Below are 51,311 nucleotides of genomic sequence, written 5' to 3'. Positions count from 1 at the left end.
CAGGTGATCTGCTCGACGAAGGAAGGCTGCGATGGGGACTGAACCCAACGCTGCCGAACTGACCGTCGAGCAAGCCTGGTTCATCGCGGAAACCGTTGGCGCCGGGTCCTTCCCGTGGGTATTGGCGATCACCATGCCCTACACCGACGCCGGGGAACGCGGTGCGTTCATGGCCCGCCAGCGCGACGAACTCACTCGGATGGGTGTCGTCTCGCCGGACGGCACAGTCAATCCGGCTGTGGCCGAATGGATCCGGGTGGTGTGCTTCCCGGACCGTTGGCTGGACCTGCGTTATGTGGGTTCACCGTCCGGCGGGCCCACCGAGATGTTGCGCGGCATCGTGGCTCGCCGCGACCGGGGCGCCGGGAAACCGACCCGGACGGTGGTCGCGCTGCGCAATGCCCAACTGGTCACCTTCACCGCAATGGACATCGACGACCCGCGGCTGCTGGTCCCGGTGCTCGGGGCCGGGCTGCGGCAGCGCCCGCCGGCGAAGTTCGACGAGTTCACCCTGCCCGCCCGGGTCGGAGTGCGCGCCGACGAACGGCTGCGCGCCGGCACCCCGCTCGCCGAAGTCCTTGACTACCTGGGTATCCCAGCCTCGGCGCGACCGGTCGTGGAATCGGTGTTCTGCGGTCCACGCAGCTACGTCGAAGTTGTCGCGGGCTGTGCCCACAATGGCCGCCACTCCACCACCGAGGTGGGGATGAGCCTGGTCGACACCGACAAGGGCCGGATCCTGGTCACCCCGTCGCAGGCATTCGACGGCGAATGGGTATCGACCTTCCGGCCCGGAACCGATTTCGCGACCGCCGTCGCGATCGAACAGCTGACCGCCACGCTGCCCGACGGGCAGTGGTTCCCCGGTCAGCGCCTGTCCCGAGATTTCACCACCCAGCTGACGTAAGCAGCGAAAAGAACGTCCTCGCAGAGAAAAGAACAGGGAACATCAATGACCGAAGCCCCGGTGCTGACCAGCGCCGCCATGCCGATCGTCCGCATCGCGGTCCTGGCCGACAGTCGGCTGACCGAGATCGCCGTGCCCGCGGAGTTGCCGCTGCGCGAAATCCTGCCTGCGGTGCAACGCCTGGTGGCCCCCGACGCCGGTGACGACACCGAACCCACCGTCGGTGCGGCGACCCGTCTGAGCCTGGCGCCCGTCGGCGGCGCGCCGTTCAGTCTGGATGCCAGCCTGGACACCGTCGGCGTGGTGGACGGCGACCTGCTGGCACTGCGGCCGGTGCCGGTCGGGCCGGCGGCTCCCGGCATTGTCGAGGACATCGCCGACGCCGCCGTCATCTTCTCGGCGTCGCGCCGTAAACCCTGGGGAGCCACGCACATTCAGCGCGCCGCGCTGGCTGCCGGGGTCGCGTTGGTGGTCGCGGCCACCGGTCTGGCCACCGCCCATCGCGCACTCACCGGCGAACCGGCCGGTCTGTTCGCGGTGGCCGCCATCGCGCTGGTCAGCGTGCTGGCGGCGCTGGCGACCCGGGCACGTTCGGCCGACGCCGCCCTGACCCTGGCGATCGCGACACTGGTACCCGTCGCAGCCGCCGGCACCCTGGCGGTGCCCGGCCTGTTCAGCCCGGCGCACGTGGTGCTGGGCGCGGCCGCGGTCAGCGCATGGTCGTTGATCTGCCTGATCCTGCCGCCGGGCGGTGAACGCGGCATCGCCTTCTTCACCGCGGCCATGGTCGCCGGGGTCGGTGTGCTGGCTGCGGCTGCCGTCAAATCCTTCTGGGAACTGCCGCCTCTCAGCCTCGGCTGCGGGCTGATCACCGCCTCGTTGCTGCTCACCGTGGCCGCTCCGCAGATCTCGGCGTTGTGGGCGCGGCTGCCGCTGCCGGTGATTCCGGCGCCCGGCGACCCGACCCCGTCGGCGCTGCCGCAGAGCGTGCTGGAAGACCTGCCGCGCCGTGTTCGCGTCACCGACGCCCACCAGACCGGCTTCATCGCCGGCGCCGTGCTGCTTGCCGTGCTCGGCTCGGTGGCCATCGCCGCTGTGCCCGAGGGGCTTTCGGGGTGGGCCTGGTATGTGGTCGCCGGCATCGCGGTGGCCTCGGTGCTGCGTGCCCGGGTGTGGGATTCGGCGTGGTGCAAGGCCTGGCTGCTGGCTCAGCCGCACCTGACGGCGGTCGTACTGCTGGCCTGCTACGCCGCGACGGGCCGCTACGCGGCCGCGTTCGGCGCGGTGCTGGTGCTGGCCGCCCTGGTGGCCGTGTGGGCGGTGGCCGCCCTGAGCCCGACGGTGGCGTCGCCGGAGAGCTACTCGCTGCCGGTGCGGCGGCTGGTGGGCTTTTTGGCTTCCGGCGTCGACGCCACTCTGATCCCGGTCATGGCCTACCTGGTCGGCATTTTCGCCTGGGTCCTGTCTCGATGACGTCACCTGACACCCGCGAGTGTGCGGTTTTGTCCGTCCCGCCCGGCGTGTCGCGGACAGAACCGCACACTCGCCGGGGAACCACGGCGCGTGGGGTCGGAATCGCGGCGCTGGTCGCGCTGCTGACCAGTGCACCGGCCTCGGCGATCACCCCGCCGAAGATCGACCCGACGGTGCCGCCGCCCAGTGGAGCGCCGGGCCCCGTTGCCGCGATGGAACAACGTGCCGACTGCGCCAGTTCGGGCCTGCTGCCCGGCAGCGACCTCAGCACCGCAACCGGCGGGCAGCGGATGCTCGACCTGCCCACCGCCTGGCAGTTCTCCCGCGGCGAGGGCCAGACGGTGGCCGTCATCGACACCGGCGTCCGGCCCGGCCCGCGGCTGCCGGCGGTGGACCCGGGCGGGGACTACCTGGGCACAACCGACGGGCTGACCGACTGCGACGGCCACGGAACGCTGGTCGCCGGGATCATCGCCGGCCAGCCCGCACCGGACGGCCAGGACGGTTTCACCGGGGTGGCCCCGGCAGCGCGGCTGCTGTCACTGCGAACCGCGTCGGCGACCATCTCGCCGCGGCTGGCGGGGGATGACCCCCGGACCACCCGCGTGGTCACCGATATCACCGCGCTGTCGCGGGCCATCGTGCACGCCGCCGACCTCGGGGCGCGGGTCGTCACGATCGCCACCACGACCTGCCTGCCCGCTGACCGCAACGTCGACCAGACCGCCCTGGGTGCGGCGCTGCGCTATGCGGCGGTGGAGAAGGACGTGCTGATCGTGGCGGCCGCCGGCGACAGCGGCCAGACCGGATCGGTCGGCGGCGGCGGCGAAGCGTGCGAGTCCAATCCGCTCACCGACCTCAGCCGGCCGCACGACCCGCGCAACTGGACGGGTGTCACCTCGCTGTCGGTGCCGTCGTGGTGGCATCCCTACGTGCTGTCGGTGGCGTCGCTGTCCCCGACGGGCCAGCCGTCGGCGTTCACCATGGCCGGTCCCTGGGTCGGCGTCGCCGCCCCGGGCGAGGGCATCGTCTCGGTCAGCAACCGCGACGACGGGGGTCTGGCCAACGGGCTGCCCGGTAACCAGGGCAGGCTGGTGCCGCTCACCGGCACCGGCTACGCGGCCGGCTACGTCGCGGGGGTGGCCGCGCTGGTCCGCAGCCGCTACCCCGAGCTGAACGCCATGCAGGTGGCGCACCGGATCGTCTCCACCGCCCACAACGGCGCCCGCGCGCCCTCGGATGTGGTGGGCGCCGGCACCATCGACCCGGTGGCCGCCCTGACTTGGGAACTGCCGCCTACCGCCGATCCGGCCAACCCCCCGTCGAAGAAGCTCTCGCCGCCGCCGGCCCCCCAACCCGAGGACCCGGCCCCGCGGATCGTGGCCTTCGCCGGAACCGCGCTGCTGGCCGGGCTGGTCGCCGCCGTCGCCGTCGGCGCAGCGGCTGCCGCCCGCCGACGAAAGGAAAACCAGCTGTGAGCCCGCTCCGTTCGACCATTCCCCGGCCCGGGCCGGGAAGAATCACCCTGGTGTTGCTGGCTGTCGTGCCGGCGCTGATGGCCTACCCGTGGCCGAGCACCCGGGACCGCTGGGTGCTCGGCGTGGGTGTCGCCATAGCGATCCTGCTGCTGAGCTGGTGGCAGGGGCTGTATCTCACCACGATCGTGCGCCGCCGGCTCGCCATGTCGCGCTCACGCCGCGGCGTGCACACCGACCGGCGATCGGCCTCCGGTGCGCGGGCCACCGCCGCGCTGCGGATCTCGGCTTCGGCGGCCGGAGATGCGTTGCCGCTGTCGCTGATCGCCGGCTACCTGAACCGATACGGGTTGCGGGCCGACGCCGTGCGCATCACCAGCCGCGGTACCCGGCCCGACGGTGCTACCGCCACCTCCGACACCTGGATCGGCCTGACCTATTCGGCCGCACCGAATCTGGCGGCGCTGCAGGCCCGTTCGCCGGAGATCCCGCTGCAGCGCACCGCTGACATCGCAGTCCGGCGTCTGGCTGACCATCTTCGTGAGATCGGCTGGGACACCGCACTGGTCGCCGGCGACGAGATCCCCGCGCTGTTCGACGCGGGTGCGCGGGAAACCTGGCGGTCGGTTGTGGACGGCTCGGGTGAGCATGTCGCCGCCTACCAGGTCGCTATCGATGCGGCGCTGGCAGACACCCTGAGCCGGATCCGGGCTGCCAACGCCGGGGAGACCTGGACGGCAGTGGAATTCGCCGACGACGGCGGTCAGCTGACCGTCGCCGCGGCGTGCGCCCTGCGCACCGGGTCGGCGCCCGATGGAGCGGCTCCCCTGGCCGGTCTGGTGCCCGAGCAGGGCAACCACTACGGCGCGCTGTCTGGCTTGCATCCGCTGTCGGGGAGTCGCCTCGACGGGCACACCGCGCTGTCGGACGGTGAACTCGCCGGACTGCGCTGGCCGGTAACGGCAGCCGGAGTGGCCGCGCGTTAGAACATGAACTCCCTCAGGAAGGCGGTCATTCGGCGCAGGTAGGCCGGCTGGCTGACGTGCAGGATGTGGTTGCCGGGGAACCAGTGCAGTGCGCAACGATCCCAGTGCTGCCACAGCATTTCGGCCTGCTCCGGTGGTGCCAGCCGGTCACCGAGGCCGGTGATGATCAGCCGCCGGTCCTTGGCCACCAGCGGCGGATAGTTCAGCGGGGAGTGATACGCCGTGGCGGCGGTGAAGTCGTCATAGTCGACCCGGCCTAGCCGCTGCCCGGCGCGCACCACCATGTTGGCCGGGAACCAGTCCCGGATCTCCGAGTCCACCGAGACCACCGGAACGTTCGGGATCACCGCCTCCAGGCGGGGTTCGACGGCGGCCAGCAGCGCGCTGGTGTAACCGCCCAGTGACAGGCCGGTCAGTGCGATGCGGTCGACACCGGTGGACTCCAGATAGTCGACCACCGAACGGAAGTCGTGAACGGCTTGGGCCATGGCCTCGGCGAAGCCCGACATGCCGTGCGAGAAGATGCCGTATCCGCTGAACGGCGAATACTTTTCGGCCCGCCGACCGTGGAACGGCAGGGTGAACAACACGACGTCGTAACCGGACCGGTAGAACCAGGGCAGCGAGAAGAACAGCCCGTTGAACAGATAGGCCGACCCCATGAATCCGTGGATCACACACAGTGTCGGCCGCGGCCCGTCGTCGTGGCGCCAATGCTGGAATCGGGCGGTGTTGTTCTGGGTCAGCGCACTCCAGGAGTCCCGCAGGGCCGGGTTGACCGCTTCGAAACCACTGCGGAACGCCACGTTTTCCACCACCCCGCGGGCCACCCGCTCGGCAAGCGGATTGGCCCGCCGCGACGAGATCCGGGGCAGTGCGGTCGGGGCGGGAAATGCGCGGACCGGGTCGTGTTCGGCGGCCACCTCGGCGTAGAACGCCAATCGTTCGCGTTCCCGCCGCGACTGCTCACGCCCGACCGCCGTGGTCAGCACCGACGGGATTATCGCCGCCGCGACCATGGACGCGACCGTGGTGCGTAAGCCGATATCCGCCCACGCCGAGGCATCGACGATCAGCTTGTCCCGCAACGACAAGTCGCTGCGGAGCGGCAGGCCGTGCGCGCCGGCGTCCTCGCCCGGAACGTCGGGCATCGGGAGAGGCGGAGTCAGCGGGGTGGCGTCAGAGGTCACAGTCGCCGGCCTTTCTCGGGTCCGGTCGCCCCGCGGGGCACCGTCAACCGGATGGTAGCGCGATCGCGAACAGCCGCGCGGCATTGTCGTGCAGAACGCCGGCCAGCCAGGCATCGTCGATGCCGGGGACTGCGGCGAGGGCAGTCAGTGCGTCACGGTAGCCGTACGGGATGTTCGGAAAGTCGCTGCCGAATACGATCCGCTCGGCGGCAGCGCGTAGTCGTGGCCGTTCGCCGGCCGGAAACGGCATGAGTTCGTCGACAAACGCGGTGAATGCCATCGTGGTGTCCAGGTGTACGGCGGACGAATTCAGGCAGATGTCGAGGAAATCACCGTATTCCGGCATGCCCATGTGCGCGATGATCAAGGCCAGCCGCGGATGTCGCCGCAGCAGCCGCCGAATCGGGTCCGGCCCGGTGAACCGCCCGGGCTGCGGTCCGGAGCCGCAGTGGATGACGACCGGGATGCCGGAATCCTCGATCGCACCCCAAACCTCGTCGAGCAGTGGGTCATTCGGGTCGTAGTCGCCGACCTGGATGTGCGCCTTGAAGACCCGGGCTCCGGCACGGATCGCCGCATCGACGTAGTCGGCCGCACCGGGTTCGGGGTAGAACGTCGCGGTGGCCAGGCAATCCGGTGCCTGGCGGGCGAATTCGGCAGCCCACTGGTTGAGCCACTCGGCCATCTGTGGCTTGTGCGGATAGACCAGTGAGGTGAATCGGCGCACCCCGAACGCCCGCAGCGTGTCGAGCCGGTGGGCCTCATCGGTGCGGTAGGTGATGGGCCAGCTGCGTCCCACCATCGGGCCGGCCGAGTCGAAGTAGTTCCATACCTTGTCCAGCACCGACTTCGGCATGAAATGGGTGTGCACGTCGATGATCCCCGGCAGTCCGAGCTGAGACCAGATCCGCCGCACCGCAGCGGCTTCGTCGTCGTGGGTCATGCGCGCTCCCAGCGGTTCTCCGAGACGAACTCATCCAGCGGGCGCCGGTAGGCCCAGTCGTCCAGTTCCAGCGCCGGCCGGTCGGGAAACTCCGGGACCGGGCCCAGGCACAGGATCGCCACCGGCTCGGCGTCGGCCGGCATGCCCAACAGCGCTGCCAGCGGTTGCGGTTCGAACAGTGACACCCACCCCATGCCCAGACCTTCGGCCCGCGCGGCCAGCCAGAGGTTCTGGATGGCGCACGACACCGATGCCAGATCCATCTGCGGCAAGGTGCGGCGTCCGAAGATGTGGGCCTGCCTGCCCTCGCGCAATGCCACCACGAACAGTTCGGCGCAGTCGCGGATGCCTTCCACCTTCAGCGCCAAGAATTCCTGTTCGCGCTCACCCAGCGCGCGGGCGGTGCGGTGGCGCTCCGCGTCGACCAGGGCGTGGATGCGATGCCGCAGGCTGTCCTCGGTGATCCGGACGAAGCGCCACGGCTGCATGAGCCCCACACTGGGGGCAGCGTGTGCAGCGGCCAGCAGGCGTGCCAGCACGTCGGGGTCGACGGTGCTGTCGGGAAGAAACCGGCGCATGTCCCGGCGCTCGGCGATCACCCGGTATACGGCTTGGCGCTCCTGGGCGGTGAAGGAAGGATCAGCCACGCGATCATGCTAGGAGCCACACGAAGGGAGGCCCGCCATGAAACGGTCAGAATTGCTCGACCAGCTGTCCACCGATTCCGCCGGAAGCCTGGTCTACGGCGAACCGCACCAGACCCCCGACGGCACCACGGTCATCACCGCCGCCCGGGTCCAGGCGGGACGCGACGGCTCCTCGGTGCGGGCCACGCCGCTGGGCGCCATGGTGATCCGCGGTGACAACGCCCGGTGGGTGGCCGCTGTCAATGCGGACCGCATCGCGTTGGTGGGGGTGCTCACCGGCTTGCTGTCCGCGGTGATCGCCTCGCTGGCGGTGCTGCGCCGCCCGCCGTGGCCGGACCTGCGGGCCATCGGTGCTCCCCGCGACGGCGCCTCATGAGGGCTTCGAGCTTGCGGGTGACCGCGTTGGCCTCGGTGGCGGCCGCCGCCGCGGTCTATGTCGTGATGCTGGTGGGCTACTGGCAGGGCTGGGGCTGGCTCGCCGCCGCCGACGCCGCCGCGCTGGACGCCAGCTATGCCATCGGGATCAAACACCAGGGCTGGGTGCGGTTCTGGGACGGGCTGTCGACGGTCTTCGAACCGGCGGTGTTCCGGCTGCTGGCCATGGTGGCGGTGGTGGTCGAGGTGGTGCGGCGCCGGTTGCGGCCGGCGCTGTTCCTCTTGGTGGCCGTCGAACTGAGCGGCATGCTCACCGTCTTGGCCAAGGGGTCGGTCGACCGGCCCCGCCCGGTGACCGCGTTGGCCGCGGCGACGTCGTCGTCGTTTCCGTCCGGGCACGCGCTGGGGGTGACGGTAGGGGTCGGCGCGCTGCTGATCCTGACCCTGCCGTTGCTGCGGCACCGGGCCCGGCTGGTGGCGGTGGGTGTCGGCGTGCTGGTGGTGGCCGCGGTCGGCGTCGCCCGACTGGCGCTCAACGTGCACCATCCCTCCGACGTGTTGGCCGGCTGGGCGCTGGGCTGGGCCTATCTGGTGGTCTGGGCGGTGCTGCTGCGACCGTGGCAGGATGATCTTGATGACCAGCTGTGAACCCGACCCGGTCGGGGCGCTTGTCTGCTCGCGCAAAGGCTGCACCGCCGACGCGACCTTCGGCATGCTGTGGAACAACCCCAAGCTGCACACCCCGCAACGTCGTAAAGTCTGGCTGACCTGTCCCGAGCACCGGGAGTACTTCCGCGACTATTTGTCGTCGCGCGGCCTGCTCAAGGGCGAGGCGCCGGTCGAAGTGCTTGCGCGTCGCGCCGAATCCTGAAGCCCGGCACGCCGTGGCCGGTGTTTGACCCGCCCCCGGCGTGCCCCGATGATGAGTCAATGCGCCGACTGCTGAGCCTGTTCAGCGCTGCGGTGTGCACCGCCGGTGCGACGCTCGCCGCGTCGCCGGGCGCCCAAGCCGATCTGACCCCGTGGTTCGCGCGGTCGGTCGGCAACGCAAGCCAGGTGATTTCCGTTGTCGGCGTGGGTGGTTCGGACGCCAAGATGGATGTCTACCAGCGCGGTGCGTCGGGATGGCAGCCGGTTGCCGCAGGTATCCCCGCCCACGTCGGCTCGGCCGGGATGGCGCAGAAGGCCAAGAGTGGCCATCCGGCGACGCCGATGGGTGTCTTCACCTTGCCGTACGCGTTCGGCACCGCACCGAATCCCGGTGGCGGACTGCAGTATGTCCAGGTCGGGCCGGACCACTGGTGGGATGGCGACGACCACAGCCCGACCTTCAACACCATGCAGGTCTGCAAAAAGGCGCAGTGTCCGTTCGACACCAACGAGAGCGAGAACCTCCAGATCCCGCAGTACAAGCACGCCGTGGTGATGGGCGTCAACACCGCTCGCACACCAGGCGACGGGGCGGCGTTCTTCTTTCACACCACCGACGGTGGCCCGACCGCAGGCTGCGTGGCTATCGACGATGCCAAGCTGGTGCAGATCATTCAGTGGCTGCGCCCCGGCGCGGTGATGGCTATCGCGCAATAGGCCCTATCAGGCCTCGGCGCAATACATCGACCGGGCGATCCCGACGAACTGGTGCGCCTTGGTCAGGGTCAGGCCCGGGTTGGCGTTCTTCACGCCCTTGGCGGCCTGATTGGTGCTGTGACCCGACGCGAGGTACTCGCATACCGTGTGGCCACCGGCCACCGCGTCGGCGGGGTTGGGGTAGGAGATGCCCATCTGGTCGAGAGCGCCCAGGAAACCGGTGTCGGAAGGCTCGGCGGCCGCGGGCGCGGCCAGACCCAGCAGACCCGCCGCCGCGACGGCGGCCAACAAAGGGGTGCCAACCTTCATGGTTTCCTCCGTGAAACTAGTTAGGGCAGAAGGCGCTTCGGGAAAACGCCACGAATCGGGCGGCGTTCTTCACCGACAGGCTGCGGTTGGAGATCTTCAGAGCCCGCGCGGCCGCATCCGGCCCATGCCCGGCATGCAGGTAATCGCAGACCTGCCGGCCGACCGCGACGGCCTCCTGGGGGTCGGTGTACTCGATGCCCGCCTGGTCGACCGCGGAGAGAAACGCGGCGTCGGGGTCGATCTCGGCGTGCGCAGGTGCGGCCAGGCCGGCCAATGCGGCGGCCGCGACCGCGGTCAGGATCCATCGTGGGTGCTTCACAGTGCAATTAGCATCGCTGCCCCGCATTAATCAACAGCAGCCGAAAAATGAATGCCAGATGAACACCACCGGTCCGGTACGCGACCATTGCGTCCTACTGATGTCCGCGCCCTCAACAGTTCATCGACAAGCCACCGTGTTGACCACTTCGCCGTAACCTCCGGTTCACCTGAACCGCGTTTCGTTAATCCCCGCATAACCAATGAGTGCCGACACCACAGGAGCTGAGCGAGGAGACGCCGTGTACCTGGACTACGGGGTACTGCCTCCGGAGATCAACTCCGGACGCATGTACACCGGCCCCGGATCCGGATCGATGCTGACCGCCGCCGCCGAGTGGGAGAAGTTGGCCGCCGAACTGCACACCGCCGCGGCCGCATATGACTCGGTGACTTCCGGATTGGCCACCGGGCCCTGGACCGGCCCGGCGGCGACGGCGATGGCCGCTGCCGCACAGCCGTACGTGGCCTGGCTGCGCGGTACCGGCGCCCAGGCGGAGCAGACGGCGCGGCAGGCCTCGGCCGCCGCGGAGGCCTATGCGGTCGCGGTGGCGTCCGTGGTGCCCCCGGCGGTGATCACCGCCAACCGCGTCCTGCTCAAGCAGCTGGTAGCCACGAACTTCTTCGGGCAGAACTCCCCGGCGATCGGTGAGGCCGAGCGTCAGTACGCCGAGATGTGGGCCCAAGACGCCGCCGCCATGTACCGCTACGCCGGTTCCTCGGCCGCCGCGTCAGCGCTGACCGCGTTCAGCCAACCGCCGCAGACCACGAAAGCCTCCGGTCAGGCCGCCCAGTCCGCCGCGGTCGCTCAGGCCGGCGCCGCAGCGGCCGCCAACGACACCACGACGGCGTTGTCGTCGCTGACCTCGATCATCGGTCAGATCTCGCCGTTCACCGGGCTGGCGACCCAAGGTATGAGCGCCACCATGACGGGGTGGTCCGGCACCGCGAACATGCTCAGCAACATCAACAACGGCATCGGTCTGACCGCGTTCACCGCCGAAAACCCGGGCGGCCTGGGCGAAATCCTCAATCCGCCGTTTCTCGGACCGGCCGGCCTGGGCCTGGGCGCGCTGAACCCGGGCGGTGCGGGTCTGGGCGGTGCGGGCTTGTCGGCAAGCGCGGGCAACGCCCTCAAGATCGGCGGGCTGTCGGTGCCGCACGGCTGGGCGATGCCGGCCACCCTCGCCTCGAACGTCACCCCGGCCGGGATGGCGATACCGGCGTCCGGCGCGCCGGTGGGACCGGCCGTCCCGGGCGGCATGCCGGGAACGGCCTTCGGCGAGACCATGCTCGGCACCCTGGCCGGCCGGGGCTTGGGGGCCGCGACGGCCCGCGCCGCGTCGAACCGGCGCACCGTTGTCCCGCGACCGCCGGCCGCAGGCTGATCCGAACCGACATGGACTTTGCGCTACTTCCCCCAGAGATCAACTCCGGGCGGATGTATACCGGCCCGGGGGCGGCACCGATGCTCGCGGCGGCGGCCGCCTGGGACGCCCTGGCCGCCGACCTCGAGACGGCCGCCGTTGGCTACTCCGAGGTGATCGCCGGCCTGATCGGCCACCAATGGTCCGGACCGGCGTCGGCGGCGATGGCCACGGCGGCGGCTCCCTACGTGGCATGGCTGCAGGAAAGCTGCGCCAAGGCCGAACAGACCGCGCTGCAGGCCCAGACGGTGGCCGCGGCCTATGAGACCGCGTTCGCTGCGACGGTGCCGCCGGCGGTCGTGGCCGCCAATCGGACGCTGCTCGCGACCCTGGTCGCGACCAATTTCCTCGGGCAGAACACCCCGGCGATCGCCGCCACCGAAGCGCAGTACGCCGAGATGTGGGCGCAGGACGCCGCGGCGATGTACGCCTACGCCGCGGCCGCGGCGCCCGCCGGCGCCCTGCCGCAGTTCCATCAGCCGCCGCAGACCACCAACCCGGCCGGGGTCAGTGCCCAGTCCGCTGCGGCATCTCAGGCGGCGGGCACCAGCGGCCAGACCCAGCTGAACAGCTCGCTACAGGCTGTGCTGCAACACTTATTGGCACCGACCGGCTCCTCCGACACCCCGCCGGCGTCGTTGGCCGACCTGCTGAACCCGCTGACGCCCTACACCAGCGTCGCTGCCAGCGGGATCAGTTTCGATTCGAGCATGTACACCGTGGTGAGCAACGGCGCCGGCTGGGGCCGGCTGTTGTTCGTCCGCGGGGGTGTCGAGGGCGCGTTGACCTTCGAGGGGCTGGGCCCGCGGGGCGTGCTGTCGGCTGCCACCACGCCGACAGTGGGGGCGGGGCTGGGCCGGGCCATCCCGGTCGGGGGGCTGTCGGTGCCGCCGACTTGGGCCACCGCGGCACCGGAGATGCAGCCGACCGCATTCACCCTGGCTGCCGCCGAGACCCGATTGCCGGCCGCGGTCGGTCTGCCGCCGGGGGCGGCGTTCCAGGAGGCGATGATGGGCACGACCGCGGGCCAGGGCGCAACGACCGACACCACCAGCCGTCGCGGCCAGAAGACCGGAAAGAAGAACGACGAGCAAGACGGGCAACCGGTCACCACGCTGACCAACGGCAACGGCTGGCTGGCGTCGTCGTGGGCGTATCACAACCGGCCGCGGGAATCCCAGCCGCTTCCGGCGCACTGGCGGACCGGGTAGTTCAGTCGCGCTCGCGCTGCAGATAATGCGAGACCATCTCGATCAGTGTCCGCCGCTCGGATTGCCAGTCGAAGGCGCCACCGATGATCATCTGCGCCAACACGATTCCTCGTAGCGCTGCCCAGATCACCTCGGCCACACCAGAATCCGCCGGGTCATCGGAGACCAGCCGGCCCAGCCGGTTGATGGCGGAGTTCATCTGCAGCAGGTGCTCGTGGGACTGCTCGCCGAGGCTGCCGCGGGTGGCCCGCAGGATCTCGAACGCCGCCAGCGACGTCGGGCTGGCATAGCAGCGCCAGGCGGTGTCGACGACGACCTCGATGCGCTGCCGCAGTTCCAGGTCATCGACCTCGACCGCCGACAAGCTGGCCAGCAATTGGGCCACGCCTTCGTCGACGACGGCCATCAGCAGGCCGTTGCGGTCACCGAAGTGGTACTGGATGACGCCCCACGTCACCCCGGCCCGTTCGGCGACGTGTTTGGCGTTCGCCGCGCCGAACCCCTCCTCGAGGATGCAATGCACCGTCTCGTCGATGATGCGGGCCCGTGTGTCGTCGCCGCGCTTGCGGGGCGCGCTGGTTCGCCGCGTTGGCCGGCCGGTGCCGGCGGGAACAGTCATTGTTGACTTTATAACATAGTCACGTCTATTTTTTCGTCTGTGACCACTTCCAGGTATGCGTCGCTCTCCCGCGACGAGTTGGCCGTGCTGGTGCCCGAGCTGTTGTTGATCGGGCACATGATCGACCGCTCCGGAATGGCCTGGTGCATCCAGGAATTCGGCCGCGAGGAGATGCTTCAGATCGCCATCGAAGAGTGGGCTGGCTCCAGTCCCGTCTACACCCGGCGCATGCAGCGCGCGCTGGGTTACGTCGGTGATGACGTGCCCACCATCTTCAAGGGCCTGCAGTTCGACATCGGGTCACCGCCGCAGTTCATGGACTTCCGCTTCACCGTGCACGACCGCTGGCACGGGGAGTTCGAGCTGGCCAGCTGCGGTGCGCTGCTGGATGTCGAGCCCATGGGTGACGACTACGTCTTCGGGATGTGCCACACCATCGAAGACCCGACGTTCGACGCTACCGCGGTGGCGACCAACGTCCACGCGCAGTGCCGTCCGGTGCACCGGCCGCCCCGCACCCCGGCCGACCGCCAACCGCACTGCTGTTGGACCGTCATCATCGACGAGTCCTATCCGCCGGCCCAGCCGATCCCCGCGCTGGAGGTGATCAGTCAAACCCGCGCCGCCACATGGGAACTCGCTGACATCGATCGCTCCGACGACGGCCTGGCCGACTACAGCGGGCCGCTGCTGTCCGACGTCGACTTCACCGCGTTCTCCCATTCGGCGCTGGTGCGCATGGCCGACGAGGTGTGCCTGCAGATGCACCTGCTGTACCTGTCCTTTGCGCTGGCGGTTCGCGCCCGGGCCGCCACCGACGAGGTGGCCGCCTCGGTGGGCCGACGCCAGCTCACCGGGCTGGCCGGGCTGGGCGCGATGCGCATCAAGAACGCCCTGCGGCTCTCCGACGACATCGCCGGGGCGCTGCGCACCTTCGAGTTGCACCCGCTGCTCAATCCGATCGGCTACCTGCGCGCCGAGGTTGGCGATGGCCAGATCACGGTGCGGCACTCGCCCGCGCACGACGACGGCGCCTGGATCACGTTGTGCACGCCGGCCGAGGTCAACCCGCTGCAGGCCATCGCGACCGCGGTCAACCCGCAGCTGCGGGTGACGGTCGACGGGTCGGACACCGACTGGACCGCCCGGTTGACCGAGAGCGACACCCCGGCCGCCGAACTGCCCGAGGTGATGGTCACCAAGGTCAGCGGCGGGGCGAACTTCGTGTTCCGCCCCCGCAGGTCACTGCCGCTAACAGTTGTATAAACGTGTGGTCTCGGCGGTGGCGGCGCACCGCGCCCGGCCTCTAACGTGGTGACGATTCCCCGCCGTTGTCGATCCAAGGTAAGCCGCATATGTACGACCCGCAGGACGACGAGGTCACCCGGGAAGCCGACGCAATCGAAGCAACCGAGCTGGCGCCCACGGTGACGTCTGCCCCCGGGACCGGTTCGGTCGTGGGCGCCTTGGCCTGGTCGCAGGAGGACGGCAACGCCAGCGCCGAACCGGTGCCCTACGTCGACGAGTTCTACGACCAGACGCCGGGCACCGGCCGCCGCCCCGTCGCGCCACCGCCCCCGCCGCCGGTCCCGGCCCGGCGGCACCCGTCGCAGTGGCCGCGCTACGCGCTTGGTATCGGCATCCTGGTGGCGCTGATCGCCGTCGCGGGCGCCCTCTACAGCCTGGCCCGCACCTCCGAGAAAGAGGCGCCGGTGCAGCCGGACACCAGCGCCGTGGTGGTGCCGCCGGCCCCGTCGTCCAGCGCCGTGCCGCCGTCGCCCGCGCCCGTTGTCCCGCCACCGCCGCCGGCGGCCACCACCACGGCGCCGCCCCCGGTGACCACCACCGAGCCGCCGGTCACCACCACCACGACGGTGCCGCCCACCACCACCACCGCGCCACCGAGCACCACGACGACAACGGCGCCCCCCACCACCACGGCGCCGCCCACCACGACCGCGCCGCCGACGACCACGGTTCCCCCGAGCACCACAGTTCCCCCGACCACCACCACGGTGCCGATGACGACGGAGTACCTGCGGATTCCGTTGGTGCCGATACCGATTCCGATCACCGTTCCGGAGAACTAGCGTCCGATCGCCGGTGCCGGCTGCTTGACGCTGGCCGGACCCTGCCGCCGCAGGCACACTGGGGTGTGGCCACCGAGGTGGGGCCGGTAAGGAGCGAGCCATGAGTGACGACGGCGCCTTCGGATTCGATTCCGAGGACTTGGACCGGATGATCCGCGAGGCGGGCGAGGGCCTGCGCGCGGCTTTCGACCGCTTCGCCGGCGGAGTCGCCTCGGCGGGAGGCCGGGCGGGCTGGGGCGCGATCTTCGCCGACCTGGCCCAAGCGGCGCGTTCCGGGCCACCGACCACCGGCGAGACCGGTGATGGCGTGTGGGCCATCTACACCGTCGGCGACGACGGGGCGGCGCGCGTGGAGCAGGTGTACGCCACCGAGCTCGACGCCCTGCGGGCCAGTCAGCGCAACCCCGATCCCAAACGAAAAGTACGGTTTTTGCCGTATGGAATAGCGGTCGGTGTGCTCGACGACAGCGCCGGCGAAAACGAGTGAGCTAGCCCACTGACAGGCGGGGCGCGGTTGGTTTGACACCGTTCCGGGGTGGGTTACATTCCCACCGTGCCCGAGATGAACCGCCGCCAAGTCATGTTGATGCTGGGTGCCGGGGCGCTGGCCGCTGCCGCCCCGAACCCGCTGGCCAGAGCCGTTCCCGCGCCTCCCGGAGCGCCTGGCGACCCGGCGCAGCCTCCCGCCGCGCCGGCCGATCCCGCCGCCCCGCCGGCCGCCGCCAAGCCCGGCGCCTTCCTCTGGCATGACGAATTCGACGGCCCGGCCGGTTCGGCCCCCGACCCGTCCAAGTGGACGATCTCCAACCACCGCACCCCGATCCGCCGCCCGGTCGGCTGGGACCGGCCGGAGTACTTCTACCAGTACCGCGACGACCGCAAAAACGTCTTCGTCGACGGCAAGTCCAATCTGGTCATCCGGGCCACCCAGGAGGGCAACACCTACTTCGGCGGCCTGGTCCACGGCAACTGGCGCGGCGGCATCGGCACCACCTGGGAAGCCCGGATCAAACTGAACTGCCAGACCGCCGGCTGCTGGCCCGCCTGGTGGTTGTCCAACGACGATCCTGGCCGCGAAGGCGAGATCGACATGATGGAGTGGTACGGCAACGGCGAGTGGCCGTCCGGCACCACTGTGCACGCCAACCCCTACGGCACCGCGTTCGAAACGTTCGCGTTTCCGGTCGACGGCAACTGGCACACCTGGCGGGTCACCTGGAACTCCAGCGGCATGTACTTCTGGCAGGACTACGCCGAGGGCATGGAGCCCTACTTCTCCGTCCCGGCGGTGGGCATCGAGAACATCGAGGAACCCGGCCGCGAGTGGCCGTTCAACGACCCCGGCTACACGGTGTTCCCGATCCTGAACCTGGCCGTCGGCGGGTCCGGGGGCGGGGATGCCCGGCAGGGGTCCTACCCGGCGGACATGCTGATCGACTGGGTGCGGGTCTTCTAGCCTCGCGCCGGGCGGTCATCAATGCGACCATGCGAAGGTGCCCGAGATGAATCGCCGCAGCATGATGTTGACCACCGGGATCGGGATGCTCGCCACCGCGATGCGCGTGCCGGAGGCCTGGGCGCAGCCGGCGCCCACCGGTCCGCTGCCCACTGCCCCGGCCCAGAGCTACCTGTTCAGTGACGAGTTCGACGGTCCCGCCGGTTCGGCCCCCGATCCGGCGAAGTGGACGGTGGCGCGAGCGCGCGAATCGATGAAGGACCCGACGTTCTGGGAGCGGCCCGAAAACGTCGGGCAGTACCGCGACGATCGCCAGAACGTGTTCCTCGACGGCAAGTCCAACCTGGTGCTGCGCGCCGCCAAAGACGGCAACACCTACTACAGCGGCAAGGTCCAAAGCCGCTGGACCGGCGGCATCGGCCACACCTGGGAAGCCCGCATCAAACTCAACTGCCTGACCCCCGGCGCCTGGCCCGCCTGGTGGATGGGCAATGAGGATCGCGGCGAGATCGACGTGCTGGAGTGGTACGGCAACGGCAACTGGCCGTCGGCGACCACCGTCCACACCAAAGCCAACGGGGCCGAATGGGCGACCCACCAGATCGCGATGGACAGCGCCTGGCACACCTGGCGGTGCCGGTGGGATTCCGACGGCATCCGGTTCTGGCGTGACTACGTCGACGGCGCGGCGCCGTACTTCACCGTACCGGCGAACTCGATCGCCGACTGGCCGTTCAATGACCCCGGCTACCAAGTGTTTTCGGTGTTGAATCTGGCCGTCGCCGGCTCCGGCGGTGGCGATCCCGGGCCGGGCAGCTACCCCGCGGAGATGCTCGTCGACTGGATCCGGGTGTCCTAGCCGGCGGTGTGCTCGTCGAGCCAGGCCACACCTTCTGCTGCTGATCGGAACAGCGCGCCGCGCTCACCGAAATAACCGGCGATCGCCCCGATCCCGGGCAGGACACTCAGGCGCTGGTAGAGCTTGTTCGGGTGCGGCCGCTTGGCGGCCTCCTCGAAGGTCGCCCGCAGGATCCCGGCCAGCTGCCACAGGGTTCGGGCGACGCCCCGGCGTTGCGGCAGGGACTCGGCTTCGGGCGGTGTCGGCACGTGGACGTCGTCGGGCAGTTCGCGCCGGCACAGCACCGCGGCGAGCAGCCGGGCCTGCTCGCGCCGGTCGGTGACGCCGTACTCGCGGGCCAGCGCGCACAGCACGATCGCCTGGTTGACGAATCCAGCCAGCTCACCGACCGGCACCACCCGGGCCAGCCACCCGAAGATCCGCGGGGTGGCCACCACGACGGTGTTCAGCGCGCCGACCCGGTGCACCCACCAATGGACGCGCTGCTCACTGCTCATCTGCTCCCAGGCCGCGGTGCCGGGCAAGTCGGCGGCGTTCATCAATCGCGCTCCGGCGTTGCGGGCCCGCTCGGCGTTGCTGGGCCCGCGGCCGGCTTCCCGGCGGCGCCGCCTCAGCTGGATACGGCGGATCCGCTGGGTCAGACCGCGGGGCGCGGTCAGCAGCCGATGGGTGCGCTCCCGCAGACCGATCGGGTCGGCTTGGGCGAGCAGGTCGAGCAGCGGGTTGATGATTGCCACCGCGCGACCCAGCGCGTCGGCGACCTCGGCGTCGGTGAGGGTGATGTGCGACTTGGGGAACAGGCGCATGGTGTTGATTGTGCATCGCTGGGCGACGTGGAGCCGATGACGGGAATCGAACCCGCGTTCTCAGCTTGGCGACTGCTCGACAATCGGAGTACGTGCAAGTTTCCCAAAGTGTTGTGGGGCGCCGTCATTCGGTTTTTTGGTACCGCGAGGTACAGGTAAGTCCGTGCCAGATTCGGCGCGTTAATGCGGGGAAAGTGCGGAGCGCGCGCAAACACCCCGGCGAGCGCCAAGCGGCGAGTTAGTCACTGCGTTGTTCGGCGATTCCGAAGGGGTGGTCTTGTGTCGGCCGGCATAACGAGACGCGCGCGGCAGCAGCGCGGGCACTACAGCCCGGTAAAGACAGCCTGGCGAAGACAGCATTTTGATAACGATGGTCGTCTAACGGTGCTGGGCTTCCCACCCGCCTGAGTATCGTAAGACGGGCTAATCACGACTGATAGCTAACTTGTAGTCTTCTGGGGAAGGTGGCGTTGATGGCCGGCGACAACGCCCTGCGCCCGGAGATCGTGATTGGACTAGTCGGTGCGCTAGGGACCAACCTTGCCCGGGTCGAAGAGGCACTTGCGGATGCGCTCTTGTCGGTGGGTTATACCCACAGGACTGTTCGTGTGAGCGACAAAATCTTGTCATTCTACGAAGAGTTGAACCTACCGGCGCTGCAGGAGTCGGCGACTCCAATCGACCATTTGATGGATCTTGGCGATGAATTGCGCCGACACCACGACGACGGCGGCGTGGCCGCAGCCATCGCTGTTTCAGCTATTTCGAAGCAGCGATATGACGAGTTGGGCGACGCTGCTGCCGATGGCGCTGAGCGAGATTCTGTGGCTTCGATCGTGAGGCAGCTGAAGCATCCTGATGAAGTCCGGCTACTGCGTTCGGTATATGGACCCCGCTTCGTTCTCCTGGGGGCGTGGTCGCCGAAGGCCGAACGCGAGGACTCAACTAATCGCCGTCTTCGCAGCCTGGTGCCCAGCGAAGAAGACGGATGGTACGACCAGCACGTCTCGCTGCTGATGAATCGCGATGAGAAGGACGGATCGGAGGAACTTGGCCAGCGAGTTCGCGATACCTTCGAACTGGCCGACGCATATGTCGCGCTTCGGGCTGGCCATCAAATCCGAGAAGAGATCGGCAGGATCGTCCGTCTCCTGTTTGGCGCGCCCTTCGAAACTCCAACGCGCGACGAACAGGCGATGTTTCAAGCTTCGGGCGCGCGTATGCGCTCATCCGCCGGCGGGCGGCAAGTTGGTGCCGTCGCTGTCGATGACTGTGGAGAGTTGCTGGCGAGCGGGACCAATGAGGTACCGAAGGCTGGCGGGGGTCAGTACTGGGAAGGGGACAAGCCAGATCACCGCGATTTTCGGAGGGGAGCGGATTTTAACGACCAGGAAAAGTTACTTGTTGTCGCGGACCTGCTTGACAGGTTGAAGACCGCGGGGGACTGGCTAACACCCGAGATGAATGGTCTGCAGTCAAGAAAGCTAGCTGAACGGGCACTGGCGAACGATGGGCCGTTCCGTCAGAGTCGCGTAACGGACTTGCTTGAGTTCGGGCGGATTCTGCACGCTGAGATGGCACTCATCTGTACTGCCGCGCGTAGAGGTACCCCGCTTGACGGTGCGACTATGTACTCAACTACTTACCCCTGCCATCAATGCGCCCGTCTGATCATTGGTAGCGGTATCGATCGCGTTGTGTACATCGATCCTTACCCGAAATCGCTAGTACCGCGCATGTATGGCGAAGAGGTTTCCGACGGGACCGAAACGAACGGGAAGGTTGCTTTTGTGGCCTTCGCGGGGGTAGCGCCCCGCCTCTTCCCGAACGTTTTCGCTATGGTCGGACGGAAGCGGGATCCCGTGACGGGGGAGTACCTGCCTTGGGTTCCGAAACTGGCTCAGCCACGGTTGGTCTCTGCAGCGGTTCTGCGGTATCCGATCCAGGTCGCTGAGGATGTAGTTATCAACAAACTTGCAGCTAGATTCGACGAAGGCGGCGAGTCGCGCGAGGAAAATTCACCTTGAGATGTCACTCTCAATCTGGCTTCAACGGCGAAAACTTGTGGGTGGTGTCTGTTTCAATGTGCAGATGGGATGGAACCCAGAGCATGGGATGGAACCCAAGGGAGAAGGCCAGTGAGTAACGACCAAGGTTGGGTCCGCGGAGAGTTTGCAAGGGCTCGGGAGCGGTCTGCCAACGTGCCAAGCGGAGCCAGGCCTGTGGTCAGCGGACCGTCGGGTTCGCGTCCCAGCGCGTCTTCTGCAGCGTCTGACCGGAGCAATCCACAGGGCAGGTAGCTTCCTTACTGCGCTGATGATCATCGAGCCCTGGCGGGGCTCGCATGGGCCGACGCTCAACTTCTGGCTGCCGCGGTCGTTCGACTTCTGCACTGCGGCGGATCCGGTCGGGTCGCTGCGCCGTCGTGTTTCCGTGGTGCGCCGGTCACCGCACGCGGCACTGCCGTCTGAGTTGTGACCTTGGGTGACCCTGAGTGGTTGATTCAGCCGGGTGCGCATCGTGTCGGCGCTGGTCAGAGGTGGAGCCGATGACGGGAATCGAACCCGCGTTCTCAGCTTGGGAAGCTGATGTTCTGCCATTGAACTACATCGGCATTGCTGCGCTAGCAGGCTAGCATCTGGGCGCGCGCTGCCTGCGAGAGTGCATCTTCATCCGCCGGACGCGGCGTGTTGCGGATGAAACCGCGCAGTCGGCGCCCAGGCTCCGGTCACGCGCGGCGGTCAGCGGATACGCTCGTGCGGTGCTGCTCTCCGATCGCGACCTGCGGGCCGAAATCGCCGCCGGCCGGCTGGGCATCGACCCCTTCGATGACGCCCTGGTACAGCCGTCCAGCGTGGACGTCCGCCTCGACACCATGTTCCGGGTGTTCAACAACACTCGTTACACCCACATCGACCCCGCCCAGCAGCAGGACGAGCTGACCACGCTGGTCGAACCCAAACCCGGGGAGCCATTCGTGCTGCACCCCGGCGAATTCGTGCTCGGTTCCACCCTGGAGTGCTGCACCTTGCCCGAGGATCTGGCCGGCCGGTTGGAGGGCAAGTCGAGCCTGGGCCGGTTGGGCCTGTTGACCCACTCCACCGCGGGATTTATCGACCCGGGGTTCTCCGGACACATCACCTTGGAGCTGTCCAACGTGGCCAACCTGCCGATCACATTGTGGCCGGGGATGAAGATCGGCCAGCTGTGTCTGCTGCGGCTGACCAGTCCGGCGGAGCACCCTTACGGCAGCACGCGGGTAGGGTCGAAATATCAGGGCCAGCGCGGGCCGACGCCGTCCCGCTCGTACCAGAACTTCATCAGCTCCGGTTAGCCCTTCGGATGCGACAGCCACCATGCGGCTGCGATGAAGCCGGTATCGGCTGGCCCTGTCGGGGGTATGTCCCTCAACATTGGCCGATCAGCAGCGGGTGGAGGTTTCGGTGGACATCGTTCTCGGGGTGTCGGTAGCGCCCTCGACGGTCCGCATGGTGTTGGTGGAGGGCGAAAGCGCCAACGGGGTCACGGTGGAGCATGACGACTTCGAGGTCGGAGCCGGCGCCCAAAGCGCCCCCGAACGGGTGGTCTCGGCGATCCTGGGGACCCGGGAAGGTGCCCGCGAAGGCGGCTATCAGCTCAGCTCGACCGGGGTGACCTGGACCAATCCGGGCGAGGCCGCTGCGCTGCGGGATGCCCTGGTCAGCCACAAAGTCGAGAACGTGATGCTGGTCTCGGCGTTCCTGGCGGCTGCGGCGCTGGCCCAGGCCGTGGGCAGTGCGACCAGCTATGAGCGGACGGCGTTGCTGTTCGTCGAACCGGATGTCGCCACCCTGGCGGTGGTCAACTCCGACGACGGCTCGATCAGCGAGATTCACCGGCAGCCGCTGTCGCGCGATGACGCCAGCGCCGTCGGCGAGCTGACCGAGATGGTGGCCGGCGCCCCACGGTTGGAGTCGCGTCCCGACGCGCTGTTCGTGGTCGGCGCGGGTGGGGTCAACGTCGCGGCGATCAAGCCGGAACTCGACAAGGCCAGCACATTGCCGGTCAGCGCGCCCGAGGAACCGGACATGGCGTTGGCCCGCGGGGCGGCGCTGGCCAGCGCGCACGCCCCGCTGTTCACGTCCTCTACCCGGGCGATGGCCTGGGCGCAGGACCCGGGTACCGGAGCACTGGGCCCGGGGCTGGTCCAAGCCGGCTACGCCTACGTCGCGCCCGAGTCGGTGGACTACAACGCGACCTCCGATATCGAGCCGCTGGCCTACAGCGCGGTTCCGGACTTCGCCGACAGCGGCTACCTGCCCTCGGGGATCCAGGACGTCGTCGACCGTCCCGAACTCGTCGACTCCCGCCTGCTGGACTTCAGCACCGGGGTCCAGCAGCGGGAACGCAAACCGATGCTGGTCACCGGTGGGGTGGCGGCACTGTTCGTGGTCGGCGTGCTGGCCCTGGCGGTTGCGCTGGCGGTGGGCATGCGCGCGGCCAATCACCATGGGCCGGACGTACGGGCCAACGTCGTCACCCATCAGCCGCGGCCGCCCAAGGCTGCCGTTCCGCCGCCGGCTCCGCCACCGGCGCCGGCCCCGGCGCCCCAGCCGGAAGCTCACCCGGCGCCGCCGCAAGCCCCCGCGCCGGTTCCGCGGGCACCGGCTCCGGCGCCGGCCGCTCCTGCACCGGCGGCACCACCGCCCCCGCCGCCCCCGCCGGCTCTGCCGCCGCCGATGATCCCGAACCTGAACATTCCCGGTCTTCCCGGCGGTCCGCCGATCCTCGGCCCGCCCCGGGGTGGCTGGGGCCGCGGCGGCTGGGGAGACGACGACTGGGGTCCTGGAGGCGGTCACGGCCGAGGCGGTGGACACGGCGGTGGCCATGGCAAGGGCCGCGGTGGTGGCGGGATTCCGATCCCCCTGCCGATCCCTGGCCTGCACTTCTAGTGGGGATTTACCCCCAAAGAGATAAGATGGGCTAATCAATCGAGGTCCGTAGGGGAGGAGGTGCGATGGACATCGTCCTCGGCGTGTCGATGGCACCGCCGTCGGTGCGGATGGTCCTGGTCGAAGGAGAGAACGCCGGTGGCGTCACCGTCGACGAGGACGGCTTCGAGGTGGACTCCAGCGGCGCAGCGTTCCCCGACCAGGTGGTCTCGGCGATCCTGGGCACTCAGGAGAGCGCCGAAGAGGGCGGCTATCGGCTGGCCTCCACCGGCGTGACCGTCACTAATCAGCTGCAGGCCGGCCAGCTGCGCGACGCGCTGGCCAACCGCCGGGTCGAGAACGTGATGCTGGTGTCGGCGTTTCTGGCAGCGGCCGCGCTGGCGCAGACGGTGGGCGGGGCGATCGGCTACCAGCGGACCGCGTTGATGTTCATCGAGCCCCAGGGAGCCACGCTGGCGGTCGTCGACTCGACGGACGGCTCGATCACCGAGGTGCACCGCGTGGCACTGCCCTCCGACGACGACGCCGCCCTCGGCGAGCTGACCGCGCTGGCCGCGCAGGCCGGCCGGCTCGAGTCCCGGCCCGACGGGTTGTTTGTGGTCGGATCCGGTGTCAACGTCGGGCTGGTCAAGCCCGACCTGGACGCGGCCAGCGCCATTCCGGTCAGCGTGCCCGAAGAGCCGGAGACGGCCCTGGCCCGGGGCGCGGCGCTGGCCAGCGCCCACGCGCCGCTGTTCGATTCGTCGACGTCGGCGTTGGCGTGGGCGCGCGACCCGGGCACCGGCATGATCGATCCGAATCTGGTCGCGCTGGGCTACGCCTACCAGGCCGGCGGCGACTACGACGCCACCATGGGCGAATACGCCCTGGCCTACAGCGCCGTCCCCGACGACGCCGACGACGACTACGTGGCGTTCTCCGACACCGCCAGCACCCAAAGCGCCGTCGCCGAGGACTACGCGCCGAGTTCCCGGCTGTTCGATGAGACCGAGCGCCCGCGCCGCCGCAATCCCTTCCTGCTGGCCGGCAGCGGGCTGGCGGCCTTCTTCGTGGTCGGGGTGGTCTCCTTGGTGGTGGCGCTGGCGGTCAGCATCCGGCCCACCGCATCCGAGCACCCCGCGCCCAGCCAGCACATCGTCGTGCCCACCCAGCAGGCCCCAGCCCCGGCTCCGGTGCCCGAGGTGGCGCCCAAGGTGCCCCCCGCCGCCCCGACCCCGGCGGCTCCGGCTCCAGCGGCCCCGCCGCCGCCCGCCGCGCAAGCACCCGCGGCTCCCGCTCCGGTGCCCGCGGCACCCGCGCCGCCGCCGGCGGCCCCTGCACCGGCGGCTCCTGCTCCGGTGCCGATTCCGGTGCCGATCCAGGTGCCGAAGCCGCCAGCGGTCGAGATCCCGTCACCGGCCGCGCCGGTCCCGGCGGCACCGCCGCCCGCGCAACAACCCGAGTGGCCGCCGATCTTCAACCCGCCCAAGCAGAGTCCGCCCAAGAACGACCTTCCGTCGTGGCTGCCAGGCAATAACGACGGCGGCAACAAGGGCGGAAATCCGTCGTGGCTGCCGGGCAATAACGGCGGCGGCAACAAGGGCGGCAACCCGTCGTGGCTGCCGGGTGACAACGGCGGCGGTAACAAGGGGGGCAACCCCTCACCGTGGCTGCCCGGCGTCGGCACCAACGGCGGCGGAAACAATCCCTGGCTGCCGGGCCTGGGCGGCGGAAGCAGCGGCGCCCGTGGCGGTGGCGGCGGCTCGTGGTTCCCCGGCCTCGGCGGCGGCGGCAAGGGCGGCGGCGGCCATGGCGGCGGCTGGCCCTTCTGAGCCGGCGCGCCGTCCACTAGCCTGGCGGCGTGGATTACGCCGCAGCATTGCTCGATGAGAACCGCGCCTTCGGTGAGCTGATCCGGTCCGGTGATCCCGAGCTGGCGATCCCGACCTGCCCGGACTGGAACCTGACGCAGCTGTTCCGCCACGTCGGACGCGGACATCGTTGGGCCGCACAGATCGTCGCCGACCGTCTGGACCACCCGCTGGATCCGCGCGAGGTCGTCGACGGCAAGCCGCCCGCGGACCCCGACGCGGCCATCGACTGGCTGCACGACGGCGCCCAGCGGGTGCTCGACGCGATCGCTGGCATCGGGCCGGACAATCCGGCGTGGACGTTTTTAGGTCCCCGCCCGGCGGCCTGGTGGCTGCGCCGCCGGTTGCACGAGGCGACGGTGCACCGCGCCGACGCCGCCCTGGCACTCGGCGCCGACTTCAACCTGTCGCCGGAATTGGCCGCCGACGGGATCTCCGAATGGCTCGACCTGGTCACCGCACGCCCCGGCCGCGACGGGCAATCGCCGCTGGCCGGCGGTCAGAGTGTGCACCTGCACGCCACCGATGAGGGCCTGGGATCGGCGGGTGAGTGGACGATCAGCCGGTCACCCGACACCGCCGCGCTGCGCTGGTCGCACGAGCACGGTAAGGGCTCGGTGGCGCTGCGCGGCCCGGCCCGCGACCTGTTCCTGGCGATGATGCGCCGGGTTGCGGTGGCCGACACCGATATCGCGGTGTTCGGCGACGCCGCGGTGTGGCAGGACTGGGCCGACCACACCGCGTTCTGAGGGCGCGTCCACACGGTAGTTTGCAGGGCATGAGCACATCGGAGATCGCCACCGTCCTCGCCTGGCACGACGCTCTGGCCGCCGGTGACGTCGACACCCTGGAGCAGCTGTCCAGTGAGGACATCGAGGTAGCCGACGCCGACGGTGCCGCGCAGGGCCACCAGGCGCTGCGGCAATGGGCAGCCTCGGCGCAGACCACCGCCGGGATCGGCCGGATGTACGTACACGGTGGGGTAGTGGTGGCCGAGTTGACGCCCGCCGAAGCCGGCGTCGCCGCCCAGGCGGTTGCCTTCCGGGTGGTGCACGATCACGTCACGGCGGTGTTCCGTCACGACGACCTCGACGCGGCGCTGACCGCCACGGATCTCACCGAGGCCGACCGCGCCGACTGACTGCGAGCGGCAGTTAGGCTCTACCCCATGCGCGGGATCATCCTGGCCGGTGGCTCAGGCACCCGCCTGTACCCGATCACCATGGGCGTGAGCAAACAGCTGCTGCCGGTCTATGACAAGCCGCTGGTCTACTACCCGCTGTGCACCCTGATGCTGGCCGGTATCCGCGACATCCAGGTGATCACCACGGGCCATGACGCGCCGGCCTTTCAGCGTCTGCTCGGCGACGGCAGCACATTCGGCGTCGACATCACCTATGCGGTCCAGGATCAGCCCGACGGGCTGGCGCGGGCGTTCGTCATCGGCGCAGAGCACATCGGCACCGACTCGGTCGCGCTGGTGTTGGGGGACAACATCTTCTACGGTCCAGGCCTGGGAACCAGTCTCCGTCGTCACCAAACCGTTTCCGGCGCAGTCATTTTCGCGTACTGGATGGCTGACCCGTCGGCGTACGGCGTCGTCGAGTTCGACGCGGACGGCACGGCGGTGTCGGTGGTGGAGAAGCCGACGACCCACCAATCCCACTATGCGATACCGGGTCTGTACTTCTACGACAACGACGTTGTCGAGATCGCCCGGGGCTTAAGACCATCCGCGCGGGGCGAGTACGAGATCACCGATATCAACCGGACCTATCTCGATCAGGGGCGGCTGCGGGTCGAGACACTGGCCCGCGGCACCGCCTGGCTGGACACCGGGACCTTCGATTCGCTGCTGGACGCCGGCGACTACGTGCGCACCATCGAGCGCCGTCAGGGGCTCAAAATCGGCATCCCCGAGGAGGTGGCCTGGCGGATGGGGTTCATCGACGAGGAGGCACTTGCGGCCCGCGCGCACGCCCAGCTGAAGTCCGGGTACGGCGGTTATCTGCTGGCGTTGCTGGATCGGCGCTGATCGGCTACCGAACGCCGGCAATCGTCGCCGCCGCGCGCTGCAGCGAGCGCTCGGCGTCTTCCCGCCGATCGCCCATCCCGACGAACATGTCGACGGTCATCGGGCCCAGGATGTTCGTGAGCGCACGGCCGTCCTGCTCGAAGGTGCCGACGATCTCCAGCAACACCACACCGTGGATCATGCTCCAGATCCGCCCGGCCAAATCCACGACGTCGTCCGCGCGGATCCTCCCGGCGGCGACGATGCGCTGCACGGCGGCCACGAGTTGGTCGAATGCGTGGTCTCCCACCGGCATTCCGGTGCTCGGCGTGCCGAGCAGCTGCGGCGACGCCAGGCCGAACATCAGCCGGTACCGCTGCGGATTCTCCAGCGCGAACTCGCGGTAGTTGTAGCCCATCACGAAGAAATCGGCCATCGGGTCCTCGATCCTCGGTCCCGCGCCGAGCGCAGCGCCGAACCGCTCAAACGACGCCGCGACAATCGCGTCCAGCAGGCCGTTCATTCCGCCGAAGTGGGTGTAGACCGCCATCGTCGACGCCCCGATCTCGGCGGCGACCTTCCGTGCCTGCAGCGCCTCGGGACCTGAGGTTTCCAATAGGTGCAGCCCGGCTTCGATCAAGCGCTCACGCGGATTCACCCTTGCCATCCTGCCATAACGGTGTTATACCTGACCCATAACATCGTTATGGCAAGGAGGTGCCGGGATGAGTAACCCGTATCTGGAGGGCGGTTACGCCCCGATCGCCCAGGAATACACCCTTACCGGCCTCGAGGTGTCCGGGACCATCCCCGACTACCTGGATGGCCGCTACCTGCGCAACGGCCCCAACCCGGTCGGCGAAATCGATCCCGCCGTCTACCACTGGTTCATCGGGGACGGGATGGTCCACGGCGTGCGGCTGCGCGACGGCAAGGCCGAGTGGTACCGCAACCGCTATGTGCGCGGGCCGCAGACCGCCCAAGCACTCGGCGAACCGCCACCACGCGGCCACCACCGCGGGACGATGGGCATCGGTGCCAACACCAACGTGATCGGTCACGCCGGGCGCACCTACGCGCTGATCGAGGGCGGCCTCTCCTGCTCTGAGCTGACCGACGAGCTGGACACTATCGGCGTCTGCGACTTCGACGGCACCCTGCCCGGCGGTTACACCGCGCACCCCAAGCGGGACCCGGACAGCGGCGAACTGCACGCCGTGTCGTACTCCTTCAATCGCGGCAACACCGTGCAGTACTCGGTGATCGGCACCGACGGCCGCGCCCGGCGCACGGTCGACATCGAGGTCACCGGCTCGCCGATGATGCATGATTTCTCGCTGACCGAAAACCACGTCGTCTTCTACGACCTGCCGGTGACCTTCGATGCGCGCCAGGTCGCCGAGGGATCGGCGCCCCCGGGTCTGCGGCTGCCGGTGCGACTGATCCTGAATGCCTTGATCGGGCGGGTGCGTATCCCGGACCCGGTCACCGCCCGGTTGCCGCGCCCCAAGGGCAGCGACCGCCGCATGCCGTATCGATGGAACCCGAAATACCCTGCGCGGGTAGGTGTTATGCCCCGTACCGGCGCCAGCTCAGACGTGCGGTGGTTCGACGTGGAACCGTGCTACGTGTTCCACCCGCTGAACGCATACGACGACGGCGACACCGTCGTGCTCGATGTGGTGCGTCACCCTAAGATGTTCGACACCGACCTTCGTGGTCCTGCCGAGGGTCCGCCCACGCTGGATCGGTGGACGGTGGACCTGGCCGACGGCAAAGTTCGGGAGTCCCGCATTGACGATCGGGGCCAGGAGTTCCCCCGGGTCGACGAGCGCCGGGTCGGCCGGCGGCACCGGTTCGGCTACGCGGTTGGCTTCAACGGCGACGGGTCGACGCTGCTCAAGCATGACCTCGTCGGCGGGTCGACGGCGAAGCGCTCGTTTGGTGCGGGAAAACAGTTGGGCGAGTTCGTCTTCCATCCCTCCGCAGCCGACGCGGCCGAAGACGACGGTGTGCTGATGGGCTTCGTCTACGACAGCGCGACCGATCGCAGCGGGCTGGCCATCCTGGATGCGGCCACGCTGGAGGACGTCGCCAATATCGCGCTGCCGCACCGTGTTCCCGCGGGCTTCCACGGCAACTGGGTGCCCACCGGGCAGTAGGAGGACGAGATGAGCACGAGGTTGGTAACGCCGTCGGAGCCCTCGATGCGGGTCGGCGATCCGGAGCGGGGCCACACTGCCGCCCGTCTCGGACAGGCATTCGCCCAGGGATACCTTTCAATGGAGGAGTACGAGACACGGCTGGGGCGGGCGTTTGGAGCTGAGACCGTTGGTGCTCTCGACGATCTGCTCGTCGATCTGCCCCTCGAGCGGATCGGCCGGCGGGACCCGCAGCGTCGTGCCGCGCGGCACGATGCCGCCCGGCGTGTCGTGCGGCTTCACCTGGCCGCCTACGTGGCCGTGTCGATGCTGATGATCGGCATCTGGCTGGCGACAGCCGTGGCCGTCGGCGCGTGGTATTTCTGGCCCGCCTGGCCCATTCTCGGCTGGGGCATCGGGATCGTGTCCCACGCGATTCCCGTTGGGGCGTGTGGGCGAAGGGCTTCCCGTGCCGCCGACCCTGTCGTTAGCGCGTTCGGTACTCGAACTTTCCCGCGCTAACAACAGTTTCGGCGCAAACGGCGAACAACTACACCCGGTAGCCGACCAGGAAATTGCCCAGGCGTTCGATCGCACTGGACAGGTCACGAGCCCACGGCAGCGTCACGATCCGCAGGTGGTCCGGAGCGGGCCAGTTGAATCCGGTGCCCTGGGTGACCAGGATCTTCTCCTGCAACAGCAGATCCAGGACCAGCTGCTCGTCGTCCTCGATCGGGTAGACCTCGGGGTCCAATCGCGGGAACGCGTACAGCGCACCGCTCGGCTTGACGCAGGAGACGCCGGGAATCTCATTGAGCTTGCTCCAGGCGACATCGCGCTGCTCGAGCAGGCGCCCGCCCGGCAGGACCAGGTCGTCGATGCTCTGGTGACCGCCCAGCGCCACCTGAATGGCGTGCTGGGCCGGCACATTGGGGCACAGCCGCATGTTGGCCAGCAGGTTGATGCCCTCGAGGAAACTGGTCGCGTGCTCCTTGGGGCCGGTGATCGCCACCCAGCCCGCCCGGTAGCCCGCCACCCGGTAGGCCTTCGACAGCCCGTTGAAGGTCAGGCACAGCAGATCCGGCGCCAGGGTGGCCAGGTTGATGTGCTCGGCGTCGTCGTAGAGGATCTTGTCGTAGATCTCGTCGGCCAGCAGCAGCAGCTGATGCTTGCGGGCCAGCTCGGCGATCTGGCTGAGCACCTCCCGGCCGTAGACCGCTCCGGTGGGGTTGTTCGGGTTGATCACTACCAGCGCCTTGGTGCGCTCGGTGATCTTCGACTCCATGTCGGCGATATCGGGCTGCCAGCCCTGCGTCTCGTCGCACAGGTAATGCACCGGCGTGCCGCCGGCCAGCGAGGTCGACGCCGTCCACAACGGGTAGTCCGGCGCCGGGATCAGCACCTGGTCGCCGTTGTCCAACAGCGCCTGCAGCACCAGGGAGATCAGCTCCGAGACCCCGTTGCCCAGGTACACGTCATCGACGTCGAAGCGGGGGAAGCCCTCGACGAGCTCGTAGCGGGTGACCACGGCCCGGCGGGCCGGCAGGATGCCTTGGGAGTCCGAGTAGCCCTGCGCGTACGGCAGTGCCTGGATCATGTCCCGCATGATGACGTCGGGCGCCTCGAACCCGAACGGTGCCGGGTTACCGATGTTGAGCTTGAGGATGCGGTGCCCCTCGGCCTCCATCCGGGCGGCCTGGGCGTGGATCGGACCGCGGATCTCATAGAGGACGTCCTGCAGCTTGGTCGACTGCGCGAACGTGCGCTGCCGCAGCTGGCTGCCGGGAGCAGGCCAGGGCATCTGGTGGGGCAACTGATGAGCGGTCACGTCGACAATGGTCCCATAGCTGTCCAATCAAAATTTGCCCGAGAAACAGATCGGGGCCGTATGTGCACCCACACGGCCCCAACCTGTTATCTCAGCGTTTGCCCGGTGGCCTTGCCCCGCGCTGGATGCCCAGGCCCTTCACCGGAGGCTGTTCCTTGGGAGCTTCGGCCTGCGGAGCAGCCTCGGCGGGGGCCTCGGCGGGGGCGGCTTCAGCGGCCGGCTGAGCGGCCGGCTCGGCCTTGGCGGGCTCGGCTGCCGCAGCCGCCGGTGCCTTCTTGGCCCCGGGCTTGCGGGCGCCTGCCGCCATCCCCAGCCCCTTGACCGGTGGGGCAGCCGCGGGCTCCGCGGCGGTGCTGGTCGGCTCGCTGGCCGTGCTGGCCGGTTCCGCCGCGGAGCTGACGGGTTCGGCCGGGGCCGCCGCCTTCTTGGCGCCCGGGCGCTTGGCGCCACCGGCGATACCCAAGCCCTTCACCGGAGCAGCCGGAGCAGCCGGAGCAGCCGGAGCGGCGGGGCCGGCCGCCGAGGCCTCCGGGGCCGCCGCCTTCTTGGCACCCGGCCGCTTGGCCCCACCGGCCATCCCCAGCCCCTTGACCGGGACTGCGGTTGTGGCCGCGGCTGCCGGCGCCTCGGCGGGCTTGGTCGCCGTCGCGGTGGCCGCAGCCGCCGGTGCGGGTGCCTCCTGCTCGACCTTCTTGGGGGCCCGCGTGGCGGCCTCGGCCGCGGCGGTGCCCTTGGCCGGCAATGTCACCCCGGACAGGTCCAGCGAGTCCAGCAGCAGCTGGGCGATGTCGCGCACGTCCACACCGGAGCGCCCGGAGGCCTCGATGCGGTCGTCGAGACCGTCGCTGACCATCACCCGGCAGAACGGGCAGGCGGTGGCGATGGTGGTGGCGCCGGTGGCCAGTGCCTCGTCCACCCGGTCGTGGTTCACCCGCTTGCCGATGTGCTCTTCCATCCACATCCGGGCCCCGCCGGCGCCGCAGCAGAACGAGCGGTCGCGGTTACGCGGCATCTCGACCAGGTTGGCGCCCGCGGCGGTCACCAGCTCACGCGGCGGCTCGTAGATCTTGTTGTGCCGGCCGAGGAAGCAGGGGTCGTGATAGGTGATGTCGCGCGAGACCGGGGTGACCGGAATCAGCTTCTTGTCCCGGACCAGCCGGTTGAGCACCTGACTGTGGTGCAGCACCGTGTACTCGCTGCCCAGCTGCGGATATTCGCGGGAGATGGTGTTAAAGCAGTGCGGGCAGCTGGCGATGATCTTGCGCTGCGGCTTGTCCAGGCCGTCGAAGACCTCGTTGAGCATCTCGACGTTCTGGGTGGCCAACTGCTGGAACAAGAATTCGTTGCCGGAGCGGCGGGCCGGGTCGCCGGTGCAGGTCTCGCCGGTGCCCAGCACCAGGAACTTCACCCCGGCAGCGGCCAGCAGCTCCGCGGTCGCCTTTGTGGTCTTCTTGGCGCGGTCCTCATAGGCGCCCGCGCAGCCCACCCAGAACAGGTACTCGAACCCGTCGAAGCTGTCGACGTCCTGGCCGTAGATCGGGATGTCGAAGTTGAGCTCGTCGATCCAGGCGGTGCGCTCGCTGGCGTTCTGCCCCCACGGGTTGCCCTTGTTCTCCAGGTTCTTGAACAGCACGGCCAACTCGGACGGGAACTCCGACTCCACCAGCACCTGGTAGCGGCGCATGTCCAGGATGTGGTCGATGTGCTCGATGTCCACCGGGCACTGCTCGACGCAGGCGCCGCAGTTGGTGCACGACCACAGCACGTCGGGGTCGATCACGCCGCCCTGCTCTTCGGTGCCGACCAGCGGCCGGGTGGCCTGCTCGGGACCGGAGCCGGGAACCCGGCCGAATCCGGACTCCGGGACGTGGTGATGTTCGCCGCGACCGGACTCGATGTAGCCACCCTCGGCGGTGGCGTCCTTCTCGCCGAGCAGGTAGGGCGCCTTGGCCATCCAGTGGTCGCGCAGATCCATGACCAGCAGCTTCGGGCTCAACGGCTTGCCGGTGTTCCAGGCCGGGCACTGGGATTGGCAGCGGCCGCACTCGGTACAGGTGGCGAAGTCGAGCATGCCCTTCCAGGAGAAGTCGTCGATCTTGCCGCGGCCGAACACCGCGTCCTCCGGCGGGTTGTCGAAGTCCAGCGGCTCGCCGTCGTACTCGATCGGCAGCAGCGGTCCCAGCCCGTTGGGCAGCCGCTTGAAGGTGACGTTGATCGGGGCCAAGAAGATGTGCAGGTGCTTGGAGTGCAGCACGATGATCAGGAACGCCAGCGCCACCCCGATGTGCAGCAGCAGTGACACGGTCTCGATGGTCTCGTTGGCGGAGCGGCCCAGCGGCTCCATGATCTTGCCCATCAGCTGGGACACGAACGCGCCCTTGCCGTACGGCAGGCTGCCGGTGTTGACGGCCGCCCCGCGCAGCAGCAGGAAGGTCCAGACCACGTTGAGGATCATCACCAGAATCAGCCAGGCGCCACCGTTGTGTGAGCCGTAGAACCGCGACGCCCGGCCGATCTCGCGGGGGTTGCGGATGACGCGGATGATCATGAAGGCGAAGATCGACAGGGTGACCGCGGTGATGAAGAAGTCCTGCAGGAAACCCAGCGCATCCCAGTGGCCGATGACCGGGATCGCGAAATCGTGCTTGAACAGCTGACCGTAGGCCTCGATGTAGACGGTCAGCAGCACGAAGAACGCCCACATGGTGAAGAAGTGCGCGATACCGGGGATCGACCACTTGAGCAGCTTGGCCTGGCCGGCAACTTCACGGATCTGTGTCCAGACCCGCCTGCCGACGTCGGTGGTCCGCTCGGCCCCGACCTTCTGACCAGTCATCACGAGCCGGTACAGCCAGAACACCCGGCGTGCGGAGAAATAGCCGACGATCGCCGTCATGGACAGGCCGACGACCAGCCTGATCATCATCTGGACATTCTCGGTCACGGAGCGTCTCTCCCATCCCCGAGTTACCGGCCAGTAACTTAGGTGTGGTTACTGGCGGGTAACTATCGCCAATCTTGCGCAAGACCTGTTCAAGCGCTGCTTGATGCTCGGCCCATAGTGCCACCCCATTGCGGCCCAGCGCGACACAGGCTGGCCTAACTGTATCGATTGGCGGCTGTTCCGAGGGGCTTTCTCGCCCGGGGAGGCTAATGGCCGGTCACAGTCCGGGCGGCAGCGGGATGACGATCTCCGACGGCGGTTGCGCCGCCGCGGTCGTGGTGGCCGGCGCCTGGGTGGTGGTCTCCGCCGTGGTGGTCGGGGGTGCGGTGGTGGCCGTCGTGGTGGTCGGAGCGGTGCTGGTCGGTGGTTCCGTAGTGCTCGGGGGCTCAGAACTAGACGGCGGCGGTTCGGTCGTCGGAGCCGGGGGCGTGCTTTCGCCGGGGGTGGTCTCCGGGGCGGGGGCGGGGGCGACCGGTGTGTCGCCAGGGCCCGCTGTGGTGGAGGTGACCGACGTCTCGGATGTCGTGGCCGGTGTGGTGTCACCGGATTCCTTGTTCACCAGCCGGACCATGCCCCAGACCAATCCGGCGATCAGCAGTGCGGTCAGCACGCCCCAGCCGATCAGCGCGAGCGGCTGCAGGTACCAGGGGGTCGGCGGCGGTTCGGGCGGTGCGGACCAGTCGGCCTGCGGCCCGCCGGCTTCGCGGTACTCGCTGTAATAGCCCGCCGGCTCGCTGTAGTTGCCGCCCGCGCGGTAGTCATAGCCGGCCATCTGCGTCGGTTCGTTGTTCGGATCGTCCGGCGTTCGTTCCACGCGCACCAATGGTAGGTGCGGTGGCTGACGAAAGGCCGCGTCGCCACCTGACGAGTAGCTGTGCCGGCTACCGGCGCCGGGTCATTCCCGACCGGTGGCCGCGCGTCGCGCGACGAGCGCGAACACTGCTCGCCAGCCGAGCAAAAAGACGGCGGTCACCGTCGACGCGACGAGTACGAAGGTCCAGGCCACACCCGCGGCTGTCGCAGCGCGCAAGGCCATGCCGATCAGCACCGTCGATATCCAGACGATCACCCCGGTGGGCACCAGGGCCGTGGGCCGCAGCCAGCCGCGAGACAACAGCCAGCCCAGGATCGTGCCGCTCAGGAAGGGCCAGGCCGTCGCCGCCAAGCCGGCGAGCGTGATGCCCTCGTCGTGGCTGCGCCGGCCGAGGGCGCAGAAGATCAGCACAGCCACCAGGTCAACGCCGAGCCAGGCCGGGGTCCGCTGCGGTTGCATGCGGCGAGCGTACTGGGCCGGGTCGCGGTCTACCGGCGTGGCGGGATGGTGATCACCGTCGGCAGTTCCGGAACCTTGGGGATCGGCGGAATGGTGATCACCGACGGCAGCGGCGGCAGATGCGGGCGGTGGTGATGCGAGTCGCCGGGCGGCGGGGGCTGCTGCGCCGGCGGTTGCTGCGGCGGGGCCTGCCGGGGTGGCGCCGCCGGTGGCGCCGACGTGCTCGAGGAACTCTCCGCGGTGGTGGTGGTCGTTGTGGTACTGGTCGTGGTCGTGCTGGTGGTGCTCGACGAGCTGGTTCCCGGTGCGGTGCCGCCCCCGGGGCCGCGGCTGGTCAGCTGGACGATGCCCCAGATCACCAGTCCGAGCATCACCGCGATCAGTCCGAACCAGGCGATCAGCACCGATCGCCGCCGAAACCAGGGCGTGGGTGCCACTTCGCCGAAGTCCACGGTGTCCGCTTCGCCGGCGGCAGGCTGTTCGAACGGGCCGTAGGCCGCGTACTGGGTCGGTGCGTTACCGGGGTTGTAGCCGGGACCGCCGGGTTGGTGGCCCGGGCCGGCGGGCCCGAAAGGTGCCGGCCGCGGCCCGGGCGGCTGAGGTCCGCGCTGGCCGTATTGGGTGGATCGGGTCGGGTCGTCGCCGGGTTTGCCGGGGCCGTCTGAAGATCCGAAGCGCGCCATTCCAGCGATCGTAATGGAAGGCGGTGGTCGGTGACCCGAGTGAGAGGTCAGAACGTTTCGACGTTGTCGATGCTGACGAACATGCCGTGACCGGTGCGGTCATTGGTGAATCGGGTGCCGTCGATATCGGCCTTGATGCGCCAACCCTGCGCCTGATAGGTCAGGTAGTCGATGGTGACGACCGGGATGTCGCCCAGGTTGCCCAACACCCACTGCACGGTGCCGTCGGAACTGACGCTGACGCCGTTGGCGTGTTCGCCGTCCTTGAGCGGGGTGTTGGTGAACTGTGCCTCGCAGTCGACCTGCCGAGTCGAGATCTGGCAGCGGGTCCTGCCCGACTTCGTCTCGATGAAGACGTAACCGTTCTCGTCCGGCGGCAGGACGACGCCGGCGGGCACCTTGGTGCTACTCGAGGGGGGCGGTTTGGACGGGGCCGGGGAGCTCGGCGGTGCGGTGGTAGGCCGGGGCGTTCGGAACGACGGCTCCGGTGGCCCGCCGCCGCCGGGGGCCGCGGTCGGGTTGCCATCGACGGTGGAAGTGCAGCCGGCTAGCAGCAGCGCGACCGCCAGGGTCAGCTGCCTGCCGCTCGCCTTCGTTGTCACCCGATCCGATACCTGCACACAGTCCCCCGCCGACATAGATTGACGTCCACCCTACGCACCCTGTGACTCGAGTGGCTGCAGTGACGCGCGGTCCTTCCGGGCCATCGCGGCGCGGCTTAGGAGAAGTCGCGGAACGCCAACGCGCCGCCGGCCACCGCCGTCACCGCGGCCAGACCGTAGCCGAGCACCGACCACCAGCCGGCGTGCAGATAGGCGGTGAGGGCCACGATCGCGATCGCACAGAAGATCAGGGCCATTCCGTACAGCGGAGGATTAGCTGCATATCTGTTGCGGCCCACGGGTTTTCGCCTCCTACTCGTCCGCTTCGGCCTGCGCGGCCACCGGTTGCTCGGGGGCGGCCGGGGCGAGTGCGGCCGCGGCCGTCACCCGCTCGCGCACCAGGTACCAACCGATGACCAGTGCCGGTGTGCCGACGAGCAGTACCGCGCGAATGAACGGGCCGCTGCGCTCGTCGACGACCATCAACACCAGAACACTGGCCAAGAACACCAGCGTCAGGTAGCCGCTGTAGGGGGCCAGCGGCATCCGGAACGAGGGCCGCTGCAGGACTCCGGCTTTGGTGAGGCGGTGGAACCGCAGCTGGCAGGCCACGATCGTCGCCCACGCCGCCATCACCCCGAGCGCCGCGATGTTGAGCACGATCTCGAACGCCTGCCCGGGTCGCACCGCATTGAGTACCACGCCGAGCAGCCCGACCGCGCTGGTCAGCAGAATGCCGCCGTAGGGCACCCCGTTGCGGGACATCCGGCCGGTGAACGCCGGACCGCTGCCGTTGACCGCCATCGACCGCAGGATCCGCCCGGTGGAATACAGCCCGGCATTGAGGCTGGAGAACGCCGCGGTGAGCACCACCAGGTTCATCAGGCTGCCGGCGCCGGTGAAGCCGATCTTGGAGAAGAACGTGACAAACGGGCTCTCGTGCTCCTTGTACGCGGTGTAGGGCAGCAGCAGCGCCAGCAGCACCACCGAGCCGACGTAGAAGATCCCGATCCGGGCGATCACCGAGTTGATCGCGCGCGGCATGATCTTCTCGGGCTCGGCCGTTTCACCGGCCGCGGTGCCGACCAGTTCGACCCCGGCGTAGGAGAACACCACCCCGGAGGTCACCAGCACCAGCGGCAACAGGCCAGTCGGGAGAAATCCGCCGTTTTGGGCGATGAGATGCAGGCCGGTTTCCTGGCCGTCGACCTGGTAGCGGCCGCCCAAGAAGACGGTGCCGACCACCAGGAACGTCATCAGCGCGATGACCTTGATCAAGGCGGCCCAGAACTCGAGCTCGCCGAAGAGCTTCACCGAGATCAGGTTCATCGACAGCACCGCCAGCAGTGCCACCAGCGCCAGCAGCCACTGCGGGACCGCCCCGAACAGGTGCCAGTAGTGGAAGTAGCTGGCGATCGCCGTGGTGTCGACGATGCCGGTCATCGACCAGTTCAGGAAGTACAGCCAGCCGGCGACGAAAGCCGTTTTCTCGCCGAAGAACTCGCGCGCATAGGAGACGAACGATCCCGACGACGGCCGGTGCAGCACCAGCTCGCCCAGGGCGCGCAGGATCAGGAACACGAAGCCGCCGCAGATCGCGTAGACGATGAACAGGCCGGGGCCGGCCGAGGCGAGCCGACCGCCGGCGCCGAGGAATAGCCCGGTGCCGATGGCGCCGCCGAGCGCGATCATCTGCAGCTGTCGGGGGGCCAGGCCCTTGTGATAACCCTCGTCTTCGCGGGCCAGTACAGCGGCAGGCGCCAGGTGAGGGTCGGGTGCGTGTGGCATTGCGCGGTTATTGTCCCTGTCGTCGTGAAGTCCGTGTCATGGTGTCAGAGGCTTCCACGAGTAGCCAGCCGGTGCCGGATCCCGGTGGGCCACCAGAACCATGGACCCAGCAGCCGGGCGAGTGGCAGCACCAGGAAGAGCCGGACGATCATCATGTCGAAGATCAGCCCGACGCAGATCGTCGAACCGGCCTGACCGATGTTCACCACGTCGCTGGAGAGCATCGCCAGCATGGTGCCGGCCAGCACGAAGGCCGCCGTGACCACCACATTTCCCGAACCTGCCATGGCGCGGATGAGCCCGGTGCGGATTCCGCCGCCGAGTTCCTCGCGGTACCGGGACAGCAGCAGCAGGTTGTAGTCGCATCCCACCCCGACCAGCACGATGAAGGCGATCGGGACCGTCAGCCAGTGCAGCTGGATGCCCAGCAGGGTCTCCCAGATGAAGCTGGACAGCCCCAGGCTGCCGGCGAAGGAGAGGATCACGGTGATGAGTACGACGATCGAGCCGATCAGGGCCCGGGTGATGACCAGCACGATGATGAAGACCAACCCGAACGTGGCCAGCATCATGATCATCAGGTCGTTGCGGGAGAACGCCTGCACGTCCCGGTAGTTCGACGCCGCACCGGCCCAGAGCAGCTGGGCGCCGGACAGCGACGTCCCCTTGATGGCTTCCTGAGCCGCCGCCGCCGCGTTCTGCACTTGCCGGATGCCCTGCGGACTCATCGCCTCGCCCTGATGGAAGACCATGAAGCGGGCGCCGGTGCCGTCGGGCGTCATCAAGATGTCCAGGCCGGTCTTGAAGTCCTCGGTGGCGAAGGCGTCCGGCGGCAAGAAGAAGAAGTCGTCGTTCTTGGCGTTGTCGAACGCCTGCGCCATGTCGATCATCGGAGGGATCATCGTCTCCAGCTGCGGGATGATGCTGCTCATCGTGCTCTGCGTGGCCAGTGTCACCGACCGCATGGTCGCCATGTGGCCGGCCATGCCGTGCAGGGCCGCCACCATCTGCGGGGTGACGGTGTCGATGATGGTGAGGCCGTCGATCATGGCGGCCATCTCCTCATCGAATTTGTCGATGTTGTCCGACAAGTCGTGCGCCGAGCGCAGCGCCCAACAGATCGGGATGTCGAAACAGTGCGGCTCCCAATAGGTGTAGCTGCGCAGCGGTCGCACGAAGTCATCCAGGTCGGCCATCTGGTCTCGCGCTGTCGCGGTGATGTCCTTCAGGCGCTGCGCGGCCTCGCGGGATAGCCGGGTGCCCACCGCCATCCGGCTGGTCGCCTGCTCCATCTGGCGGGTCGATTCGATGGTGTCGGCCATCTTGGCCGCCATCGTGTCGATGTCGGCGATGCGATCGCGCAGGAAGCCGATGTTTTCGCCGATCTTGGTGCCCATTGAACCCATGGCGTACGGCAGCGAGGCGTGTTCGAGCGGTCGCCCGTTCGGCCGGGTGATGTCCTGCACCATCGAGATACCCGGGGTCCGGAAGATGCTTTTGGCGACCCGGTCCAGGCTGATCATGTCGGCGGTGTTGCGCATGTCGTGATCGGCGCGCAGATACAGCACGTCGGTGGAGAGTTGGCTCTTCGGGAAGTGCTGGTCGGCGGCCGCGTAGCCCTGCACCGATTCGACGGACGCCGGCGCGAAATCCCGGTCGTTGTAGCTCACCTGGTAGGTGGCGAGGTTCAGGATGCACAGCGGAAGCACCAGCGCGGCGATCGCCATCACCGGGATGGGCCAGCGGGCGATCACGGTGCCCAGCTGCCGCCAGGCCGGGCTCGTCGGTCGGGGTTCCTCGAGGTATTTGATCTTGCTGCCCAGCGTCAGCAGGGCGGGCCCGAGAGTGAGGGCGGCGGCGACGGCGACGATCATCGCCACGAAACACGGTGGCCCCAGGGTGCGGAAGTAATTGAGGGTGGTCAGGCTCAGGCACAGCGTTGCCCCGGAGATGGCCACACCCGAGCCCAGGATCACATGCGAGGTGTTGGCCACCGAGTCGTAGTAGGCGCTTTCCTTGTCCAGGCCCTTGCGGCGGGCTTCGTGGTAGCGGCCCAGGTAGAAGATGCCGTAGTCGGTGGAGACACCCAACACCAGGCCGACGACCATGTTCATGGCGAACGACGAGATGCCGATCAGGTGGGCGCCGACCAGAAAGGAGACGACGCCGCGCGTCGTCGCCAACGTGACCAGCACCCCGGCCAGCGGGATCAGGGCGCGCGTCGCCGAACGGTAGGCGATGAGCAGCATCGTGACGATGATGACGATGGTCACGATGGTGAGCGTGACCATGCTTTCGTCGGCGGCGCGCAGCGTGTCCGAAGCCAGCGGCGCCGGGCCGCTGACGTAGACGTTCAGGCCGTCGGGTTTGGGAACCTGAGCCACGATGTCGCGAATCGCCTCGATCGAGTGGTTCGACGCAGCGTCCCCCAAGTCGCCGGTGGGGCGGATCGTCAGCGTGGCCGCCTCGCCGTCGGCGCTCTGCGCCCCCGACATCGTCGTGGGCCTGCCCCACAGGTTCAGCAGCGACTGGACGTGCTTTTTGTCATCGAGGAGCCGGTCGATGAGTTGGTCGTAGTAGCGGTGATCCTGCTCGCCGAGTTTGCGCCCGGGGGTTACCAGCAGAACCGCTCCAGCACTGGTGTAGTCGGACTCGTCGAAGGCGCGGCCCTGCAGGATCGCCGCCTGCGACGAGGGTGCGTCGCGCGGGACCATGGCCTCGGCGTTCTCCGCGGTGTTCTTCTCGATGCTCGGGACGAAGATGTTGGTGACCGCGGCGGCCAGCACCCAGAACAGCACGATCGGGATGGCCAGCTTGCGCAGCAGCCGCGCGGAGCGCGGACGCCGGGCCGGTTCGTCGGCCGGTGCTTCGGCGTCGGACTCCTCGGCGCTCATGCCGCAGTCACGGTGCAGGCCGCCGCGGCAGCATGGTGGGCGACCGACCGCTCGTCGCGCACCCGGCCGTCGACGCGGATGCGGCAGCCCACGGAGTCACCGTCGACCTGGGTGACCAGACTCAACGAGGCCGACGGTGAGGTCGTCGTCTCCGAATGCGACCACGGCAGCGAGGTCAGGGCAACCTCGATCGGGGCACCGTCAAGGTCGGCGTAGACGACCCTGCCGCCACTGCCGAGGGAGCCGAACACCTCATAGGTGATCGTTTTCGGGTTGATCTGCACCACCGTGGCCGGAATGGAACCGGCGGCCGGGGGGTGGCTGATCGCCTGGGACATGCCCTGGACCCGGCTCACCCCCAAAGCGACGAACGCGATCACGGCCAGGACGGTGACAGGAAGCCAGAGTCGGCCGGCAAACGATCGGAATCTTCGCCGCTTCGGGGGCGTGTTCACACGATTGCCTCCTCGACACGGGTCGGGAAAATGGCGTGGAAGCATTTTCGCACCAGATAGCCCGGCGCCACCGGATAACCGATGGCCGGAACGGGAACAAACTCAGAAGCCGGCTCGTTGACCCCTTCGACAACTTGAGTCACAAGCACTCAAGTCTGAGTTGACAGCGGGGCTGCGGCAAGCGCATCCTTGAGCGCAGTCCGCTCAGACTAGGGAATCGTCTACCAGGGAGGAAACCACAATGGCTCGTGCGGTCGGAATCGACCTCGGGACCACCAACTCTTGCGTCTCGGTGCTGGAGGGCGGCGATCCCGTCGTCGTAGCCAACTCGGAGGGCTCGCGCACCACCCCGTCGGTCGTTGCGTTCGCCCGCAACGGCGAGGTGCTGGTCGGCCAGCCCGCCAAGAACCAGGCGGTCACCAACGTCGACCGCACCATCCGCTCGGTCAAGCGCCACATGGGCACCGACTGGAAAGTCGAGGTCGACGGCAAGGACTACACCGCGCAGGAGATCAGTGCCCGGGTGCTGATGAAGCTCAAGCGCGACGCGGAGGCCTACCTCGGTGAGGACATCACCGACGCGGTCATCACCGTGCCCGCCTACTTCAACGACGCCCAGCGGCAGGCCACCAAGGAGGCCGGCCAGATCGCGGGCATGAACGTGCTGCGCATCGTCAACGAGCCCACCGCGGCCGCACTGGCCTACGGTCTGGACAAGGGCCAGAAGGAGCAGACCATCCTGGTCTTCGACCTCGGTGGCGGCACCTTCGACGTCTCGCTGCTGGAGATCGGCGAGGGCGTCGTCGAGGTCCGGGCCACCTCCGGTGACAACCACCTCGGTGGCGACGACTGGGACGACCGGGTCGTCGACTGGCTGGTCGACAAGTTCAAGGGCACCTCGGGTATCGACCTGACCAAGGACAAGATGGCGATGCAGCGGCTGCGCGAAGCGGCCGAGAAGGCCAAGATCGAGCTGTCGAGCTCGCAGAGCACGTCGATCAACCTGCCCTACATCACCGTCGACGCCGACAAGAACCCGCTGTTCCTCGATGAGCAGCTGACCCGCTCGGAGTTCCAGCGCATCACCCAGGACCTGCTGGACCGCACCCGCAAGCCGTTCCAGTCGGTGATCAAGGACGCCGGTATCTCGGTGTCAGAGATCGACCACGTGGTGTTGGTGGGTGGTTCCACCCGGATGCCCGCGGTGACCGACCTGGTCAAGGAGCTGACCGGCGGCCAGGAGCCCAACAAGGGCGTCAACCCCGATGAAGTTGTCGCCGTGGGCGCCGCACTTCAAGCCGGTGTGCTCAAGGGTGAGGTGAAAGACGTTCTGCTGCTTGACGTCACCCCGCTGTCGCTCGGTATTGAGACCAAGGGCGGCGTCATGACCAAGCTGATCGAGCGCAACACCACCATCCCGACCAAGCGCAGCGAGACCTTCACCACTGCCGACGACAACCAGCCGTCGGTGCAGATCCAGGTCTACCAGGGTGAGCGCGAGATCGCCTCGCACAACAAGCTGCTCGGCTCCTTCGAGCTGACCGGTATTCCGCCGGCCCCGCGCGGTGTCCCGCAGATCGAGGTCACCTTCGACATCGACGCCAACGGCATCGTGCACGTCACCGCCAAGGACAAGGGCACCGGCAAGGAGAACACGATCAAGATCCAGGAAGGCTCCGGCCTGTCCCAGGAGGAGATCGACCGGATGATCAAGGACGCCGAGGCGCACGCCGACGAGGACCGCAGGCGTCGCGAAGAGGCCGACGTCCGCAACCAGGCGGAGTCGCTGGTCTACCAGACGGAGAAGTTCGTCAAGGAGCAGCGCGAAGCCGAAGGTGGTTCGAAGGTCCCCGAGGACACCCTGGCCAAGGTCGACGCCGCGATCGGCGACGCCAAGAAAGCGCTGGAGGGCACCGACATCGGCGCCATCAAGTCCGCGATGGAGAAGCTGGGTGTCGAGTCGCAGGCGCTGGGTCAGGCGATCTACGAGGCCACTCAGGCCGAGCAGGCCGCCGCCGGGGCCGAAGGCGGTGCGTCCGCGGGTGCTGACGACGTTGTGGACGCCGAAGTAGTCGATGACGGAGAGACCAAGTGAGCGAAGGCAATTCACGCGAGCCGTCTCCGGAGACGATCACCGTGACCGACAAGCGGCGGATCGATCCCGAAACCGGTGAGGTGCGCGCGAGTTCCGCCGGGCCGGCCCCAAGCGGGCCGGCGCCGGCGGAACCGGCCGCCGACGACTCCCAAGCCGGCGAGGTCGACCAGGTTGCGGAGCTCACCGCCGACCTGCAGCGCGTACAGGCGGACTTCGCCAACTACCGTAAGCGGGCGTTGCGCGACCAACAGGGCGTCGCCGACCGGGCCAAGGCAGCGGTGGTGACCGAGCTGCTCGGGATCCTCGATGACCTCGACCGGGCCCGTAGTCACGGCGACCTGGAATCGGGGCCGCTGAAAGCGTTGGCGGACAAGCTGACCGGCGTGCTCAGTGGGTTGGGTCTGGCGGCGTTCGGCGCCGAAGGCGAAGAGTTCGACCCGCAGTTGCACGAGGCCGTCCAACATGAGGGGGACGGGACCCATTCGGTGATCGGCACCGTCCTGCGGCAGGGTTACAAACTCGGCGACCAGGTGCTGCGCCACGCGATGGTCGGGGTAGTCGACACCGTCCCCGACCGTGACGACAGTGCCGAAGCCGAAGCCGAAGCAGAAGTAGAAGCCGACGGCGAAGACGCCGGCGACGACAATTGATCAGGTAAGGAGGTGACGCGTCATGGCTCAGCGTGAATGGGTCGAGAAGGACTTCTACAAGGAGTTGGGCGTCGCCTCCAGCGCCTCCGAGAAAGAGATCAAGAGCGCCTACCGCAAGTTGGCGGCTGAGCTGCATCCGGACCGCAACCCCAACAACCCGGCCGCCGCGGAGCGGTTCAAGGCGGTGTCCGAGGCCTACAGCGTGCTCTCGGATGAGTCCAAGCGCAAGGAGTACGACGAGACCCGGCGGCTGTTCGCCGGCGGCGGGTTCGGGCGGCGGTTCAACGGCGGTGGTTTCGGCGGGGGCAACTTCGATCGGTTCACCACCGGCGGCGATGGCAGCGAGTTCAACCTCAACGACCTGTTCGGTGCCGCCGGCCAGACCGGCGGGGCCAACATCGGTGACCTGTTCGGGGGGCTGTTCGGCCGCGGCGCGCAGCAGCGGCCCAGTCGGCCGCGGCGCGGAAACGACCTGGAGACCGACTCCGAGCTGAGTTTCATCGAGGCCACCAAGGGCGTGGAGATGCCGCTGCGGCTCACCAGCGCCGCACCGTGCACCAACTGCCATGGCAGCGGCGCCCGGCCCGGCACCAGCCCCAAAGTCTGCGCGACCTGCAACGGATCCGGGGTGATCAGCAGCAACCAGGGCGCGTTCAGCTTCTCCGAGCCGTGTACCGACTGCCGCGGCAGCGGGTCGATCATCGAGCACCCGTGCGCCGAGTGCAAAGGAACCGGGCGGGCGGCGAGGACCCGCACCATCAACGTGCGGATTCCCCCGGGAGTCGAAGACGGCCAACGGATTCGGCTGGCCGGCCAAGGCGAGGCGGGGCTGCGGGGCGCGCCGTCGGGCGACCTGTACGTGACGGTGCGGGTGCGCCCGGACAAGGTCTTCGGCCGCGACGGCGACGACCTGACCGTCACCATCCCGGTCAGTTTCTCCGAACTCGCTCTGGGTACCACGCTGTCGGTGCCGACGCTGGACGGCAAGGTCGGGGTACGGGTGCCCAAGGGAACCGCCGACGGCCGGATTCTGCGGGTGCGCGGGCGCGGTGTGCCCAAGCGCGGCGGCGGCCACGGTGACCTGCTGGTCAAGGTGAAGGTCGCGGTCCCGCCGAACCTGGAGGGGCCTGCGCAGGAGGCACTCGAGGCGTATGCGGCAGCGGAGCGGTCCAGCGGTTTCGACCCGAGGGCTGGATGGGCGGGCAACCGGTCATGAGTAAATCGGAGAACTCGCGCACGTTCTTGATCTCGGTGGCCGCCGAGCTGGCCGGTATGCACGCGCAGACGCTGCGCACCTACGACCGGATCGGTCTGGTCAGTCCGCAACGCAGCTCCGGCGGCGGACGCCGCTACTCCGAGCGCGACGTCGACATGCTGCGTGAGGTGCAGCGGCTCTCGCACGACGAGGGCGTCAACCTCGCCGGCATCAAACGGATCATCGAGCTGACCAACCAAGTCGAGGCGCTGCAGTCGCGGGTCAAGGAGATGGCGGCCGAGCTGGAGATGTTGCGCGCCAACCAGCGTCGCGAACTCGCGGTGGTGCCCAAGAGCACCGCCGTGGTGGTCTGGCAGCCGCGCAAGCCGTAGCTTCCCCCGTTGACTCTGCGTCCACGGCGTGCCCTACTCGCACTTTTGCGCTGTAGGCGCAGAGTCAACGGACCCGGATGGAGAACTGGGCTAGGCCGGGCTGTCCCAAACGGGCCAGCCGATAACCGCCGCGGCGCAAGGCATCGGTGGGCGCGGCCATCGGCTCGAAGCAGATCACGTCCTCGGTGGCCGGGGCGAAGAGCTGCGCCGCCGGATACCCGCTGTCGAAGTGCACCTCGATGCGTCGGCCGCCGCCGCTGACCGCGAACACCGCGCCGGCCGGTACCTGATCGAAACCGTCGTCGAATACCCGCTCGCCCAGCAGCTCGCTGGAGGTCGGGTGCGGCTTGCTTGCCCCGGTGGGGATACCGCGGGCGTCGACGAGCCGGGCGCGCATCGCCGGCGTCTCGATGCGCCACTGATCTCTTGGCACCCCCGGCAGCTGCAGATAGGGATGGAACCCGAAGCACATCGGCACCGCCGCGCCGGTGGTGGCGCTGACCGTGGCCCGCACGGTCAGCGTGCGGTCTCTCAGGGTGACGGCCAAGCTCAACAGGTGCGGGAACGGAAAGGACGCCAACAAGTCCGGCCGTGACCCGAAGTCGAGTTCGGCGGCCAACGTCGACGCCGATTGCTCGGTCACCCGCCACCCGGGGTCCCCCGCGAGCGTGCCGTGGATCGGGGAGCCGTGCTCGTCGGTGTGCACCCCGCCGGTACCCGGCGCCAGCGTGACGTCGGTGTCCCCGACGCGGTACTGCATGCCGCTCAACCGGTTCGCCCACGGGTACAGCAGCGGGATGCCCATGGTCTTGTGATCGCAGATGTAGGCCTGCAGTCCCCGGCGTTGGCCGAGTAACTCCGCGCCGCCGTCAAACAGTGAGGTGCCGATCATGCCGGCACCCGGGACAAACGTTGCGGACAGATCCGATGACGGATCAACCAGGGTGCAGGTTTCGAATTCGGTCACATCTCACTCCGACAGTGGGTCATGTTGAATACGTTGCGCGGGAGCGCCTTTGGCCAGCAGAGCAGCTTCGGTGGCCCGCGTCATCTGCGGGCCGCCGCAGATCAGGATCTGACGATCGCTCCAGCTGCCGTAGCGTGTGACCACGTCCGGCAGGTGCCCGGTCTGCCGCACGTGCAGGCCCCGCGGCGGCGTCACATCGGGGTAGTCGGCGGCCCAGTGCGGGTCGCGCGGGTACTCCGAGACCGGCGTCACCGACAACCACGGGTTGTGCGCCGCGATCTGCCACAGCGTGGGGAGGTCGTAGAGCTCGCAGGGGTACCGGCCGCCGAAGAACAGGTGCACGCGCGGGTTCTCCGCCCACCGGGTCAGGTCCATGATGATCGCTCGCAGCGGCGCCAGGCCGGTGCTGCCCGCCACCATCAGCACATCGCCAGCGTCGCGGTCGACGTGCAGGCCGCCGTGCGGGCTCGACAGGCGCCAGCGGTCACCGGGCCTGGTCTCGTTGACGATCGCGGTGCTGACCAATCCGCCCGGGACCCCGCGCACGTGGAACTCGATCGCGCCGGTCTGGTCGGTGGGCATCGCCGGCGAGAGGTAGCGCCACGAGCGTGGGCACTGCGGCACTTCGACTTTGACGTATTGGCCCGGGTAGTAGGGCAACGGGTGGTCCAGCTGGATTCGGACGACGGCCAGGTCGCGCGAGACCCGGAGGTGTTCGACGACGGTACCGTCCCACCAGGCCGGGCCGTCTTCGGCGTCGGCGGCACCGCCCATCACCCCGATGATCAGGTTCAGCGACTGTCGGGCGGCGTCGTCGACCGCGGGGGTCCAGGCATCTGCCAGCTCGTCGCGCAACGCGGCGTCGAGCACGCGGCCCATGGTGTCGTAATGTTGTTGCGTCACACCATATTTACGGTGGTCTCGGCCCAGTTGCGCCAGAAACGAGACCGGCTCCTGGGCACGCTGGGCGACCAGCTCGCCATACACCCAGCTCATGGCCTGAGCGAACGCCGCGCGGATGCCGGATAGGTCGGCCGGGAACAGGTCGCGGGTCGACGGGTTGGTGCCGAACCAGCGGGCGAACAGGCGGGCGATGAAACCGTCGGCGCGGTCGGGGGCGGCGAACGCGGCGCGCAACACCTGCAGCGCGTCACGGTCGTCTAGGCCCACGGTCGCGATTTTAGGGCCGGCGGCGCCGACGCCGGCGCGGACGCGTTGATTGCCACAGTTGGCACACGGCCTCGGCTGGCCGCCGTGAGCTGCGTCAACGCGCCAGTGAACGGCTTCGCCGCGTGGCGGCCGTCGTGACCACGGTTTCCGCTAGAGCGCGTGAATCCCGTTGTAGGTCACCATCGCACCGATGAGGATCAGCACGGCGGCGAACAGGGCGCCGTGCTGCTGTTCCATCCATTCCTTCAGCCGATTCAACGCTGGATCGAGTCGGCGGCTGGCGGCCAGGTAGCCCAGAATCGGAACCACCACCGTGGAGGCAGCGACAGCGACGAAGAACGTGGCCGCGTTCCAGCTGCTCGCTGGGCCCAGCCCGGCACTTCCGATGGCCAGGCCCGCCGCCGCGCACATGAACAGGACCTCGGGTCGCACCACGGCCAGCGCCGCGGCCGTCAGACCGGCGCGCAGCGGGGAGAAGGCGGTGAAAGCGCGCATCCAACCGGGCATCTCGCTATGCCGGTGTCGAATTGCCCAGCGGTAGATGCCGAAGGAGACCAGGGCCGCCCCCACGGCGATCCGCAGCCATGACGCCCACGTGGGCGGTGTTTTGTGCAGTCCCCCGAGCAGGCCCGACCCCGCCACGAAGGCCGCGGTGAGTGCGGCCAGCCCGGCCAGCCAACCGAGCAGGAACGCCAGCCCGGTCTCGCGCGGACGGGGGGTGTGTAGCACCAGCACCGCCGGAATCACGGTGATCGGGGAGATGGCCACCACCAGCGCGAGCGGAATCAGGGCGGTCCACAGCGAACCCAGGCCGGTCGTCACCACAGCACGGTATCCGACGAACCGGCCGCGTCCTGCCGGCCGCGTCTTGCTTGGTACCTATACGGGGTATAGGTTTGCAAGGACACTGCGGAAGGCGAATATGTCAGACACGGCACACTGTCCCGATCGGCGTCGAGCCCGGATGCCCACCGCGGGGCGTCGGTTCGGGCTCGCCGGAGTGGCTGCGGCGCTGGTCTGCACCCTGGGGTGCTGTCTGCCGGCGATCCTGGTGGCACTCGGCGCCGGGGCGTCGGCCGCGGCCGGCATGGGACACGCCGCACACGGCGCCGGTGAATCCCGCGGCTGGTTCGCCGAGGCGCTTGATGGGGTGCACCGGATCAGCCCCGTGTTGCTCATCGTGTCGGTCGTGCTCGTCGCCGGTGCGTTCGCGATGCGGCGCCGCGCGGCGGTGCTGCCGGCGCTGTTGGCCGGTGTCGTGCTCTATCTGAGCGTGCACGGCCAAACCGACCCGGCGGTGATGTATGCCGGGATGGCGCTCGGCTACGGGGTATGGCTCGGCCTCTACCTCTGGACGCGCCCGCGGGCCGACATCGGGTCATGCGAAAAATCGCCTTGAGTGCCTCGGGCTCGGCATCAAGCCACTGAGTGCGCGCGTTTTGCCAGGGCCAGCTAGTCGTCGACGCGGCCGGGCAGGATGTTGAGGTGCACGACCGTGCCAGCCAATATTGCACCCGAGGAATCGAGACCGACTTCGTCGGTTGCCGCGAACAGGCGCCAAGCACGGGATCACCGTCGAGGCAGAACATGCGGCGCATTCGCTCCGCGTGCCGTAGCAGCTTCGCAACCGGGTCCTCCCCGCAGCAGTAGGCGATCGGCGGGGATCTGTTTGCCCGGGCGCTGTCCCGGAGGCCGGGGAGCTCTGCCAAGTCACCGAACGTATCGAGCACTGACCGTTCGCAGCCCCGAGGGTTCCGCCCGTTCCCAAAGTGCCGTTTGATACGCCCCTCACCGCGTGTCGGGTACGAAACCGCACAGTCGGCGAAAAGAAACCCAGACCTGAGCGGAACAGACTCAACCTTGACGGCGTTGAACAACCCGACAAGCATTTTTACCGGGCCCTTCTGGCGCCCGCTCGAACCCCGAATGGAGGTGTCGTGGACTCGTTCAACCCGACCACCAAGACCCAAGCGGCCCTGACCGCGGCTTTGCAGGCGGCCACCGCCGCCGGCAACCCCGAAATCCGGCCCGCGCACCTGCTGCAGGCCCTCTTGACCCAGAACGACGGGATCGCCGCGCCGCTGCTGGAGGCGGTCGGGGTGAACCCGGCGACGATCCGCACCGAGAACCAGCGCCTGCTGGACGGGCTGCCGCAGGCCAGCGGCGCCAGCGCGCAACCGCAGCTGTCCCGCGAATCGCTGGCCGCGATCACCGTCGCCCAGCAGCTGGCCACCGAAATGGACGACGAGTACGTCTCCACCGAGCACCTGATGGTCGGTCTGGCCACCGGCGACTCCGACGTCGCCAAGCTGCTCACCGGCCACGGCGCCTCGCCGCAGGCATTGCGCGAAGCGTTCACCAAGGTGCGCGGTAGCGCCCGGGTCACCAACCCCGACCCGGAGGCCAGTTACCAGGCGTTGGAGAAGTACTCCACCGACCTGACCGCGCGCGCCCGCGAAGGCAAGCTCGACCCGGTGATCGGGCGCGACACCGAGATCCGGCGCGTCGTACAGGTTTTGAGCCGGCGCACCAAGAACAACCCGGTGCTCATCGGTGAGCCCGGCGTCGGCAAGACCGCGATCGTGGAGGGCTTGGCCCAGCGCGTCGTCGCCGGCGACGTCCCGGACAGCCTGCGCGACAAGACCGTTGTCGCCCTGGATTTGGGTTCGATGGTGGCCGGTGCCAAGTACCGCGGCGAGTTCGAGGAACGCCTCAAGGCCGTCCTCGACGAGATCAAGAACTCTGCCGGGCAGATCATCAC

At 68.6% G+C, this 51,311-nt stretch carries 53 protein-coding genes and 1 tRNA gene (1 of these 54 cut by a window edge); 31 read left to right on the top strand and 23 right to left on the bottom strand.

What is annotated here, in order from left to right; genetic code table 11:
- Window positions 1-31: 31 nt before the first annotated feature.
- The 4 genes from AC5Y4Q_RS20960 to eccE are packed head-to-tail and all read left to right on the top strand — an operon-like array spanning window position 32 to window position 4,841.
- Window positions 32-907, top strand: coding sequence for an ESX secretion-associated protein EspG (locus AC5Y4Q_RS20960; RefSeq protein ID WP_499960125.1), 876 nt, complete (start codon window positions 32-34; stop codon window positions 905-907).
- A 45-nt stretch (window positions 908-952) separates the two neighbouring features.
- Window positions 953-2,380, top strand: coding sequence for a type VII secretion integral membrane protein EccD (gene eccD, locus AC5Y4Q_RS20955; RefSeq protein ID WP_499960124.1), 1,428 nt, complete (start codon window positions 953-955; stop codon window positions 2,378-2,380).
- Window positions 2,377-3,858: a type VII secretion-associated serine protease mycosin gene (gene mycP / locus AC5Y4Q_RS20950; RefSeq protein ID WP_499960123.1), complete on the top strand. Its 1,482-nt coding sequence runs from the start codon at window positions 2,377-2,379 to the stop codon at window positions 3,856-3,858. The genes eccD and mycP overlap by 4 nt, the downstream gene beginning before the upstream one ends.
- Entirely contained in the window at window positions 3,855-4,841 is a 987-nt protein-coding gene (gene eccE, locus AC5Y4Q_RS20945) for a type VII secretion protein EccE (protein WP_064922845.1), read from the top strand. The genes mycP and eccE overlap by 4 nt, the downstream gene beginning before the upstream one ends.
- Here the strand turns inward: eccE and AC5Y4Q_RS20940 are convergent.
- The 3 genes from AC5Y4Q_RS20940 to bluB all read right to left on the bottom strand — a co-directional run bounded on the left by AC5Y4Q_RS20940 (window position 4,838) and on the right by bluB (window position 7,621).
- The gene (locus AC5Y4Q_RS20940) at window positions 4,838-5,992 is read right to left on the bottom strand and encodes an alpha/beta hydrolase family protein (RefSeq protein WP_064922847.1); all 1,155 of its coding nucleotides are present in this window, start codon (window positions 5,990-5,992) and stop codon (window positions 4,838-4,840) included. The two genes, eccE and AC5Y4Q_RS20940, sit on opposite strands and share 4 nt — an antisense overlap.
- Before the next feature lie 82 nt (window positions 5,993-6,074).
- Window positions 6,075-6,974, bottom strand: a complete 900-nt coding sequence (locus AC5Y4Q_RS20935) for an amidohydrolase family protein (protein WP_125225849.1) — start codon at window positions 6,972-6,974, stop codon at window positions 6,075-6,077.
- On the bottom strand, window positions 6,971-7,621 hold the full coding sequence (gene bluB / locus AC5Y4Q_RS20930; RefSeq protein WP_064922851.1) for a 5,6-dimethylbenzimidazole synthase: 651 nt from the start codon (window positions 7,619-7,621) through the stop codon (window positions 6,971-6,973). The genes AC5Y4Q_RS20935 and bluB overlap by 4 nt, the downstream gene beginning before the upstream one ends.
- Before the next feature lie 37 nt (window positions 7,622-7,658).
- Between bluB and AC5Y4Q_RS20925 the strand changes: the two genes are divergently transcribed.
- The 4 genes from AC5Y4Q_RS20925 to AC5Y4Q_RS20910 are packed head-to-tail and all read left to right on the top strand — an operon-like array spanning window position 7,659 to window position 9,583.
- A complete protein-coding gene (locus AC5Y4Q_RS20925; RefSeq protein ID WP_064922853.1) occupies window positions 7,659-7,997 on the top strand; it encodes a hypothetical protein in 339 nt (112 codons plus the stop codon).
- A complete protein-coding gene (locus AC5Y4Q_RS20920; RefSeq protein WP_499960122.1) occupies window positions 7,994-8,644 on the top strand; it encodes a phosphatase PAP2 family protein in 651 nt (216 codons plus the stop codon). The genes AC5Y4Q_RS20925 and AC5Y4Q_RS20920 overlap by 4 nt, the downstream gene beginning before the upstream one ends.
- Window positions 8,631-8,867, top strand: coding sequence for a hypothetical protein (locus AC5Y4Q_RS20915; RefSeq protein WP_064922857.1), 237 nt, complete (start codon window positions 8,631-8,633; stop codon window positions 8,865-8,867). The genes AC5Y4Q_RS20920 and AC5Y4Q_RS20915 overlap by 14 nt, the downstream gene beginning before the upstream one ends.
- A gap of 59 nt (window positions 8,868-8,926) precedes the next feature.
- Window positions 8,927-9,583, top strand: coding sequence for a L,D-transpeptidase family protein (locus tag AC5Y4Q_RS20910; RefSeq protein ID WP_064922859.1), 657 nt, complete (start codon window positions 8,927-8,929; stop codon window positions 9,581-9,583).
- A gap of 6 nt (window positions 9,584-9,589) precedes the next feature.
- Here the strand turns inward: AC5Y4Q_RS20910 and AC5Y4Q_RS20905 are convergent, their stop codons facing one another.
- Window positions 9,590-9,892 (bottom strand): DUF732 domain-containing protein, encoded by a 303-nt coding sequence (locus AC5Y4Q_RS20905; RefSeq protein ID WP_082952700.1) that lies wholly within the window; start codon window positions 9,890-9,892, stop codon window positions 9,590-9,592.
- Between the two features lie 16 nt (window positions 9,893-9,908).
- Entirely contained in the window at window positions 9,909-10,211 is a 303-nt protein-coding gene (locus AC5Y4Q_RS20900) for a DUF732 domain-containing protein (RefSeq protein WP_064922861.1), read from the bottom strand.
- Between the two features lie 241 nt (window positions 10,212-10,452).
- On the opposite strand from AC5Y4Q_RS20900, the gene AC5Y4Q_RS20895 reads away from it, so the two are divergent.
- Together AC5Y4Q_RS20895 and AC5Y4Q_RS20890 are read left to right on the top strand one after the other, a co-directional pair.
- Window positions 10,453-11,598 (top strand): PPE family protein, encoded by a 1,146-nt coding sequence (locus tag AC5Y4Q_RS20895; protein WP_234786404.1) that lies wholly within the window; start codon window positions 10,453-10,455, stop codon window positions 11,596-11,598.
- 11 nt (window positions 11,599-11,609) lie between these two features.
- On the top strand, window positions 11,610-12,848 hold the full coding sequence (locus AC5Y4Q_RS20890) for a PPE family protein (protein WP_082952701.1): 1,239 nt from the start codon (window positions 11,610-11,612) through the stop codon (window positions 12,846-12,848).
- A gap of 1 nt (window position 12,849) precedes the next feature.
- Here the strand turns inward: AC5Y4Q_RS20890 and AC5Y4Q_RS20885 are convergent, their stop codons facing one another.
- The gene (locus AC5Y4Q_RS20885; protein WP_064922865.1) at window positions 12,850-13,467 is read right to left on the bottom strand and encodes a TetR/AcrR family transcriptional regulator; all 618 of its coding nucleotides are present in this window, start codon (window positions 13,465-13,467) and stop codon (window positions 12,850-12,852) included.
- A 39-nt stretch (window positions 13,468-13,506) separates the two neighbouring features.
- Here AC5Y4Q_RS20885 and AC5Y4Q_RS20880 point away from each other — a divergent pair, with 39 nt between their 5' ends.
- From AC5Y4Q_RS20880 to AC5Y4Q_RS20860, 5 genes are all read left to right on the top strand, one after another.
- Window positions 13,507-14,733: a hypothetical protein gene (locus AC5Y4Q_RS20880; protein WP_064922867.1), complete on the top strand. Its 1,227-nt coding sequence runs from the start codon at window positions 13,507-13,509 to the stop codon at window positions 14,731-14,733.
- 89 nt (window positions 14,734-14,822) lie between these two features.
- Complete coding sequence (locus tag AC5Y4Q_RS20875; RefSeq protein WP_064922869.1) at window positions 14,823-15,557, top strand: hypothetical protein; 735 nt, start codon at window positions 14,823-14,825, stop codon at window positions 15,555-15,557.
- Between the two features lie 100 nt (window positions 15,558-15,657).
- Window positions 15,658-16,044, top strand: a complete 387-nt coding sequence (locus AC5Y4Q_RS20870) for an Rv0313 family protein (protein ID WP_064922870.1) — start codon at window positions 15,658-15,660, stop codon at window positions 16,042-16,044.
- Window positions 16,045-16,119: 75 nt separating this feature from the next.
- Window positions 16,120-17,013, top strand: coding sequence for a glycoside hydrolase family 16 protein (locus tag AC5Y4Q_RS20865; protein ID WP_064922882.1), 894 nt, complete (start codon window positions 16,120-16,122; stop codon window positions 17,011-17,013).
- A gap of 37 nt (window positions 17,014-17,050) precedes the next feature.
- Window positions 17,051-17,872 carry a glycoside hydrolase family 16 protein gene (locus AC5Y4Q_RS20860; protein ID WP_064922872.1) on the top strand — a complete coding sequence of 274 codons (822 nt, stop codon included), beginning with the start codon at window positions 17,051-17,053 and terminating at the stop codon, window positions 17,870-17,872.
- Here the strand turns inward: AC5Y4Q_RS20860 and AC5Y4Q_RS20855 are convergent.
- Window positions 17,869-18,678 (bottom strand): hypothetical protein, encoded by an 810-nt coding sequence (locus AC5Y4Q_RS20855; RefSeq protein ID WP_064922874.1) that lies wholly within the window; start codon window positions 18,676-18,678, stop codon window positions 17,869-17,871. The genes AC5Y4Q_RS20860 and AC5Y4Q_RS20855 overlap by 4 nt on opposite strands.
- A 473-nt stretch (window positions 18,679-19,151) precedes the next feature.
- On the opposite strand from AC5Y4Q_RS20855, the gene AC5Y4Q_RS20850 reads away from it, so the two are divergent.
- Entirely contained in the window at window positions 19,152-20,705 is a 1,554-nt protein-coding gene (locus AC5Y4Q_RS20850; protein WP_131809462.1) for a deaminase, read from the top strand.
- Window positions 20,706-20,994: 289 nt separating this feature from the next.
- Window positions 20,995-21,156 (top strand): hypothetical protein, encoded by a 162-nt coding sequence (locus tag AC5Y4Q_RS20845; protein ID WP_234786405.1) that lies wholly within the window; start codon window positions 20,995-20,997, stop codon window positions 21,154-21,156.
- Window positions 21,157-21,218: 62 nt separating this feature from the next.
- Here AC5Y4Q_RS20845 and AC5Y4Q_RS20840 read toward each other — a convergent pair.
- Window positions 21,219-21,292: transfer RNA gene (locus AC5Y4Q_RS20840), tRNA-Gly, on the bottom strand.
- A gap of 147 nt (window positions 21,293-21,439) precedes the next feature.
- Between AC5Y4Q_RS20840 and dcd the strand changes: the two genes are divergently transcribed.
- From dcd to rfbA, 6 genes are all read left to right on the top strand, one after another.
- Complete coding sequence (gene dcd / locus AC5Y4Q_RS20835; RefSeq protein ID WP_064923405.1) at window positions 21,440-22,012, top strand: dCTP deaminase; 573 nt, start codon at window positions 21,440-21,442, stop codon at window positions 22,010-22,012.
- A 109-nt stretch (window positions 22,013-22,121) separates the two neighbouring features.
- Window positions 22,122-23,609, top strand: coding sequence for a DUF7159 family protein (locus AC5Y4Q_RS20830; RefSeq protein ID WP_207516032.1), 1,488 nt, complete (start codon window positions 22,122-22,124; stop codon window positions 23,607-23,609).
- Window positions 23,610-23,674: 65 nt separating this feature from the next.
- Window positions 23,675-25,420 carry a DUF7159 family protein gene (locus AC5Y4Q_RS20825; protein WP_499960121.1) on the top strand — a complete coding sequence of 582 codons (1,746 nt, stop codon included), beginning with the start codon at window positions 23,675-23,677 and terminating at the stop codon, window positions 25,418-25,420.
- Window positions 25,421-25,449: 29 nt separating this feature from the next.
- A complete protein-coding gene (locus AC5Y4Q_RS20820) occupies window positions 25,450-26,208 on the top strand; it encodes a maleylpyruvate isomerase family mycothiol-dependent enzyme (protein ID WP_064921008.1) in 759 nt (252 codons plus the stop codon).
- Between the two features lie 29 nt (window positions 26,209-26,237).
- Window positions 26,238-26,600: a nuclear transport factor 2 family protein gene (locus AC5Y4Q_RS20815; protein ID WP_064921009.1), complete on the top strand. Its 363-nt coding sequence runs from the start codon at window positions 26,238-26,240 to the stop codon at window positions 26,598-26,600.
- A gap of 27 nt (window positions 26,601-26,627) precedes the next feature.
- A complete protein-coding gene (gene rfbA, locus AC5Y4Q_RS20810) occupies window positions 26,628-27,494 on the top strand; it encodes a glucose-1-phosphate thymidylyltransferase RfbA (RefSeq protein WP_064921010.1) in 867 nt (288 codons plus the stop codon).
- A 4-nt stretch (window positions 27,495-27,498) separates the two neighbouring features.
- On the opposite strand, the gene AC5Y4Q_RS20805 is transcribed toward rfbA, so the two are convergent.
- Window positions 27,499-28,140 carry a TetR/AcrR family transcriptional regulator gene (locus AC5Y4Q_RS20805; RefSeq protein WP_064921011.1) on the bottom strand — a complete coding sequence of 214 codons (642 nt, stop codon included), beginning with the start codon at window positions 28,138-28,140 and terminating at the stop codon, window positions 27,499-27,501.
- A gap of 58 nt (window positions 28,141-28,198) precedes the next feature.
- Here AC5Y4Q_RS20805 and AC5Y4Q_RS20800 point away from each other — a divergent pair, with 58 nt between their 5' ends.
- Both AC5Y4Q_RS20800 and AC5Y4Q_RS20795 read left to right on the top strand, forming a co-directional pair.
- Window positions 28,199-29,635, top strand: coding sequence for a carotenoid oxygenase family protein (locus tag AC5Y4Q_RS20800; RefSeq protein WP_064921012.1), 1,437 nt, complete (start codon window positions 28,199-28,201; stop codon window positions 29,633-29,635).
- Between the two features lie 9 nt (window positions 29,636-29,644).
- The gene (locus AC5Y4Q_RS20795) at window positions 29,645-30,136 is read left to right on the top strand and encodes a DUF1707 domain-containing protein (protein ID WP_064921013.1); all 492 of its coding nucleotides are present in this window, start codon (window positions 29,645-29,647) and stop codon (window positions 30,134-30,136) included.
- A gap of 28 nt (window positions 30,137-30,164) precedes the next feature.
- Here the strand turns inward: AC5Y4Q_RS20795 and AC5Y4Q_RS20790 are convergent, their stop codons facing one another.
- The 11 genes from AC5Y4Q_RS20790 to AC5Y4Q_RS20740 form a co-directional block, all read right to left on the bottom strand.
- Window positions 30,165-31,469, bottom strand: coding sequence for a pyridoxal phosphate-dependent aminotransferase (locus AC5Y4Q_RS20790; RefSeq protein ID WP_064921014.1), 1,305 nt, complete (start codon window positions 31,467-31,469; stop codon window positions 30,165-30,167).
- Window positions 31,470-31,533: 64 nt separating this feature from the next.
- The gene (locus tag AC5Y4Q_RS20785; protein WP_064921019.1) at window positions 31,534-34,368 is read right to left on the bottom strand and encodes a (Fe-S)-binding protein; all 2,835 of its coding nucleotides are present in this window, start codon (window positions 34,366-34,368) and stop codon (window positions 31,534-31,536) included.
- 235 nt (window positions 34,369-34,603) lie between these two features.
- A complete protein-coding gene (locus AC5Y4Q_RS20780) occupies window positions 34,604-35,200 on the bottom strand; it encodes a hypothetical protein (RefSeq protein WP_499960120.1) in 597 nt (198 codons plus the stop codon).
- 81 nt (window positions 35,201-35,281) lie between these two features.
- Window positions 35,282-35,659, bottom strand: a complete 378-nt coding sequence (locus AC5Y4Q_RS20775) for a DUF3054 domain-containing protein (protein WP_064921016.1) — start codon at window positions 35,657-35,659, stop codon at window positions 35,282-35,284.
- Window positions 35,660-35,688: 29 nt separating this feature from the next.
- On the bottom strand, window positions 35,689-36,342 hold the full coding sequence (locus AC5Y4Q_RS20770) for a hypothetical protein (RefSeq protein WP_082952548.1): 654 nt from the start codon (window positions 36,340-36,342) through the stop codon (window positions 35,689-35,691).
- 47 nt (window positions 36,343-36,389) lie between these two features.
- Window positions 36,390-36,980: a hypothetical protein gene (locus AC5Y4Q_RS20765; RefSeq protein WP_065019055.1), complete on the bottom strand. Its 591-nt coding sequence runs from the start codon at window positions 36,978-36,980 to the stop codon at window positions 36,390-36,392.
- Between the two features lie 80 nt (window positions 36,981-37,060).
- Window positions 37,061-37,243: a hypothetical protein gene (locus AC5Y4Q_RS20760; RefSeq protein WP_064921017.1), complete on the bottom strand. Its 183-nt coding sequence runs from the start codon at window positions 37,241-37,243 to the stop codon at window positions 37,061-37,063.
- A gap of 13 nt (window positions 37,244-37,256) precedes the next feature.
- Window positions 37,257-38,732, bottom strand: coding sequence for an amino acid permease (locus tag AC5Y4Q_RS20755; RefSeq protein ID WP_064921018.1), 1,476 nt, complete (start codon window positions 38,730-38,732; stop codon window positions 37,257-37,259).
- 44 nt (window positions 38,733-38,776) lie between these two features.
- Complete coding sequence (locus AC5Y4Q_RS20750) at window positions 38,777-41,626, bottom strand: MMPL/RND family transporter (protein WP_125225810.1); 2,850 nt, start codon at window positions 41,624-41,626, stop codon at window positions 38,777-38,779.
- Window positions 41,623-42,126, bottom strand: coding sequence for an MmpS family transport accessory protein (locus AC5Y4Q_RS20745; protein WP_065019057.1), 504 nt, complete (start codon window positions 42,124-42,126; stop codon window positions 41,623-41,625). The genes AC5Y4Q_RS20750 and AC5Y4Q_RS20745 overlap by 4 nt, the downstream gene beginning before the upstream one ends.
- Entirely contained in the window at window positions 42,078-42,224 is a 147-nt protein-coding gene (locus tag AC5Y4Q_RS20740) for a hypothetical protein (protein WP_165604303.1), read from the bottom strand. Before AC5Y4Q_RS20740 ends, AC5Y4Q_RS20745 begins: the two co-directional genes overlap by 49 nt.
- A 98-nt stretch (window positions 42,225-42,322) precedes the next feature.
- Here AC5Y4Q_RS20740 and dnaK point away from each other — a divergent pair, with 98 nt between their 5' ends.
- From dnaK to AC5Y4Q_RS20720, 4 genes are read left to right on the top strand one after another with little or no spacing between them, the layout of a single operon-like run.
- Window positions 42,323-44,176, top strand: a complete 1,854-nt coding sequence (dnaK, locus tag AC5Y4Q_RS20735) for a molecular chaperone DnaK (protein ID WP_064924417.1) — start codon at window positions 42,323-42,325, stop codon at window positions 44,174-44,176.
- Window positions 44,173-44,826 carry a nucleotide exchange factor GrpE gene (gene grpE, locus AC5Y4Q_RS20730; RefSeq protein WP_064924416.1) on the top strand — a complete coding sequence of 218 codons (654 nt, stop codon included), beginning with the start codon at window positions 44,173-44,175 and terminating at the stop codon, window positions 44,824-44,826. The genes dnaK and grpE overlap by 4 nt, the downstream gene beginning before the upstream one ends.
- Before the next feature lie 22 nt (window positions 44,827-44,848).
- On the top strand, window positions 44,849-46,042 hold the full coding sequence (gene dnaJ, locus AC5Y4Q_RS20725; RefSeq protein WP_499960119.1) for a molecular chaperone DnaJ: 1,194 nt from the start codon (window positions 44,849-44,851) through the stop codon (window positions 46,040-46,042).
- A complete protein-coding gene (locus AC5Y4Q_RS20720; protein ID WP_064924428.1) occupies window positions 46,039-46,413 on the top strand; it encodes a heat shock protein transcriptional repressor HspR in 375 nt (124 codons plus the stop codon). The genes dnaJ and AC5Y4Q_RS20720 overlap by 4 nt, the downstream gene beginning before the upstream one ends.
- A gap of 64 nt (window positions 46,414-46,477) precedes the next feature.
- Here the strand turns inward: AC5Y4Q_RS20720 and AC5Y4Q_RS20715 are convergent, their stop codons facing one another.
- The 3 genes from AC5Y4Q_RS20715 to AC5Y4Q_RS20705 form a co-directional block, all read right to left on the bottom strand.
- A complete protein-coding gene (locus AC5Y4Q_RS20715) occupies window positions 46,478-47,380 on the bottom strand; it encodes an aldose 1-epimerase (protein WP_064924414.1) in 903 nt (300 codons plus the stop codon).
- A 3-nt stretch (window positions 47,381-47,383) separates the two neighbouring features.
- On the bottom strand, window positions 47,384-48,550 hold the full coding sequence (locus AC5Y4Q_RS20710; RefSeq protein WP_064924413.1) for an FAD-binding oxidoreductase: 1,167 nt from the start codon (window positions 48,548-48,550) through the stop codon (window positions 47,384-47,386).
- A 150-nt stretch (window positions 48,551-48,700) separates the two neighbouring features.
- Window positions 48,701-49,372 carry a GAP family protein gene (locus AC5Y4Q_RS20705; RefSeq protein WP_064924427.1) on the bottom strand — a complete coding sequence of 224 codons (672 nt, stop codon included), beginning with the start codon at window positions 49,370-49,372 and terminating at the stop codon, window positions 48,701-48,703.
- A gap of 142 nt (window positions 49,373-49,514) precedes the next feature.
- Here AC5Y4Q_RS20705 and AC5Y4Q_RS20700 point away from each other — a divergent pair, with 142 nt between their 5' ends.
- Window positions 49,515-49,949, top strand: a complete 435-nt coding sequence (locus AC5Y4Q_RS20700) for a hypothetical protein (RefSeq protein WP_064924412.1) — start codon at window positions 49,515-49,517, stop codon at window positions 49,947-49,949.
- Window positions 49,950-50,487: 538 nt separating this feature from the next.
- Window positions 50,488-51,311: the 5' end (the start) of an ATP-dependent chaperone ClpB gene (gene clpB, locus AC5Y4Q_RS20695; RefSeq protein WP_064924411.1), read on the top strand. The gene runs 1,723 nt beyond the window's last position; the window shows 824 of its 2,547 coding nt (coding positions 1-824); the start codon lies at window positions 50,488-50,490; the stop codon falls past the right edge of the window.

This window comes from Mycobacterium sp. NGS16 (assembly GCF_059813225.1).
Note: the sequence above shows the minus strand (reverse complement) of the source record. Positions and strands in the feature narration are given on the sequence as shown.

What these genes read in the sequence shown, in the direction of transcription:
- AC5Y4Q_RS20920 (WP_499960122.1), top strand. Translation starts at nt 7,994, where the DNA reads ATGAGGGCTTCGAGCTTGCGGGTGACCGCGTTGGCCTCGGTGGCGGCC.
- AC5Y4Q_RS20865 (WP_064922882.1), top strand. Translation starts at nt 16,120, where the DNA reads ATGAACCGCCGCCAAGTCATGTTGATGCTGGGTGCCGGGGCGCTGGCC.
- AC5Y4Q_RS20785 (WP_064921019.1), bottom strand. Translation starts at nt 34,368, where the DNA reads ATGATGATCAGGCTGGTCGTCGGCCTGTCCATGACGGCGATCGTCGGC.
- dnaJ (WP_499960119.1), top strand. Translation starts at nt 44,849, where the DNA reads ATGGCTCAGCGTGAATGGGTCGAGAAGGACTTCTACAAGGAGTTGGGC.
- AC5Y4Q_RS20745 (WP_065019057.1), bottom strand. Translation starts at nt 42,126, where the DNA reads ATGCTTCCACGCCATTTTCCCGACCCGTGTCGAGGAGGCAATCGTGTG.
- rfbA (WP_064921010.1), top strand. Translation starts at nt 26,628, where the DNA reads ATGCGCGGGATCATCCTGGCCGGTGGCTCAGGCACCCGCCTGTACCCG.
- AC5Y4Q_RS20890 (WP_082952701.1), top strand. Translation starts at nt 11,610, where the DNA reads ATGGACTTTGCGCTACTTCCCCCAGAGATCAACTCCGGGCGGATGTAT.
- AC5Y4Q_RS20750 (WP_125225810.1), bottom strand. Translation starts at nt 41,626, where the DNA reads ATGAGCGCCGAGGAGTCCGACGCCGAAGCACCGGCCGACGAACCGGCC.
- AC5Y4Q_RS20875 (WP_064922869.1), top strand. Translation starts at nt 14,823, where the DNA reads ATGTACGACCCGCAGGACGACGAGGTCACCCGGGAAGCCGACGCAATC.
- dnaK (WP_064924417.1), top strand. Translation starts at nt 42,323, where the DNA reads ATGGCTCGTGCGGTCGGAATCGACCTCGGGACCACCAACTCTTGCGTC.
- AC5Y4Q_RS20800 (WP_064921012.1), top strand. Translation starts at nt 28,199, where the DNA reads ATGAGTAACCCGTATCTGGAGGGCGGTTACGCCCCGATCGCCCAGGAA.
- AC5Y4Q_RS20805 (WP_064921011.1), bottom strand. Translation starts at nt 28,140, where the DNA reads ATGGCAAGGGTGAATCCGCGTGAGCGCTTGATCGAAGCCGGGCTGCAC.
- AC5Y4Q_RS20915 (WP_064922857.1), top strand. Translation starts at nt 8,631, where the DNA reads ATGACCAGCTGTGAACCCGACCCGGTCGGGGCGCTTGTCTGCTCGCGC.
- eccD (WP_499960124.1), top strand. Translation starts at nt 953, where the DNA reads ATGACCGAAGCCCCGGTGCTGACCAGCGCCGCCATGCCGATCGTCCGC.
- AC5Y4Q_RS20765 (WP_065019055.1), bottom strand. Translation starts at nt 36,980, where the DNA reads ATGTCGGCGGGGGACTGTGTGCAGGTATCGGATCGGGTGACAACGAAG.
- AC5Y4Q_RS20905 (WP_082952700.1), bottom strand. Translation starts at nt 9,892, where the DNA reads ATGAAGGTTGGCACCCCTTTGTTGGCCGCCGTCGCGGCGGCGGGTCTG.
- mycP (WP_499960123.1), top strand. Translation starts at nt 2,377, where the DNA reads ATGACGTCACCTGACACCCGCGAGTGTGCGGTTTTGTCCGTCCCGCCC.
- AC5Y4Q_RS20935 (WP_125225849.1), bottom strand. Translation starts at nt 6,974, where the DNA reads ATGACCCACGACGACGAAGCCGCTGCGGTGCGGCGGATCTGGTCTCAG.
- AC5Y4Q_RS20795 (WP_064921013.1), top strand. Translation starts at nt 29,645, where the DNA reads ATGAGCACGAGGTTGGTAACGCCGTCGGAGCCCTCGATGCGGGTCGGC.
- AC5Y4Q_RS20815 (WP_064921009.1), top strand. Translation starts at nt 26,238, where the DNA reads ATGAGCACATCGGAGATCGCCACCGTCCTCGCCTGGCACGACGCTCTG.
- AC5Y4Q_RS20940 (WP_064922847.1), bottom strand. Translation starts at nt 5,992, where the DNA reads ATGCCCGACGTTCCGGGCGAGGACGCCGGCGCGCACGGCCTGCCGCTC.
- AC5Y4Q_RS20775 (WP_064921016.1), bottom strand. Translation starts at nt 35,659, where the DNA reads ATGCAACCGCAGCGGACCCCGGCCTGGCTCGGCGTTGACCTGGTGGCT.
- AC5Y4Q_RS20755 (WP_064921018.1), bottom strand. Translation starts at nt 38,732, where the DNA reads ATGCCACACGCACCCGACCCTCACCTGGCGCCTGCCGCTGTACTGGCC.
- AC5Y4Q_RS20720 (WP_064924428.1), top strand. Translation starts at nt 46,039, where the DNA reads ATGAGTAAATCGGAGAACTCGCGCACGTTCTTGATCTCGGTGGCCGCC.
- AC5Y4Q_RS20700 (WP_064924412.1), top strand. Translation starts at nt 49,515, where the DNA reads ATGCCCACCGCGGGGCGTCGGTTCGGGCTCGCCGGAGTGGCTGCGGCG.
- AC5Y4Q_RS20925 (WP_064922853.1), top strand. Translation starts at nt 7,659, where the DNA reads ATGAAACGGTCAGAATTGCTCGACCAGCTGTCCACCGATTCCGCCGGA.
- AC5Y4Q_RS20960 (WP_499960125.1), top strand. Translation starts at nt 32, where the DNA reads ATGGGGACTGAACCCAACGCTGCCGAACTGACCGTCGAGCAAGCCTGG.
- AC5Y4Q_RS20885 (WP_064922865.1), bottom strand. Translation starts at nt 13,467, where the DNA reads ATGACTGTTCCCGCCGGCACCGGCCGGCCAACGCGGCGAACCAGCGCG.
- AC5Y4Q_RS20870 (WP_064922870.1), top strand. Translation starts at nt 15,658, where the DNA reads ATGAGTGACGACGGCGCCTTCGGATTCGATTCCGAGGACTTGGACCGG.
- AC5Y4Q_RS20825 (WP_499960121.1), top strand. Translation starts at nt 23,675, where the DNA reads ATGGACATCGTCCTCGGCGTGTCGATGGCACCGCCGTCGGTGCGGATG.
- AC5Y4Q_RS20910 (WP_064922859.1), top strand. Translation starts at nt 8,927, where the DNA reads ATGCGCCGACTGCTGAGCCTGTTCAGCGCTGCGGTGTGCACCGCCGGT.
- AC5Y4Q_RS20855 (WP_064922874.1), bottom strand. Translation starts at nt 18,678, where the DNA reads ATGCGCCTGTTCCCCAAGTCGCACATCACCCTCACCGACGCCGAGGTC.
- AC5Y4Q_RS20845 (WP_234786405.1), top strand. Translation starts at nt 20,995, where the DNA reads ATGATCATCGAGCCCTGGCGGGGCTCGCATGGGCCGACGCTCAACTTC.
- AC5Y4Q_RS20770 (WP_082952548.1), bottom strand. Translation starts at nt 36,342, where the DNA reads ATGGCGCGCTTCGGATCTTCAGACGGCCCCGGCAAACCCGGCGACGAC.
- AC5Y4Q_RS20850 (WP_131809462.1), top strand. Translation starts at nt 19,152, where the DNA reads ATGGCCGGCGACAACGCCCTGCGCCCGGAGATCGTGATTGGACTAGTC.